Source organism: Kibdelosporangium philippinense (assembly GCF_021390435.2).
Taxonomy (GTDB): Bacteria; Actinomycetota; Actinomycetes; order Mycobacteriales; family Pseudonocardiaceae; genus Kibdelosporangium; species Kibdelosporangium philippinense.
Window position 1 is genome coordinate 3,782,736 of record NZ_JAJVCN010000001.1, and the last position, 56,782, is coordinate 3,839,517.

49 protein-coding genes and 4 pseudogenes (2 of these 53 only partly in view) are annotated in these 56,782 nt (G+C 65.2%); 32 read left to right on the forward strand and 21 right to left on the reverse strand.

Features of this window, described 5'->3' with window-relative positions; genetic code table 11:
• Positions 1-685, reverse strand: partial view of an FAD-dependent oxidoreductase gene (locus LWC34_RS17485; protein ID WP_233726098.1) — the 5' portion only. 632 nt of this gene lie to the left of the window's left edge; only the first 685 of its 1,317 coding nucleotides appear in the window; it begins with the start codon at positions 683-685; the stop codon falls past the left edge of the window.
• A gap of 96 nt (positions 686-781) precedes the next feature.
• Between LWC34_RS17485 and LWC34_RS17490 the strand changes: the two genes are divergently transcribed.
• The 3 genes from LWC34_RS17490 (at position 782) to LWC34_RS17500 (ending at position 4,121) form a co-directional block, all read left to right on the forward strand.
• Positions 782-1,615, forward strand: a complete 834-nt coding sequence (locus LWC34_RS17490; RefSeq protein ID WP_233726099.1) for a helix-turn-helix domain-containing GNAT family N-acetyltransferase — start codon at positions 782-784, stop codon at positions 1,613-1,615.
• 919 nt (positions 1,616-2,534) lie between these two features.
• Complete coding sequence (locus LWC34_RS17495) at positions 2,535-3,515, forward strand: lysophospholipid acyltransferase family protein (protein WP_233726100.1); 981 nt, start codon at positions 2,535-2,537, stop codon at positions 3,513-3,515.
• Between the two features lie 456 nt (positions 3,516-3,971).
• Complete coding sequence (locus tag LWC34_RS17500; RefSeq protein WP_233726101.1) at positions 3,972-4,121, forward strand: hypothetical protein; 150 nt, start codon at positions 3,972-3,974, stop codon at positions 4,119-4,121.
• Between the two features lie 29 nt (positions 4,122-4,150).
• Here LWC34_RS17500 and LWC34_RS17505 read toward each other — a convergent pair whose 3' ends face one another.
• On the reverse strand, positions 4,151-4,849 hold the full coding sequence (locus LWC34_RS17505; protein WP_233726102.1) for a pentapeptide repeat-containing protein: 699 nt from the start codon (positions 4,847-4,849) through the stop codon (positions 4,151-4,153).
• Between the two features lie 11 nt (positions 4,850-4,860).
• Complete coding sequence (locus LWC34_RS17510; RefSeq protein WP_233726465.1) at positions 4,861-13,425, reverse strand: golvesin C-terminal-like domain-containing protein; 8,565 nt, start codon at positions 13,423-13,425, stop codon at positions 4,861-4,863.
• A 309-nt stretch (positions 13,426-13,734) separates the two neighbouring features.
• Here LWC34_RS17510 and LWC34_RS17515 point away from each other — a divergent pair, with 309 nt between their 5' ends.
• Positions 13,735-14,760, forward strand: coding sequence for a YncE family protein (locus LWC34_RS17515; RefSeq protein ID WP_233726103.1), 1,026 nt, complete (start codon positions 13,735-13,737; stop codon positions 14,758-14,760).
• A gap of 576 nt (positions 14,761-15,336) precedes the next feature.
• Complete coding sequence (locus LWC34_RS17520) at positions 15,337-16,182, forward strand: recombinase family protein (protein ID WP_233726104.1); 846 nt, start codon at positions 15,337-15,339, stop codon at positions 16,180-16,182.
• A gap of 267 nt (positions 16,183-16,449) precedes the next feature.
• Here LWC34_RS17520 and LWC34_RS17525 read toward each other — a convergent pair whose 3' ends face one another.
• On the reverse strand, positions 16,450-17,100 hold the full coding sequence (locus LWC34_RS17525) for an ISL3 family transposase (RefSeq protein WP_308200062.1): 651 nt from the start codon (positions 17,098-17,100) through the stop codon (positions 16,450-16,452).
• 320 nt (positions 17,101-17,420) lie between these two features.
• Here LWC34_RS17525 and LWC34_RS17530 point away from each other — a divergent pair, with 320 nt between their 5' ends.
• Positions 17,421-17,921 (forward strand): SSI family serine proteinase inhibitor, encoded by a 501-nt coding sequence (locus LWC34_RS17530; RefSeq protein WP_233726106.1) that lies wholly within the window; start codon positions 17,421-17,423, stop codon positions 17,919-17,921.
• 79 nt (positions 17,922-18,000) lie between these two features.
• Here the strand turns inward: LWC34_RS17530 and LWC34_RS17535 are convergent, their stop codons facing one another.
• Positions 18,001-19,974, reverse strand: a complete 1,974-nt coding sequence (locus tag LWC34_RS17535; protein ID WP_233726107.1) for a multicopper oxidase family protein — start codon at positions 19,972-19,974, stop codon at positions 18,001-18,003.
• 257 nt (positions 19,975-20,231) lie between these two features.
• On the opposite strand from LWC34_RS17535, the gene LWC34_RS17540 reads away from it, so the two are divergent.
• Complete coding sequence (locus tag LWC34_RS17540; protein ID WP_233726108.1) at positions 20,232-20,414, forward strand: hypothetical protein; 183 nt, start codon at positions 20,232-20,234, stop codon at positions 20,412-20,414.
• A gap of 16 nt (positions 20,415-20,430) precedes the next feature.
• Here the strand turns inward: LWC34_RS17540 and LWC34_RS17545 are convergent, their stop codons facing one another.
• The gene (locus LWC34_RS17545; protein WP_233726109.1) at positions 20,431-20,643 is read right to left on the reverse strand and encodes a DUF1918 domain-containing protein; all 213 of its coding nucleotides are present in this window, start codon (positions 20,641-20,643) and stop codon (positions 20,431-20,433) included.
• Between the two features lie 11 nt (positions 20,644-20,654).
• Positions 20,655-21,308, reverse strand: a complete 654-nt coding sequence (locus LWC34_RS17550) for a CBS domain-containing protein (RefSeq protein ID WP_233726110.1) — start codon at positions 21,306-21,308, stop codon at positions 20,655-20,657.
• A 217-nt stretch (positions 21,309-21,525) separates the two neighbouring features.
• On the opposite strand from LWC34_RS17550, the gene LWC34_RS17555 reads away from it, so the two are divergent.
• The 4 genes from LWC34_RS17555 (at position 21,526) to LWC34_RS17570 (ending at position 23,346) form a co-directional block, all read left to right on the forward strand.
• On the forward strand, positions 21,526-21,777 hold the full coding sequence (locus LWC34_RS17555) for an SHOCT domain-containing protein (protein WP_233726111.1): 252 nt from the start codon (positions 21,526-21,528) through the stop codon (positions 21,775-21,777).
• Between the two features lie 101 nt (positions 21,778-21,878).
• Positions 21,879-22,532, forward strand: a complete 654-nt coding sequence (locus tag LWC34_RS17560) for a response regulator (protein ID WP_233726112.1) — start codon at positions 21,879-21,881, stop codon at positions 22,530-22,532.
• A 75-nt stretch (positions 22,533-22,607) separates the two neighbouring features.
• Entirely contained in the window at positions 22,608-23,072 is a 465-nt protein-coding gene (locus LWC34_RS17565) for a universal stress protein (protein ID WP_233726113.1), read from the forward strand.
• On the forward strand, positions 23,065-23,346 hold the full coding sequence (locus LWC34_RS17570) for a PLD nuclease N-terminal domain-containing protein (protein ID WP_233726114.1): 282 nt from the start codon (positions 23,065-23,067) through the stop codon (positions 23,344-23,346). The genes LWC34_RS17565 and LWC34_RS17570 overlap by 8 nt, the downstream gene beginning before the upstream one ends.
• A 70-nt stretch (positions 23,347-23,416) precedes the next feature.
• On the opposite strand, the gene LWC34_RS17575 is transcribed toward LWC34_RS17570, so the two are convergent.
• Positions 23,417-23,833 (reverse strand): efflux permease Rv1217c-related protein, encoded by a 417-nt coding sequence (locus LWC34_RS17575; protein WP_504924724.1) that lies wholly within the window; start codon positions 23,831-23,833, stop codon positions 23,417-23,419.
• A 253-nt stretch (positions 23,834-24,086) separates the two neighbouring features.
• The gene (locus tag LWC34_RS17580) at positions 24,087-26,678 is read right to left on the reverse strand and encodes a heavy metal translocating P-type ATPase (protein WP_233726116.1); all 2,592 of its coding nucleotides are present in this window, start codon (positions 26,676-26,678) and stop codon (positions 24,087-24,089) included.
• Positions 26,679-26,860: 182 nt separating this feature from the next.
• On the opposite strand from LWC34_RS17580, the gene LWC34_RS17585 reads away from it, so the two are divergent.
• The 3 genes from LWC34_RS17585 to LWC34_RS17595 are packed head-to-tail and all read left to right on the forward strand — an operon-like array spanning position 26,861 to position 28,729.
• Positions 26,861-27,088, forward strand: coding sequence for a DUF2933 domain-containing protein (locus LWC34_RS17585; RefSeq protein WP_233726117.1), 228 nt, complete (start codon positions 26,861-26,863; stop codon positions 27,086-27,088).
• Entirely contained in the window at positions 27,075-27,281 is a 207-nt protein-coding gene (locus LWC34_RS17590) for a hypothetical protein (protein ID WP_233726118.1), read from the forward strand. Before LWC34_RS17585 ends, LWC34_RS17590 begins: the two co-directional genes overlap by 14 nt.
• On the forward strand, positions 27,278-28,729 hold the full coding sequence (locus LWC34_RS17595) for a multicopper oxidase family protein (RefSeq protein ID WP_233726119.1): 1,452 nt from the start codon (positions 27,278-27,280) through the stop codon (positions 28,727-28,729). Before LWC34_RS17590 ends, LWC34_RS17595 begins: the two co-directional genes overlap by 4 nt.
• 89 nt (positions 28,730-28,818) lie before the next feature.
• Here the strand turns inward: LWC34_RS17595 and LWC34_RS17600 are convergent.
• A pseudogene (locus tag LWC34_RS17600) lies at positions 28,819-28,963 on the reverse strand (ABC transporter ATP-binding protein); the annotation flags it as partial.
• Between the two features lie 15 nt (positions 28,964-28,978).
• Complete coding sequence (locus LWC34_RS17605) at positions 28,979-29,545, reverse strand: Rv1733c family protein (RefSeq protein WP_233726120.1); 567 nt, start codon at positions 29,543-29,545, stop codon at positions 28,979-28,981.
• Positions 29,546-29,751: 206 nt separating this feature from the next.
• On the opposite strand from LWC34_RS17605, the gene LWC34_RS17610 reads away from it, so the two are divergent.
• The 5 genes from LWC34_RS17610 to LWC34_RS17630 all read left to right on the forward strand — a co-directional run bounded on the left by LWC34_RS17610 (position 29,752) and on the right by LWC34_RS17630 (position 36,035).
• A complete protein-coding gene (locus LWC34_RS17610; RefSeq protein ID WP_233726121.1) occupies positions 29,752-31,146 on the forward strand; it encodes a cytochrome ubiquinol oxidase subunit I in 1,395 nt (464 codons plus the stop codon).
• A gap of 20 nt (positions 31,147-31,166) precedes the next feature.
• Positions 31,167-32,186, forward strand: a complete 1,020-nt coding sequence (gene cydB / locus LWC34_RS17615) for a cytochrome d ubiquinol oxidase subunit II (RefSeq protein ID WP_233726122.1) — start codon at positions 31,167-31,169, stop codon at positions 32,184-32,186.
• Positions 32,183-35,542, forward strand: coding sequence for a thiol reductant ABC exporter subunit CydD (cydD, locus tag LWC34_RS17620; RefSeq protein WP_233726123.1), 3,360 nt, complete (start codon positions 32,183-32,185; stop codon positions 35,540-35,542). The genes cydB and cydD overlap by 4 nt, the downstream gene beginning before the upstream one ends.
• Before the next feature lie 84 nt (positions 35,543-35,626).
• Positions 35,627-35,809 (forward strand): hypothetical protein, encoded by a 183-nt coding sequence (locus tag LWC34_RS17625; RefSeq protein WP_233726124.1) that lies wholly within the window; start codon positions 35,627-35,629, stop codon positions 35,807-35,809.
• The gene (locus LWC34_RS17630) at positions 35,775-36,035 is read left to right on the forward strand and encodes an Hsp20/alpha crystallin family protein (protein ID WP_233726125.1); all 261 of its coding nucleotides are present in this window, start codon (positions 35,775-35,777) and stop codon (positions 36,033-36,035) included. Before LWC34_RS17625 ends, LWC34_RS17630 begins: the two co-directional genes overlap by 35 nt.
• A 22-nt stretch (positions 36,036-36,057) precedes the next feature.
• On the opposite strand, the gene LWC34_RS17635 is transcribed toward LWC34_RS17630, so the two are convergent.
• Positions 36,058-36,267, reverse strand: coding sequence for a hypothetical protein (locus tag LWC34_RS17635; RefSeq protein WP_233726126.1), 210 nt, complete (start codon positions 36,265-36,267; stop codon positions 36,058-36,060).
• A gap of 171 nt (positions 36,268-36,438) precedes the next feature.
• Here LWC34_RS17635 and LWC34_RS58820 point away from each other — a divergent pair.
• The 5 genes and pseudogenes from LWC34_RS58820 to LWC34_RS17655 all read left to right on the forward strand — a co-directional run.
• Positions 36,439-36,768 (forward strand): annotated as a pseudogene (locus LWC34_RS58820) (DUF2267 domain-containing protein); the annotation flags it as partial.
• Positions 36,769-36,874: 106 nt separating this feature from the next.
• Positions 36,875-37,582 (forward strand): CBS domain-containing protein, encoded by a 708-nt coding sequence (locus LWC34_RS17645; RefSeq protein ID WP_233726128.1) that lies wholly within the window; start codon positions 36,875-36,877, stop codon positions 37,580-37,582.
• A gap of 11 nt (positions 37,583-37,593) precedes the next feature.
• Positions 37,594-37,893, forward strand: a pseudogene (locus LWC34_RS58825) (phosphate signaling complex PhoU family protein); the annotation flags it as partial.
• Between the two features lie 148 nt (positions 37,894-38,041).
• Positions 38,042-38,176: pseudogene (locus LWC34_RS17650) on the forward strand (hypothetical protein); the annotation flags it as partial.
• A gap of 343 nt (positions 38,177-38,519) precedes the next feature.
• On the forward strand, positions 38,520-38,990 hold the full coding sequence (locus LWC34_RS17655) for a GyrI-like domain-containing protein (RefSeq protein ID WP_233726130.1): 471 nt from the start codon (positions 38,520-38,522) through the stop codon (positions 38,988-38,990).
• Here the strand turns inward: LWC34_RS17655 and LWC34_RS17660 are convergent.
• Positions 38,954-40,057, reverse strand: coding sequence for a DUF4389 domain-containing protein (locus tag LWC34_RS17660; RefSeq protein WP_233726131.1), 1,104 nt, complete (start codon positions 40,055-40,057; stop codon positions 38,954-38,956). The genes LWC34_RS17655 and LWC34_RS17660 overlap by 37 nt on opposite strands.
• A gap of 186 nt (positions 40,058-40,243) precedes the next feature.
• Between LWC34_RS17660 and LWC34_RS17665 the strand changes: the two genes are divergently transcribed.
• Together LWC34_RS17665 and ppsA are read left to right on the forward strand one after the other, a co-directional pair.
• Positions 40,244-41,242, forward strand: a complete 999-nt coding sequence (locus LWC34_RS17665; protein WP_233726132.1) for an Acg family FMN-binding oxidoreductase — start codon at positions 40,244-40,246, stop codon at positions 41,240-41,242.
• A 1-nt stretch (position 41,243) separates the two neighbouring features.
• The gene (ppsA, locus tag LWC34_RS17670) at positions 41,244-43,490 is read left to right on the forward strand and encodes a phosphoenolpyruvate synthase (RefSeq protein WP_233726133.1); all 2,247 of its coding nucleotides are present in this window, start codon (positions 41,244-41,246) and stop codon (positions 43,488-43,490) included.
• A 61-nt stretch (positions 43,491-43,551) separates the two neighbouring features.
• Here ppsA and pflA read toward each other — a convergent pair whose 3' ends face one another.
• The 4 genes from pflA to LWC34_RS17690 are packed head-to-tail and all read right to left on the reverse strand — an operon-like array spanning position 43,552 to position 47,987.
• On the reverse strand, positions 43,552-44,283 hold the full coding sequence (gene pflA / locus LWC34_RS17675; protein ID WP_233726134.1) for a pyruvate formate-lyase-activating protein: 732 nt from the start codon (positions 44,281-44,283) through the stop codon (positions 43,552-43,554).
• Positions 44,280-46,472, reverse strand: coding sequence for a formate C-acetyltransferase (gene pflB / locus LWC34_RS17680; RefSeq protein WP_308200066.1), 2,193 nt, complete (start codon positions 46,470-46,472; stop codon positions 44,280-44,282). Before pflB ends, pflA begins: the two co-directional genes overlap by 4 nt.
• The gene (locus LWC34_RS17685) at positions 46,459-46,935 is read right to left on the reverse strand and encodes a universal stress protein (protein WP_233726135.1); all 477 of its coding nucleotides are present in this window, start codon (positions 46,933-46,935) and stop codon (positions 46,459-46,461) included. Before LWC34_RS17685 ends, pflB begins: the two co-directional genes overlap by 14 nt.
• Before the next feature lie 14 nt (positions 46,936-46,949).
• Positions 46,950-47,987 (reverse strand): zinc-dependent alcohol dehydrogenase family protein, encoded by a 1,038-nt coding sequence (locus LWC34_RS17690; protein ID WP_233726136.1) that lies wholly within the window; start codon positions 47,985-47,987, stop codon positions 46,950-46,952.
• A gap of 168 nt (positions 47,988-48,155) precedes the next feature.
• Between LWC34_RS17690 and LWC34_RS17695 the strand changes: the two genes are divergently transcribed.
• Together LWC34_RS17695 and LWC34_RS17700 are read left to right on the forward strand one after the other, a co-directional pair.
• Positions 48,156-49,418, forward strand: coding sequence for an NAD(P)/FAD-dependent oxidoreductase (locus LWC34_RS17695; RefSeq protein ID WP_233726137.1), 1,263 nt, complete (start codon positions 48,156-48,158; stop codon positions 49,416-49,418).
• Positions 49,419-49,803: 385 nt separating this feature from the next.
• Entirely contained in the window at positions 49,804-49,953 is a 150-nt protein-coding gene (locus tag LWC34_RS17700) for a hypothetical protein (protein ID WP_233726138.1), read from the forward strand.
• Here LWC34_RS17700 and LWC34_RS17705 read toward each other — a convergent pair.
• The 3 genes from LWC34_RS17705 to LWC34_RS17715 are packed head-to-tail and all read right to left on the reverse strand — an operon-like array spanning position 49,947 to position 54,009.
• Positions 49,947-50,597, reverse strand: a complete 651-nt coding sequence (locus LWC34_RS17705) for a potassium channel family protein (protein WP_233726139.1) — start codon at positions 50,595-50,597, stop codon at positions 49,947-49,949. The two genes, LWC34_RS17700 and LWC34_RS17705, sit on opposite strands and share 7 nt — an antisense overlap.
• On the reverse strand, positions 50,594-51,253 hold the full coding sequence (locus LWC34_RS17710) for a potassium channel family protein (protein ID WP_233726140.1): 660 nt from the start codon (positions 51,251-51,253) through the stop codon (positions 50,594-50,596). The genes LWC34_RS17705 and LWC34_RS17710 overlap by 4 nt, the downstream gene beginning before the upstream one ends.
• Positions 51,250-54,009, reverse strand: coding sequence for a cation-translocating P-type ATPase (locus tag LWC34_RS17715; protein ID WP_233726141.1), 2,760 nt, complete (start codon positions 54,007-54,009; stop codon positions 51,250-51,252). Before LWC34_RS17715 ends, LWC34_RS17710 begins: the two co-directional genes overlap by 4 nt.
• Before the next feature lie 107 nt (positions 54,010-54,116).
• On the opposite strand from LWC34_RS17715, the gene LWC34_RS17720 reads away from it, so the two are divergent.
• The 4 genes from LWC34_RS17720 (at position 54,117) to LWC34_RS17735 (ending at position 56,455) form a co-directional block, all read left to right on the forward strand.
• Positions 54,117-54,941 (forward strand): universal stress protein, encoded by an 825-nt coding sequence (locus LWC34_RS17720; protein WP_233726142.1) that lies wholly within the window; start codon positions 54,117-54,119, stop codon positions 54,939-54,941.
• A gap of 166 nt (positions 54,942-55,107) precedes the next feature.
• Positions 55,108-55,461, forward strand: a complete 354-nt coding sequence (locus LWC34_RS17725; protein ID WP_233726143.1) for an NADPH-dependent FMN reductase family protein — start codon at positions 55,108-55,110, stop codon at positions 55,459-55,461.
• Positions 55,442-55,744, forward strand: coding sequence for a hypothetical protein (locus tag LWC34_RS17730; RefSeq protein ID WP_233726144.1), 303 nt, complete (start codon positions 55,442-55,444; stop codon positions 55,742-55,744). Before LWC34_RS17725 ends, LWC34_RS17730 begins: the two co-directional genes overlap by 20 nt.
• A gap of 12 nt (positions 55,745-55,756) precedes the next feature.
• Positions 55,757-56,455 (forward strand): CBS domain-containing protein, encoded by a 699-nt coding sequence (locus LWC34_RS17735; protein ID WP_233726145.1) that lies wholly within the window; start codon positions 55,757-55,759, stop codon positions 56,453-56,455.
• A 53-nt stretch (positions 56,456-56,508) separates the two neighbouring features.
• On the opposite strand, the gene LWC34_RS17740 is transcribed toward LWC34_RS17735, so the two are convergent.
• Positions 56,509-56,782 carry the 3' portion of a hypothetical protein gene (locus LWC34_RS17740; RefSeq protein ID WP_233726146.1) on the reverse strand. Its footprint extends 50 nt past the window's final position, so the window shows 274 of its 324 coding nt (coding positions 51-324); its start codon lies off the right edge, out of view — the gene reads right to left on this strand; the stop codon is at positions 56,509-56,511.

The window sequence follows — 56,782 nt, forward strand, 5'->3', positions numbered from 1 at the left end:
CACCACGTCGCAACAACCACACAACCTTCGTTTCCGGCTCCTGCTCCGCCAGCTGACCCAATGTCACCAGTGCGGTGAGCGCCGAATGCCCGCTGCCCGCGACAGCGATCCGCTTGCCCGCATACCGCGCGCGGACATCCACATCGGACAGATCCGGCACTCGATACGTGATCCGCTCCGCCGCCGCGGCCTCGCCCACCGCAGGCAGACCATCGCCACCCAACGGATTCGGCGTCGACCACGTCCCCGACGCATCGATCACCGCGCGAGCGGAGATCCGCTCGTCGCCCGCGTGCACGGTCAACGGCTCGGTATCCCGGCCCGCATCCACCACCCGGTCACGACCCCGCCGCGCAACACCGGTGACGAGGGTGTCGAACCGCACCCGGTCGCCCAAGGCCTTGGCCAACGGCTGCAGGTACAACTCCGCCCACTCCCGACCCGTCGGATAGCGCTCCGGATCCGGACGCTGCCAGCCAGTGGACTCCAACAGCCGGGCAGCCGCCGGGTCGACCAACTCTGACCAGGACGAGAACAACCGAACGTGACGCCACTGAGCCACGGCGGCGCCCGCGACCGGCCCTGCTTCCAGTACCAACGATTCCAACCCGCGCTCGGCAAGATGCGCCGCCGCAGCCAAACCAGCAGGCCCAGCCCCCACAACCACCACCGGCAAGTGCTCCACGAGAACCTCCTTTTATCGACGAACATCGATACAACGACGCAATGTATCGACCGGGGTCGATTGACGCAACCATCGATCACCATCGATACTGAGCGCATGACGACGCTGGAAGTCCCGGTGCTGCCTGAGCAGGAAGCCACCACCTACGCCAGTTGGTTCGCCTGCCTGGCCGAGCCGACCCGAGTTCGGCTACTGCACACAGTGGCGACTTCGGCAGGGGCCGTGACCGTCGGCGACCTGACCGAGGCGTTGGGTATCAGCCAGTCGACTTGCTCGCATCACGTGCGCAAGCTCGCCGAAGTCGGCTTCCTGCAGATCCGCAAAGCGGGCACGGCCACCCTGATCTCGGTCAACCCTGCCTGCTGCACCGGGCTGCCCCACGCGGCCGACGCGGTGATGGGCATCCTCGCGCCACGCCCGTGCTGCCCGACCGATGTCCCCGCAGACGTCACCATCCGGGCGCTCCAACCGTCAGACTGGGCCGCGGTACGTCGCATCTACGCCGAAGGCATCGCCACCGGCAACGCGACCTTCGAAACTGATGTCCCCAGCCGAAAATCCCTGGAAGCAAAATGGTTGCCAGACCACCGCTGGGTCGCCGAGGTCAACGGCCACGTCGCAGGCTGGGCCGCCCTCACGCCAGTGTCCACACGCGAGTGTTACTCCGGCGTCGCCGAAAACTCCATCTACGTCGGCGAGAACTACCGCAGCCGAGGCGTCGGCAAAGCCCTGATCCGCCACCAAGTCTGCGCCGCCGACGACGCGGGCCTCTGGACCTTGCAAACCTCAATCTTCCCCGAGAACCGGGCCAGCCTCGCCCTGCACCACTCCGCAGGCTTCCGCACCCTTGGCGTACGCGAACGCATCGCACAGCACCACGGCAAGTGGCGCGACACCGTCTTCATCGAACGCAGAAACACCACCGTCTAACGCAAGACGCTGCGGAAGACGACGATCGATCCAGCGAAGCACTCGGCCCAGCGCGCCACGGTTATGCCATCCTTTGCTGATCACCGCTGCACGGAGTCCTCGAATCCCGCTGCGCAACCGTGCCGCCAGTGATGGGTGGAGCTCGTCATAACGCTGGACCACACGGCGTTGCAGCCATCGCGCGCACTCCAGGCACACCCCAACCTCCGGATGCAGCCCCAGCCGAAGCAATCCCGGCTCCGGATGCTCGGCACCGCAGCACCAGCACGACCCGCTCGATGTCCTGTCCTGCCCAGATTGCACGCTCACCCAGTCTCACCTCCTACCGAGGACCGCTCAATGGACGATCATAGGCTGCTGGTACGAATCGCGACCTGGCGTCGGACGTCACTGGTGGCGAGAAAGGCAGCTTGCTCAACAGAGCATTGAACCTGCGCGCCCTTGACAGGCCCCGGCTCCTTCAGGGATGACCTGCGGAAATATACGTTCCTGACACGTCCTAAAAGGCCAGTGCACCCCCGGACCTGTCTCCCGTCTTGGTACGAGCCAGGCGGCGTGCAGCCGTCAGCGTATGTGTCGCGTGACAGCCCCCTTGGCCGTTATCCGCATCTGGCCGGTATGCGCCTCGGCTCGGTGTTGTAGGCCTGGACCACCGTGGCATTCCTCCGCACGTCACAAACGCCACAAGCGAGGAGGAGCTATGCCCCTTACCTGCGAACTTCCGTTCTCAGATCCAGTTCTTGAACTACGGCCGGGTCGTGGGCACCACCCCGCTGAAGCAAGACTTCGGCCTCACCCCCGAGATAGAGCGCCCGCCGGGCATTCGACGACCACGCCCACGGGCTGCGACCGGTGATCCACCCGGCGCGCCTGACCGACCTGGAGAACAGGATCCGCCGAACTGATGGGTGAACGGCAAATGCAGAAAACACAAGTGATTCCCCTGCGCGGCCCCGACCAAAGACGCCGGCTGGCGAACGGTCGCACGGTCGCGCCGCCAGCCACAGACTCGCGCCCCCCAGTCGAACCGACCCCGCTGCGCCCCCAGCCCGAACCGACCAACCTGCGACAAGGCCTGGCCAGCGCGCTCGGGTTCGTCCGCAAGCGCCTGACCGGCGACTACACGATCGACGAGTTCGGCTTTGACAAGCAGCTGACGGACAGTCTGCTGATGCCGCCGCTGCGCGTGGTCTACGAGAAGTGGTTCCGCGTGGAGGCCCGTGGCACCGAGAACCTGCCAGTCGACGGCGGAGCCCTGGTGGTGTCGAACCACTCGGGGACGTTGCCGTGGGACGCGATGATGACCGCGATCGCGGTGCACGACAACACTCCTGACAACCGGCACCTGCGGATGCTCTGCGCGGACCTGGTGTTCCAGACCCCGCTGCTCGGCGAACTGGCGCGCAAGACCGGCCAGACCCTGGCCTGCACCGCGGACGCCCTGCGGCTGCTGAGCTCCGGCGAGCTCGTCGGCGTCTGGCCGGAGGGCTTCAAGGGCATCGGCAAGCCGTTCAAGGACCGCTACAAGCTGCAACGCTTCGGCCGCGGCGGTTTCGTGGCGGTCGCGCTGCGCACCGGCGTGCCGATCATCCCGGTCTCGGTGGTCGGCGCGGAGGAGATCTACCCGAAGACCGGCGACCTCAAGCCGTTGGCCCGGCTGCTCGGACTGCCGTACTTTCCCGTGACGCCAACATTTCCGTTGCTGGGCCCGATCGGCATGATCCCCCTGCCGTCGAAGTGGTACATCGAGTTCGGCGAGCCGATCCGAACCGACAAGCACGACTCGGCCGACGCGAACAACCTCGCGGTGGTCCGCACCCGGACCGACCAGGTCCGCGACACCATCCAGCAGACGCTCAACCGCCTGCTGTCACAGCGCCGAGGCGTCTTCCGCCCCTGAGATGGCCGTAGAGCGCCGAACCTCCGAGGTCGGCCACAGCAGCACGACGGTCTACCGACACGAGATCTTGGTGTTGCGGCACCAGATCGCACTGCTGCGACGGCAACTCGGAGACACCAAGGTGCGGTTCAGTCCAACCGACAGAGTGTTACTCGCCGCGCTCCTGCATCGACTGCCACATCAGACCTTTCACAGACTCCGCCTGCTAGTGCCTGTTTTAGAAGTTGATCTAGATTTGAAACGATCTCAGCCCCTCCAACGGTTGCAGGCCGTGCGGCGATTGGACCGTATCGCGGAGCAAGTGGTGGATGCCGGAGGTGAACCGGGCCTTGAAGCTGGTCAAACAAAGCGAAACCGTGCTGTTCGGCGACGCGTAAGCGGGATCCCCGCGGTTAGGCGAAGCTACGCGACACCCGGCCGCAGCTCGCTGCGGAGCTCAGCAAAGTGGAGATGGGCTTGACCGAGGCCGACCTGTACTCCGACATGAAGGCTCGGAGATCTGGCTACGGCATCGTCCTGCCGTTGTTCCAGTTGCGCTACAACGGATCAGCCCACGACTGGGGTTTCGCCATCTACCGCGCCACTCAACGACCACCGCATGGCTGAACCCCCGACGAACTCACCGGTCGTGACTACTAGGGTGTCGACAACAGGGCGCCCAGCCGGTCCGCGGCGGCCCCGAGAAACTCCCTGTTGACGAAGAGATCACGCTGACCGCCTGCCACATCCGAGCCGAGGACGCCCAACAGGATCCGAGCGTTCTTCCGGAGTTCTTCTTCCGGCCACGCTTCCACATCCTCGGCCACCCTGGCCAGCACATCGCTGGCATCGCGCACGATCAGGTACTCCGGACCTTCGGGCAGCCGCTGCAGATCCAGGTCGATCCCGCCCCGGAAGGCCGTATCCTCCAGCCGTGCGCCGGAGAAATCATTGCCGTGGTATTCGTTTTTGTCACGGCCGAGGTTCGTGGTGTTCGACGGCTGCGCCGAGAAGATGGCCTTACGGATACGCCCGGTGAATGTACAGTCGACGAACTGCGCCTCATGACAGAAGAAGTTACGCAACCGCACGTCCCGGAACGAGCAGTTCACGAACGTCCCACGCCCGGGCATCAAATCCTTCGCAACGCACCGGTCGAAAAGGCACTCCACGAACGTGCTCGTCTCGTAGCCACCACCGATGCTGCCACCGGTGAACTTCGCCCGGCTGAAATCGCAGCGTGTCAGCCTGCTGCCGTTCGCGATCGACACGTGCTTCAGGTCGCGCCCGGAGAAATCGGCCCCATCCAGCTCGACGCCGTGCAGCACCAGCTGATCTGCGGGAACTCCAGTCATCGAGCCTCCTGTCACCGGGTACCGCCACCCTTGACTCCTGGAATTCCCGGCATTTTACCTGGACTCTTGTAGAGCACGTACGTGGCCTTGCTGTACTGCCCCTTCTTGTCCGTGTGCGCCTTGTAGGCGGCTTTGCTCGTCAGCTCGACCTTCTTGTGGTCCTCGGTCTTCAAGTCCGTGAAGTCCGGCCCATTACTGGCGTTATAGTGGAAGCGTCCAGGATAAGTGGCTTGCAGTTCCGCGTTGACCGCCCGATGAATGGCCGTGCCGAGTTGCCCGCGAGCAAACTTGTAGTAGCCGCTTGCCACATTTTTCTCGTACAGCGCCCGCTCGCCCGGTGAAAGCCGGTCGAGAACCTTCTCGAAGCCCTTGCCGCCGTCCAGCACCCGCTCGGTCGCTTCTCTCACCAGCCTGGTCGACTCGTCTTCATCCTCCTGCCCCTCAGGAAGGCTGACGCTGACCAGTTCGACGACCGTGGACTGCATCATGATGTGCTCGTTGGCCTTCAGGCAGTCCGCGGCACCCACGCGCTCGCAGAACCGTGCCGCCACTTCGTGTTCCGCCCAGGCCCGGACGTGGTGGTCGGCGGGCAGGCTGGTGTCCGCGAGCGTATTGGGGACCCACGGCTGCTTGGCACCGACGTCGGCGACTGCCTTCTCGTACTCTTCGCGCCAGTTCTTCTCGCGGCGCGCTTGCTCGGTGTCCTGTTCGGCTTGTGCCTGCTGCTGCGGTGACTGTTCACGGCACGCGTCGCCGGAGTATCCGCATTCGTACTCGTACGGATCGATGTGGCCGTCCAGTTCGATCCGGTTGACCGGGTTGCCGTGGGCGAACGCGTACCGGTTGCCGGTCCACGGGTCCGTGATCAGGCCGAGGTCTGCCAGAGCGCCGTTGTAGTTGTCGCGGCTGAGGAAGCTGTTACGGCCGGGGCTGTAGTTCCGGAAGCCCATGTCGTAGTCGCCGGTGGAGCTGTCCCAGCGTTTGCCGTTGAAGCGATACGGGTTGTACGCCTCCTTCGTGGGATTCTGGGGTTCCGGCTTGTCGATCCCGGTGAAGCTCTCGGTGTCGTTGTTGCCGTACGCCGTGTAACCGTAAGTCGCCTTCGTCGCTCCTTGGGAGTCGGTCAGGGTTTCGACATCGGTGTGCGAGTTGTAGCCGTAGTAGCCGTTTTCCTTGCTGCCGTCCTGCTTGTGGACGACCTGGGACAGCCGCTCACCGGCCGGGCTGTACTGATAGGACTTGTCGAGCTTGCCTTCCAGCTCCTCGGTGAGGACCTCATCGGACAGACCGAGGTAGGTGAAGGCCGTCTGCTTGTCGCCCTCGGTCCGCGCCACAGTTCGATCCATCGGGTCGTAGACGTACCGGGTGGTGATCCTCTCGTTGGCAGTTCCCGGTTTGAGCTTCTGTTGTTCGGCAACGCGGTCGAAGCCGTCGTAGCGGTACTTCTCCGCGACCTTCCCCGCCGTGGTCACCTTGTCCAGGCGGCCAAACGGGTCGTAGGCGTGGACGCTGGTGGTCTGGTCGGTCCTCGACGTCACCAGGCGGTTGCGGTCGTAGCTGAACGCGGTGGTCGTGCCGTCCAGCGTCTGGTCCACCACGTTGTTGTTCGCGTCGTGCACATAGGACTCGGTTTCGAGTACCTTGCCGCCCGGCTCGGCCTTGGTGACCGTCCGGACGCGCTCGCGCGGGTCGTAGACATAGGTGTGCACGAAGTCGAGGTAGGCCGAGTTGTTGTCGGCGTTCATGGTCTTGGCGGCATCGCGGATACGTTGCCCGTTGGCGTCATAGGACAGCGTGTGTTCGCTGACCAGGACGTCGCCTGCCTTCTTCTCCACGCTGGAGCGGCGAAGTTGGTCAAGGCCGTAGGTGTATGTGACGACGTTGCCGTTGGCCTTGGTCTCGACGTGCTTCTGTCCGCGTGGTGTGTAGGCGTACGAGGTCGACTGTGCCGTGCCGCCAGTATCCGTGTTCGTGACCTTCGAAATCAGGTCGCGGACGTCGTAGTCGTATGTCGAGCTTTGGGCGTCGTGCTTCTGCGTTTTGGGGTTGCCGTTGGGGTCATAGGTGTAGGAGGTGGTCTTCTTGACCACTCCGGCAAGCTTTTCCTCGATCTTCGCAAGCTGGTTCAACCCGGTGTAGCCGATGGCGTAACTGTCCACTGTGGCGCCCGGACTGCCGTCGGCCATCTCGACGAGGTTGTCGTTCGGGTCGTAGACGTAGCCGAACTTCTTCTGCTCGTTGTCTGCCTCGCCGGAGGCGTCCCGGACAAGCTTGACCGCGTCAGCAACGACTGTGCCGTCGGCGTTGTCGGTCAGCGTCACCGGGCGAATCTGGTCCTCGGTGTACGCGTACTTGCCAAGACTCACCCACTGTCCAGGTTGGACGGTCTGGTCCACCGTCTTGGTGGTGCTGCCGCCGTCGTGCTGGATGGTGTACGAGGCATTGGTCGCGGTGGCGGTCCGGTTGTAGCGGACGAAGAGGTCGTACGTCCCGTTACGGGGAACGTCGATGTTCCAGGTCGCGGTGTCGCTACCGGCGCCGGAGTTGTGGTGCCGGTAGTCGTAGCCCTCGTGGTCCTGACCGTTGCCCGCCGTCGCCCAGGTTCCGGTGAACACGGCAGCGGGGTCGGAGTTGTCGACGACGAGAGTGTCCTTGCCGACTGGTATGCCATCGTCCAACCTGGACATCAGCTTGCCGTCCGGGTAGTACTCCCATTTCATGGTCCGGGTGGCCGAACCACCCGCGGCAGCGACAGTTCGCTCCTTCTGACCGCCAAGGTCGTCGTACTTGTAGGACGTGGTGATGTTCCACGGATCGGTACTCGTGCGTACCCAGCCGTTGTCGAAGTAGCCGACGCGGGTTATGTTGCGGATCGTCTGGCCCTGTGACGGCGGAGTGCTGACCTCTGCGAGGTTTCCGACCTCGTCATAGGCGTACGTGGTCTTGTCCGGTGTCTTGACGCGGATGTCGTCCCTGTCGAAGGGCGTGAGTTCCTCGACGACACGGTTGAGCTTGTCGTAGACGGTCACCTGGGCGAAGTCGTCCAGGTCGTCGGCTGTGTCCACACCACGCGGACTGATGATCCTGGTGTTGTTGCCGACCTCGTCGTACTCGTATCGGGTCCTGCTGTAGACGACGTTGCCCTGATTGTCCTTCTCACGGGGAACCGACAGTTCTTCGAGATCACCGCGAGCGTCGAGTTTCGCGAAGCTGGTGTTGTTCTCCTCGTCGGTCGACTCGATCGTGTTGCCGTCACGGTCGTACTTCTGGCTCGCCGTGTGGCCAAGCGCGTCGGTCGACGTCCTGATCTGGTGTGACAGGTCGTAGGTGAACCTGGTGGTGAAGTCGTTCGGATCCGCGGTCGTGTTCTTGATCGGGTCGGCAATCGAGACGAGGTTGCCGACGTTGTCGTAGGCATAGGTGGTCTTGTTCCGGTCCGCGTCCACTGTGGCGCTGATCCGGTTGAGCGCGTCGTATTCGTGGATCGTGGTGTAGTCGTCGGGTTGTGGGGTGAGAGTGCCCTTGGGTTCGGTCTGACGGATGAGATTGCCGACGTTGTCGTACACGAACGAACTGACCTTCACAGGGCCCTGCGGACTGTCCTTCGGCGCGTTGGTCGAAGTGACCTGGTCGACCTCGTTGTAGGTCGCAGTGCCGACCGCGCGATTCGCGGCGGTGTGCTTGATGACGTTGTCGTTGGCGTCATACTCGGCACCTGGCGTAAGGATGTACTGACCAGCGTCGGCGTCAAGCGGCACCTTCGAGGTGAGCGGCCTGCCATAGAGGTCATACGTGTATTCCGTGACCTTCTTGCGCGCGTCGACAGTCCTCAGGACGTTGCCGAGCACGTCGTACTGGATCAGGGAGTCGCGGCCGTACGCGTCGGTGGTCTTGCGCGGGTAGCCGGTGCCGTCGTAGTCGCCGTAGGTCGTGGTGTTCTCGTTCGCGTCGGCCGCTTTGACCAGATGGCCGAAATCGTCATAGGTGTAAGTGCTCGTGTAGTCCCATTCGGTCGGGGTGGACGTGCCCTTGGGATCCGTGACAGCGACAAGGTTTCCGCGGCCGTCATAGGTGAACAGCCATTTGCGGCCTTCTGGGCTGGTCTTCTCGGTCAGTTCCGCGACATGGCCGTTCAGACCGGTGTTGTAGCCGAGTTTCGTGGGAGGTGTGTTGGCAGCGTTGGCTTCCGCGTCGCGGATCTCGGTCGGGTAACCGGTCTTCGGGTCGTAGACCCATGTGGTGACGGCCTTGTTGCCGTCTTCAGCCATCCGCCGGACGCTGTTGTCGGCGTCCCATGTCAGCTCGGTACGTTCGTTCTTGGCGTTCGTCAGCACTGTGGGACGGCCGAATCCGTCGATGCGGGCCTTCGAGGAATGCTGATTGGCGTCCGTGACAACGGATTCGATGTCCGACCCACGGTCGCCGTCGGGGTCAAGGTAGTCGAAGCCGGTGTTCTTCTGCCGTCGATCGGTCAGCGTGCTGACCTTCCACTTGCGCGCGGCGTCGCTGTGGTAGGCCAATCCCGTCGAGTTGCCGCGTGGATCACTGACGGATACCAGCTTGGTGCTCTTGTCCAGCAGGGTGTCGTTGTAGAAGAAGGTGAAGACCTTCTTCTTGTCGGTCCCCGCACCGTCGGTTATCTCCTGCAGCAGCCCTCGGTCGCTGTAGACGAGCTCGAGCCGACGGCCCGAGAGGTCCACAATGGCCTTGAGCTGGTTGGTGATCTTGCCGTTGGTCAGGTTCGACCCAGTGGTCTTCCGGTTGCCGGAGAAGTACTCGTAGGACTGGTCACCGCGCTGGTAGTACTCGAGTTCCAGCGTCCTTCTGCCGGTGGCGTCCGTGATGTACTTCAGGACTCCGGTGTTGCGCCGGGTGATGCCAGATCGTTCGTAGGTGAAGGTGAGTTCGTTACCGTTCTTGTCGATGGTCGCGGTCTGGTAGCCGTCCGAGTCGAAGAGAAACTGCGTGCGGTCCGGACGAGTCATGACCCAGGTCCGGGTCTTGTCATCCCCGCCCGCTCTACGCAGGTACAGATGCACGCCTGCAGGCTTGTCGTAGTCCCAGAGCCGCTGATCGGCGCTGTTGTGCTTGTTCAGCTCGAACGTGTGCGCGGTGCCGTCGCCGTCGACCAACTGGATCTTGCCCGGAGGTCCGGGGCCGGACCGGTCGGTGTTCCGGAACTCCAGTGGCGTGCCCACCCGCATGACCGTCGAGGTGGACAGCGACCAGCCGTAGCCGATGTAGGAGTTGGACGTGTCCTGGCTGTTGTACGTCATCCGCAGGAACGACGAAGGACCGCGGCCGGGGATGGTCAGTGCGTCGTAGCCGTATACCGCGTTGCCGGAGTACTGATTGACCACCACACTCGATCCGGCGCCCGCGCTGTTACCCGCGTACTGATAGAACTTCTCCAGCCCCAACTGGTTCGAGGTGGGATCCTCCACGGTGACGTTCTGTGTGAGTGGCGGCATCTTGGTCGTCTCCGACAACCATTTTCCGGTGGTCTTGTTTCGCAGGTCCCACTTCAACACGAACGACTCACGCTTGTTGCCCTGGTCGGTGCGTATGGGTGTCTTCACCCGGGCCGACAGTGTCGCGACGTCGTCCGGTGGCAGGTCACGCGGCAATGGAGTGTCGACTCGGTTGCCTGAGTCGGTGTAGTCCGTGCCGTCGGCCAATTCCCAGTGGTATGACAGCACCCAGTCCCTCATGGACAAACCAAGACCGGTGGTGTTGGTGACGGTGACCGCAACCGTGTACTCGTCACCCGGGATCATCCGGTTCGGTGTGGTAGGGGCGTAGTAGGTCGACTCGGCTGTCTGCTCGGTGTAGACGACCACCAACCGTGGCCGCAGCTCAGGCTCGGCTGCCTCGCTGGACAGCAACAGTGTCCGCTCTGCCGGGCTGGTCTCGTTGGCCAGCTTGACCAGCGCGCCGCGATTGGACGTTGGGTCGTTCACCCACCGCTGGGCCAGGTCCCGGGCCTTCCAGATCTGCCACTTCGGGTCGTTGGTGACACCGGTGACTGTGCCTGAGACAGCCGGCTCGAAGTCGCCACCCGGTGTCGTCCATGCGGCCGAACCGCTGGCCCGGTTCCACGATCCGGTGGTCTCGTCGAACGTTTTGGTCAACCCGTGCAGTTCGTACACGCCCTTGCCGACCGGACTGTCCGAAATGGATGTGAATCCCCACATACTGATCTCGGCATCAACCACCCGCGCCCCGACTGGGACACCGGCCAGGCTGCCGAAGCGCACGACTGGCCGCGACACACCGAACGTCGCGCTGCTGTTGCCCGCCATCAGCCAGGGTTCGCCAGTCAAGGCGTCGTGACCGGCGTCGGGCTGTTTCGCCGTGAGCGTCGTGTCAGTGGCGTCCCCCTGCACGATCTTCACCACACGGCCGGCTTTGGGCAGGCGTACCAACTGGGTCTGTGAGGGGATCAGCGAACCGTCCCGCGTCTTGACCGCGACGACGTAGTAGAAGGCGTTTCCGAACGGCTGCGGGTCGTCCGCCGCGGTCGGCTCGGCTGTGGTGTCCGTATAGGTGGTCACGCTTGGCTTCGCGGGCGCGACCAATGTGGCGGCCGAGGGGGTGAACCGCTGGTGGATGCTGCGGTGCACCTGGTACTCGACGATGTCGTTACCCGCGTACGGAGTCCATTTCAGGTCCGCGCCGGTGGCCCGGATCGTGGTCGGAGCCGCGAGGCTGGCACCGGGCTTGCCATAAGTCAGCAGCAGTTTCGGGGTGTGCGCTGTCTCGCCGTTGTAGGCGTATTCAGCCGCCTCGTAACGAGGTCCGCCCTTGCCGAGTGTCTCGTCAACAGCCTTGAGCAGGAACCCATTGTTCGGCTGGGTGCCTGCCAGCCAGTCCTGCACGGTGCTGCGGACGCTGAAGCTGTGCCAAACGTTGGCCTTGTTGGCTTTCTTGACCTGCACACCCGGCTTGGTCAACCGCACGGCGTCGGCGACGACGGCCTTGTTGGACACGTCACCCAGTACGATCTTGTGCGCGGTCCCAGCGCTGAACGTCCACGACCCCAACGACTTCCACGCGCCGTTGGTCTGGTCTACGGTCACCGTCTGCTGGCCGCCTGCGTGGTGCACCGTGTACGGCGCGTTGGCCGCACGATCCGCGCCTGCGACGTAGTGCGCTTCAACCTGGTATTCCCCCGGCTCGGTCAGGTGCGGTACCCAGGTGAAACTCTCGCCTGTGGCGGCGTTGCGGTTGACCCGGTAACTTCGGTTGACTGCCCGGTCAGCGTCTCCTGTGTCGGTGACCGGCCACTGCCCGCTGACCGCGGTCTTGCCTGTGTCGGCGTTGTCCACGAGTTCCTGGTTCTGGCCCGTCTCAGCGAATCCGTTGTTCACCGAGTTCCAGGTCGCGGTGCTCTCGTTCCACGGCACTGTGACCCGACGTGCCTCGATCGGGACGTCGTTGGCGCCGGTGGTGTGGTCCTGGTCGTAGTACACCTGCAACTGCGCCGAATCCAGTTGCGTACCGGCCGGAATCCCGGCCAGGTCGAACTTCAGCAGGCTGCGTGCGCTGCCCGCGCCGGTAGTACCCACCGACAGCCGCCATGAGCCGTCGTGGTTACGGTCCGGCTCGTCGGACGTGACCATCACGTCCTGTGCCTGTGTCGCGGTCGGCTGGATCTTGATGGTCGGATCGATCACTACCGGGTATTCCCGTTCCGGTGCCCGCAGCCATGCCATGTCCGCGGCGACCGTGATGGTGAACCGGTTGCCGTCCGGCTTGATCGTCTGGGTGACCTTGCCACTCCATGCCTTGCCGTACGGTGAGTTCGCGTCGTCCCTGGCGTCGATCATGAACGGCTTCGGCATCACGAACACCGGGCCGCCCTCGCCGTCGGGTCGCAGGAACGCGATGGAGCCGTCCTCGCGTTGCCGCGGTTGCACACCGGCAAGATCGAGCGTGAAGGTGTACACCGCGTCCGCAGGCGGCTTGTCCAGGACGACCTTTTCCTTCAACGCGTCCGGCGTCACCTGGTAGGCGACATCCGCCTCGCCGAACACGTCGGGATACGTGACGGAATCCCCTTGTACCCTCGGTTCGGCCACAGTGGACTTCCCTGCCGCGCCAAGCCGGAGTTCCCGTCCACCGAGCCGGAACGTCGCCAGCCGGTCGGTACTGGAGCCGAACATGCTCGTGAACATGTTGCGCTCGTTGACGTACGCGTACCCCGCACCGGTGGCGGCCTTGCTGATCCGGGTGTCGATCTCCTGCCATTGGCCGGCGGCGTCGCGATAGTGCACCGGGCGTGCGGCCACCTCCATCTGCCTGCGCCCGTCGGCCAGCGCGAACTCCTTGACCGTGGCGGTTCGCCGGTCCACCCGCTCACGTTTGACGTCGTCCGGGAGCGCCGCCCCTGTCGGCGCCGCCGACAGCCGGGGAATCGCGTCTTCCGGTCCCGGTGGAGTCGCGGCGACCTCGGGCTGCGGCGCGGTCGCGCCTGCCGGTGCAGGTGCCTGCGCTGTCGCAATTCCCGGTTGAACGATGCCGACGAAAAGCGCAATAACCAGTGCATAGGAAATGAGCGCGCGAGACTTAATCATGATCGTCAAAGCCCCCCCTTTGACTGGCGCACATGACGCCCTACGACCACGACGCTACAACCGGCGTAACGCTGTTCGTATCGTCCGTTCAGCCGATTCTTCGCCGCCAACAGGCGGCCCTAGGTAGAAAGCCAAAATAAGTGGGTTCGCTAAAAATTCGCTAAACGATACGGCCTCGAACAGTACGTCTTCGAAATGCGCTGCGCGACCGTCGCCTGAATGGCGGTGTCTGCTCCTCTCGCCTACCCGATACCTTCCGGCGCTGCCGCATCACATAGGTGCTGACATACCAAAAGGGGGTTGTGGGGGATGAACACGTTTCGAACAACGGCAATAGCCGTCGTCGTCGCCCTCGTCACGGCGACGCCGATCGCCCATGCTCAAGCGGGTAATTCGCTCGGCCTGCCCAGTTATGCCGATTTGATCACTGATGACGTACACAAGCTGGTATTCGTCACCGGCGGGAAGACCGTCAACGGCGTCGTGGTCACCGACTTCAGCACCAGGGTCAAGAAGACGATCAACAACCAGTTCGGCGCGTCCGGCCTGGCACTGTCCGCCGACTCGAAGACCCTCTATGTCGCCCTCGCGTCCGGCGACGGGATCTCGGCCATCGACACCGGCACGCTCACCGAAACCGCCCGCTACCGCACCGGCGCCCAAACCTGCCCCACCCACTTGGCCCGCACCGAGAACACGATCTGGTTCGGCTACGGCTGCGACGACACCTGGAACGGCGGCATCGGCAAAGTCGACCTCACCGCAACCCCACCCACAGTCAGCCTCGACCAGCACGGCAACGCCATGTACCAGAAGGCGCCGTTGCTCACCGCAACAACCGACAGCGACGGACCAGTCGTCGCCGGGCAAACCGAGTTGAGCCCTGGCAACATCCGCGTCTACACCGTCACGGCAGGCACGCTCGAATCCGGGGCTGCCGGCGCCGTTGTCGGCAGCGACCTCGCCGACCTCGCACTGTCCCCCGACGGCACCACCCTCTACACCGCATCCGGCTCCCGCGACGGCATCGAAGCCTTCAACACCACCGACCTGTCCCGCGCTGGCGGCTACCACACCGGCAGCTACCCTAACTCCGTCGCCGCATCCACCAACGGCACACACATCGCCACCGGAGTACGCAGCCCGCGCAACGACGCCTACATCTACAAAAACGGCGCTGCCGCCCCAGCCAGGACACTGGACCTCACCGACAGCGGCGTCCTCGCACCTCGCGGCCTCGCTTGGGGCGAAGCCACCAAACGCCTCTTCGCCGTCACTCGCCCCGCCAACGGATCCACACCGACCCTGCACGTGGTCACATCACCCACAGTGTGAGCGTCTCTCAGATAGACAAACTCGCAAGCAGATACCGGCTTTCGCTCACAAGATTCCTAGATCAACTAGGCCCCTTGAACTTCGACATTTGAATCAAGTTTTTCGGCGGCATAGCGTCGAGTGTGCCCGCTCCATATCTACAGACTCGTTGTCTGACCAGCCACTTTGGAGTGGCACGGCCGGTCATCACGGATGATCGGACTTCGGCGCAGCGGGTGACGGCGGTCTGCCGATCATGACCGCAGGTCCTTGCGTGAGCTTGGCCAAAATCAAGCTGGTCGCGGAAGCCCAGCTCAGCCACCTACCTCGGCGGTCCGAGGCGACGCCTCATTGGTACTCCAGCCGCAGATGGGACTGTACAAATTTTCGGTTCTGTCCCACTTTCGGTGTGGCCATGGATTCAGATCGGCTCAGACGTGGTCGCGTCATGTCGGCGGGCTGGCCGCGTCGCGATGGTGGCGGGTGAATCGTGTTGAGGGGTGACATGGGATGGACTCGGTTGAATCGTTGGGAGAGGTGGTGATTCGGCGTCGACGGAGGCCGCGACGGGAAGCTGCCGTGAGTTGCGCTTTGCCGTTGAGGTTCGCGTTTTACGGCCGGATGTCCACTGTGGAGCATCAGGATCGGTTGACGTCGTTGTCGTGGCAGCGTGAAGTCGCCGAGGAAACGGTTGCCGGTCAAGGGTCGATCGTGGCCGAGTTCTTCGACGAAGGCGTCTCACGGCGACTGTCCTGGCCGGAGCGGCCGGCTGCGGCAGCGTTGTTGGCGGCGGTGCGTGATCCAGACCGCCAGTTCGACGCAGTGGTGGTCGGGGAATACGAACGAGCGTTCTGCGGAGACCAATTCGGCTTCGTCATGTCCGTGCTACAGGCGCACGGCGTGCAGTTGTGGTTGCCAGAAGCCGGTGGCGCGGTCGATGCGGGTAGCGCGGTACATCAGGCGTTAATGGTGTTGCTCGGTGCCGAATCACGTCGAGAGGTCGTACGGGCACGGCACCGGACGTTAGCGGCGATGCGCAAGCAGACGTGTCTGCAGGGCCGTTTTCTAGGTGGCCGCCCACCGTACGGGTACCGGCTGGTGGACGCCGGTTCACACCCGAACCGAGCACACGCGCGATGGGGACGGCGACTGCACCGGCTGGATCCCGACCCGAAAACAGCACCATGGGTGCGATGGATCTTCCAGCAACGCGCGACCGGACGCAGCGTCGCCAGCATCGCACGAGAGTTGAACGAGCGTGGCGTGCAATGCCCATCCGGTGTCGACCGCAAGCGCAACACTCACCGTTCAGGTGAGGCATGGATTGTGCGCACAGTCGTCGGGATTCTGGAGAACCCTCGCTACACGGCGTCCGGTTCCGTTGCGGGTCAACAACTCCTCTACTGTCTCAGCGCGGGCGAAGCGGCGCACGGTGCCGCGTGAGAGGCTCAGGCGACGACAGACCGCATTGATGCCGACGCCTTCGGCGAGCAACGCGTGCACGGCCGCGTAGCGTTCGCGTGCTCGCACCGCCCACCGATCCGTCCGGTCGCTGGGCCCTGTGACTGGTGGGAGTTGCTGGTTAAGGGGTAGGTCACTGAGGTCGGCGCCGCTGGTGCTGGCGTCGCTCTCGGTCTTCACGGCCAGTGCTGCGGTTAAACAGTTCTTGTGGCGGGCTACCGTGCGCTCGACCGCATCGGCCAGGTTGTTCTAGACGTGCCATCGATCAGCCACCTGCACCGCGTTCGGTGCGCCGTCGCGGGCACCCTCGGCATAGGCGCCAGCACGGTCCCGACAGACAATCTCCACGCCCGGATGGGCATGTAGCCACGCCGACAGCGTCTGCGCGGTGCGGTCGGTCAGCACGTCGACCGGTCGGTGCGACTCCATATCGATCAGCAGCGTGCCGTAGTGATGTCCGCGGCGTAGGGCGAAATCGTCTACTCCAAGCACCCGAGGCGTGGCCTGGACGGGATCGGGCACGGCACGCACCATACGCAGCAACGTCATCCGGCTGACTGACGCGGCCAACCGCTGGGTCAACCGGGCCCCGGCGCGGCCGCCCAACGCCAAGGCCACCGCACCCAGCACCCGCTGCAAGATCGTGGTGCGCCGGGCGTGCCGAGCGGCCAGTTCGGGCACCTGCTCAGCGAACGTCGTGCGGGAGCATTCGGGGTTGTCGCAGAACAATCGCCGGACGGTCAACCGGATCAGCACCTCCCGGCCCGCCGTGGCCGTGTCGGATAGGTGCCGGTTGTAACGACTATGCACTCGGCCGAAGACCATTCGACAGTCCGGACACGCTGCCGGTGCTCCGCTGGTCCTGGCCTCGATCCTGACCGCGCAGCCCACCGCTGACACAGCCTCGATCCGGACGCCGGTCAGATGCGGCCACAGAACCCGAACCAGATCAAGATCAACACACCTCGACCATGATCAACTACCGGCCCAGTCACCCGACGCCAGGGTCCATCACGGAAACCGTGCCAGAACCAGAATTCACCCGTCGGCGACAGACGGACTGCGGCCAGCGGCGAGATCAGCCGGTTGCCCGGCCGGGCATCTGGTCCTTCGTGGCACGGCCAAAGGCCACGAACAGCGGGCCGTACGCCCCTATGCGAGCTGTACAACGCGCATAACCCTGAGAACCAGGTTCTGTGCCGAGGTAGACGGGAGTGATGATGAAACACCGGAAACACAAGGAAGTCGTGGCCACTGATGTCACCTCCATCCACGATCACGTCCTGTTCAAAAAGATGCTGACACACCGCACCTACGCACTCTTACTGGTCGCAGTGACAACTGCGCTCGCATTCCCCGGATCCACGCCACCAGGTCACGCTGCGACCGCGAACGGGCAACCGCCACAAGCGTCAAGCGAGTTGGAGCTGACAGTTTCCGAAGGTCTGGTACCGATAGCCGCATCGCAAGTCAGGACACTGACGTGCGACCCGCCAGGTGGAAACCACCCGTACCCCGAGGCGGCGTGCTTTGACATAGCGACCGCTGAAGGTGACCTTGCCCGGCTGCCAGGAGAGCCGGGCAAGGTGTGCAGCGGCGTGTACAAGCCGGTAACCGTGACTGCGCTCGGCGACTGGTGGGGTGTCCCGGTGCGCTTCCAAGAAAGTTATGGCAATGCCTGCAAGTTGCGGGCAGGTACGGGGTTGGTGTTCGGGTTCTAGTGGTTACGGGTAGTGCTGTGCGGCCCCGCCGAAGAACAGGGTGGGCTGCGTCCGATGTGGACACTCTTGACGGCACGGTCTACCGGACGTCGTGGGCGAACATATCCATGATCCTGTACGGTCGCATCATCTCGTTGTCTTCGTGTTCCAACATGTGACAGTGCCACACGAAGAGCCCTACCCGGTCGAATACTGCCCTGACCCGGGTGATCTCGTTCGGTAGGGCGATCACGGTGTCCTTGAGGCCAGTTTCCCCTGGTTCCGGCGGACGGGCTGATCCGTTGAACCGCTGGCGCTCCACCACTTCGAACTGCACCTCGTGGATGTGAATCGGGTGGGCGTCCCTGGTGAAGTTATGCAGCTCCCAAAGCTCAGTCGTGCCAACAGAGGGGGTCTCCGTGATGGGTTCGTGCCAGCCGAGCGCGCGCCCGGTACCGTCCGGTTTCACTATGCCCAACAGGGCAATCCGTGGGCCGACGCCCGGCAGGACCGCCGAATCCTGCTCGTGCAGGGACAACCGACGGGTCACCGTGTGCCGGCCCGGCTTCGGTGGGGCGGGCAGCCTGGTGATCTGACCGGGTGGGGTGCTGGGATCCGGTGCGAGCAGGTCGACGACCGAGAACCTCATCACCTGGCCGGTGGTGGCCGGGTTCGCGGGAGCGAAGTCGGTGCCGGGGACACCGCCACCGTACGGCTCATCCGGGCCCTCGTTGATCACGTAGAGGTGCGTGCCAGGACGCACGCCAGTGAAATCGACGATGACGTCGGCCCGTTCCGCCGGCGCCATGAGCAACTGGTCGAGCTGTACCGGCGCCGGCAGAAACCCTCCGTCGGCGCCGATCTGCCAGATCGGCAGCGCCGGCTGGACCGGACGCGGCGCCAACGGATCGCCGGCCAGCTTCAGGATCAGAAATCGACTGTTGCACCCGTTGAGCAACCGCAACCGGTATCGGCGCGGCTCGACCTCGAGCACAGGCCACGTCCGGCCGTTCACCACCATGGTGTTGCCGAAGAACTCGGGGTTCCAGATGGGCGAGATGTCGCTGTCCGGGATGTACGGACCGGCGAAGCCATCGAAGAACGCCCGACTGTCCGGATAGAACAGCGACCCGCCCGGACCGAACGAGCGGTCCTGGACGAGCATGGGAATCTCGTAATACCTGGTGCCCGGCGGATCACAGCGACCGGGTGCCGGCCAGGGCAGCACGCCGACCAGGTCGTGCGGACCCCCTCGGATGTGGTAGAAGCCAGCCAATCCTGCATACACGTTCAACCGCGTCACCCCCAGGGCGTGGTCGTGAAACCACAGGGTGGTCGCCGGCTGGTCGTTGTCGTACTGGAACGTGGCTGTCCCGGGATCCCACCCGTGCCCGAACTTGCTGGTGAATGTCGCTTCGAACTCCTCATAACGGGAACCGACCATGGCGAATCCGGAGGGAACATTGGCCGCGTCCGGCAGATACCAGGCTTCGGCGTAACCGTCGGACTCCTCATTGTTGTGGCCGCCGTGGAGATGCGTGACGATGGGTACGGGACCGGCGTACGGTCCGGGCGTCGAGGCGAAGTTCGGACGCGAGTCCCGCCCCGCGACACCGCCGGGCGGGTTGGCCCAGTGCAGGGTCGGGTCCACCGGCAGGAGGTGGGGCAGGTAGGCGCCGCGCGGGTCCACCAAGCCGTTCACCCATGTCACCCGTACCGGCCTGCCCGCACGGGCCTCGATGGTGTGGGCTGGGTAGTGGAAGGTCTGCCCCTGTGATTCGAGGCCGTAGCCCCAGACCGTGGTCCTCGGCAGCCCGGGCGGGAGAACCTGCTGGGAGAACTGCCGGACACCGATCACGTAACAGTCGATAGATGTGCTCTGAAGCGTGGCGGTCAGCGGCATCGCGGGCGGGATCACCAGGCAGGTCACGTACTTCGGGATCGTGGCCGGATCAAGCGTGGCACCAGGTACTGATGCCTCCGCTGTCCCGCCACTGTGCCACAGCGGCAGCGTCACCGAAGCCCCTGCGGCAACACCAAGCTGGAGAAGCTCCCGGCGGGTGAGCTCCGTCATCCCTGCCTCCCTATGAAGGTGGTTAATGGCTGAGGTATGACCCACCGCCGAGGTTCACCTGTCCACCATTGATTCAAGGTCACACCCGGCGTCCGTGAGAAGGAGGCCACATACCTGGGCCTCGCCGATGCTGGCGGCCATCCACGCCGAGCAGTCCAGCGGAAGCCGCGCCAGCCGGTCGCCCTGTAGAGCGCTCGCGGGCCCGTGCACAAGGTAGGACTAACTACTGTTCGCACAGGACATTTAGGACTTTGGCGATGGCGGGCATGACATTGTCCCGTGTCGTGGACCTGGTGCGCGGGGCGGCCTCGGCACTATTCCGACGAAGTCGGTTCACGATGATGTTCTGGTATGGCAACGGCATGAGTGGCTGGGGATACGAGCTGACGACCGTGAGCACGATTCTGTCCAAGGGACTGGTGATCTGGGGGACGCCATGAACGCGGTCGGCGAGCGTCAAACCGCAGGTGCGGATGGCTCAGCGCTGTGCCGTTCGACGTGTGCGTCCGGGCCAGGGAACACAAGGGTCACCCGGTCGGTGTCCAGCCAGTGCACGTAGAACGGCGGCGCGCCGTCCTCGTGTACTAATTGGACGATCTCGCCTTTGCGGGTCACGTCGTCCAGTTTTGCGCCCTTGACAACCAACCAGTCGGCAACGTTGGCACGCATGGTTCCTCCACTCAGTTGTGCGCTTGGTCGTTCCAAGCGCAGTCGAGACGGTTACGGACGTCGACCACGCCCGGGATGGTTGTGGTCAACCGACCGGCGATCTCCACTTCGCTACGGCGATCGAGCTGACCGGTGAGTGTCACGACGCCACGGTTGACCGCGACCGTGATGGCGGTCGGATCCGCCCACAGCACACGTTGGAAGACCTCGTGCTCGATGTCCGCGCGGATCTCTTCGTCCGAGCGCAGGAACACCTTCAACAGGTCACGCCTGGACACCACACCCACCAGTCGGCCATGGTCCATCACGAACAGCCGTCGCACTCCCCTGCGGTGGAGCTCGCGCGCCGCGAAGCTCACCGACTCACTGGCCTCGACAGCCCGGACGGGGACTGCCATCAGGTCGACGGCGCGTCCGGCACTGGCTTTGTGCCAGCTCTGCCGGGCGCGCTTGCTCGCGAGCAGCGACGGTGGCTCCGGCCTCTCCTGTTTAGGCGTCAGGTCCGCTTCGGACACCACCCCGATCGGCACGCCGTCGCCGCCGACCACCGGCACGGCGCTGATCGAGTACCGCGTCAGGATTTCCACGATGTCCTTGAACTCGGTGTCGGGCGTCACGGTGATCGTGTCTTTGGTCATGACCATGGCGACGGTCAGTTCTCGCATGGCTGCCTCCGCGTTCGTCGTCTGGGACGTTATGCACCCTCGGCCTGCTAGTTCAGGGTCGACCGCCGCTAGCGGGCATGGTCTTTCGACCTGAGCCGGTACAGAGATCGTGGAAGGACCCGACATTCGGGGCCGGTCGGCCCGGTACAACGGGTCGTCCGGATCTGCTGGCGGCCGCCGGCGCGGTGGACAGTACGGATGAACAGGGAGGTGCACTATGCATTGGAACTACGGCCCGATGGGTCTCAGTTGGTTCGACTGGGTGCTGTTGGTCATCGTCATCCTGGTGTTCTTCGGCGGTCTGACAGCCGTCGTTCTCACCGCGACGCACCGCACACACACCACGGCATCGCCACCGCGGGATGATTCGCGGGCACCGTTGGACATCCTCGCCGTGCGCTTTGCCCGTGGCGAGATCGATGAGGAGGAGTACCGCGCTCGGCGCGACGCGCTCTCAGAAATCAAGTAGGGCCGTTCGGCCCTACTTGCCCAGGCGCCCGGCCCTATCAGGCCGTGAGTCGCCTCAGGCACTGTTGATCCGGCAAGAAAGACGTCCGGAGAGGTGCCGACATGGCCATCAAGGTGTTCCTGCTCGACGACCACGAGGTCGTCCGCCGCGGGTTGCAGCAGTTGCTCGAGGCCGAGCCCGACATCGAGGTCGTCGGTGAAGCAGGCACCGCGGCCCAGGCCATCGCACGCATCCCAGCCCTGCGTCCCGACGTCGCCATCCTCGATGTCCGGCTACCAGATGGGGAAGGTGTGACGGTCTGCCGCGACATCCGCGCGGCAGTCGAACCACCACCTGCCTGCTTGATGCTCACCTCGTACGCCGACGACGAGGCCCTCTTCAGCGCGATCATGGCCGGCGCTGCCGGATACATGCTCAAACAAGTCAGCGGCAACGACCTCGTCAGCGCCATACACACCCTCGCTGCAGGCGGCTCACTCCTCGATGCCGGCGTCACCGCCACCGTCCTCAACAGACTGCGCAAAACCGATGACGATGAGGATCCTCGCTACGCCTCTCTGAGCCCGCAAGAACGACGCATCCTCGACCTGATCGCCGAAGGCATGACGAACCGTCAGATCGCCGCCCAGCTGTACCTCGCCGAGAAGACCGTAAAGAACTACGTCTCCTCGCTGCTGCACAAACTCGGCTTCGTGCGTCGCACCGAAGCCGCCGTCTACGCCACCCGGCGACGGGACGAGCAGAAATCCCTGTGAGTAGCGGGTCCTTCGGCCCTGACCGCACGCGTTCGCACCACTGACGCTGGAACCAGAGCGAACGGAGCACTCACAATGACGGCACAACCGCGGACCATCGTTGTCGGCGTGGACGGGTCACCCGCCAGCCGGACCGCGCTTCAATGGGCGCTGAACCTCGCCGCGACACAGGACTTCCACGTCACTGCGGTAGCCGTGCAGCGGCGTTCGCCCGCCTTCGTACCCGCTACTTCCATGGCACTGCTCCCGCACGGCACATTCCCCGAACCGTCGATGGAAACGCGGGCCGAGCGACTGCACTCCGTTGTCGAAGCGGCAGGAGACCACCACGCCACAGTCACCGAACTGCTCCTGACCGGCGAGCCCGCCCGCGAACTGACCCAACTGGCCGGGCTCGACGACCTGCTCGTCGTCGGCAGCCACGGTGCAATCACCACCGCGACGGCACTACTCGGCAGCATCACCATGGGTTGCCTGCGGCACGCCCGCTGCCCCGTTGTGATCGTCCCGGCCGATCGAGGGAAGGAAAGCCATGGCTGACAAGAAATGGCGCGACCTCACTTCCCAGCAGCGGCGGCTCGCGATCACCACCGCGGCTGTCCAAGGTGGACTCGCGTTGACCGCCTGGTACGACCTGTCTCGCCGCCCCCGGGAATCGGTGAACGGCCCGAAACTGATGTGGGCGTTGGCGATCGCGGTGAACTTCGTCGGTCCGATCGCGTACTTCCGGTTCGGCAGGCGCCGCCCAGTCCCCCACAAGGCGACGCCATGGCACGAGAAAGTGCACCTGGACGCATCGAAGTCCATCCGCTGACAGCCTTGCGCTCAGCCGATGTCCCAGCGCCGGAACGTACCGAGACTTGCCAACACCAGCACGACAGCGATCAGGACCAGAGCTGTGACCGGCCCTGGGGCATAGTCCCGCCGGGCAGCCTCGGCACGTGGGCGTACGGTGAAATGTCGATGACCGCCTCGAGCAGCCGGAGCAGCGGACCTACCTCGCCCACCAGCAGGAATCCGACCAGCAGCGCCCATCCGGCGCCGACCAGCCAAGGAACCGCGCCGAACAACACTGCGACGAGCGCCAACACCACCCACACCGCCGGGACCTGGATCGCGGCGGCGGCCAGGATCCGGCCGACCTGCACCCGTGTCGCCGGTTTGCGCGCCCAAGAACAGGCCTGCGGCCACACTACCGACAACGAGCAGGAGCAGGACTCCGCCGAATGCCACCGCGAAATGACTGCCGGCCCACTCGTCCGGTTAACGGCACCGGCCAGGACGAGCTGGCATCGAGCAATGCTCGTTCGCGCCGAGTGATCTGTCTTTTTTAATGACTCGTCGTGAGGTCCGTCGACTGTGGACTTCGACGTTCCAAGTGATGCAGCTCAGGAGGCGGGGGTTCCTATTGGGGTGTTCAACCAAGCCGGGTCTGGTGAACCGGAAGAGTGTGGTGAAGCCGTCGGTGCTGGGCCCCGTGCCAGCGTGCGTCGCTCGACCACGCCTGTGCGGTTCTATCGGTCGCCGTGGTCCGGTCCAACGCGTGCCCCACGGTTACTGGTTGGCCGACCTCGTGTGGGTCGTGAGCGTAGACTCGCCTTCGGCGTGCCGACGGTGTTGTCCGCCGGTTTCGACCTGCGGTTCGACCTCGATGAGGCGCGCACTGGGGAGTGGCGCGGGGTGGTGGCGGCGGAGCCGGTTGGCGTTGCCCACGACGGACAGCGAGCTCAGGGCCATGGCCGCCGCGGCGAGGATGGGGCTGAGGCGTAGGCCGATGAGTGGGTAGAGGGCGCCTGCGGCGATGGGGACGCCGATGGCGTTGTAGATCAGGGCGAAGAACAGGTTCTGGCGGATGTTGCGCATGGTGGCGCGGGACAGGCGGATGGCGGTGACCACGCCCGTCAGTGAGCCGGAGATGAGGGTGATGTCGGCGGCTTCGATGGCGACGTCGGTGCCGGTGCCGATGGCCAGGCCGATGTCGGCTTGGGCGAGGGCGGGGGCGTCGTTGATGCCATCGCCGACCATGCCGACGCGGCTTCCTTCGGCTTGCAGGCGGCGGATCTCGTCGGCCTTGTGTTCGGGAAGGACCTCGGCGAGCACGCGGCGGATGCCGACCTGGCGGGCGATCGCAGCGGCGGTGCGGGCGTTGTCACCGGTGATCATGACGACGTCCAGGCCAAGCCGATGCAGCGCAGCGATCGCGGCGACCGAGTCGTCCTTGATGGTGTCGGCCACTGCGAGCACGCCCGCGGGTCGACCGTCCACGGCGACCAAGATGGGAGTCTTGCCCTGGGCGGAGAACTTCGCGGCGATCGGGTCGAGCGCGCTGGTGGCGATGACAGCGTCGGCGAGCAACCTCTGGGTGCCGACGAGCACGGCGTGGCCGTTGACCGTGGCTTGCACACCTTTGCCGGTGATCGAGTCGAATCCGGACGCGGTGGCGGTGGCGAGGTCGCGTGAGCGCGCCCCCGCCATGACGGCCGCCGCCAGTGGGTGCTCGCTGTCAGCCTCGGCGGCGGCGACGAGGACGAGCAGGTCGTCCTCGGTGATCGTGCCGATGGTGCGAATGTCGGTGAGGGCGGGTTTGCCCGCGGTGATGGTGCCGGTCTTGTCCAGCACGACGGTGTCGAGGCTGTGCGCGGTTTCCAGGGCTTCGGCAGAGCGGATGAGGATGCCGGCCTGGGCGCCTTTGCCGGTGCCGACCATGATCGAGAGCGGGGTGGCCAGGCCGAGGGCGCAGGGGCAGGCGATGATCAGCACCGCGACGGCGGAGACTAGGGCGAGGGTCAGCGCCGGGGGTGGTCCGGCGATGTACCAGACGGTGAACGCGGCGATGGCGATGGCGATGACGGCGGGGACGAAGTAGGCGGAGGTGGCGTCGGCCAGCCGTTGGATCGGTGCTTTGGAGGCTTGGGCCTGCTGGACCATGCGGATGATCTGGGCGAGCATGGTGTCGGCGCCGACCTTGACGGCGCGGACGCGCAGGGAGCCGGTGGTGTTGATGGTGGCGCCGATGACCGTGTCGTCCGTTTTCTTGGTGACCGGGATGGGTTCCCCGGTGACCATCGATTCGTCCACAGCAGACTGTCCGGACAGAACAGCAGCGTCGACGGGGATCTTCTCGCCGGGACGGATGACGACCTCGTCACCGACGACGACCTCGTCGATCAGGATCTCGGTTTCGGTGCCGTCGCGGACGACGCGGGCGGTGCGGGCCTGCAGGCCGAGCAAGGCGCGGATGGCTTCGCCGGTGCCAGCTTTGGCGCGGGCTTCGAGCAGCCGACCGAGCAGGATCAGGGTGAGAATCACGCCGACGGCCTCGTAGTACACCTCGCGGACGTCTTCAGGCAGGAGTCCGGGAGCGAGGGTGACGACAAGGCTGTAGCCGTAGGCGGCGACTGTGCCAAGAGTGATGAGGCTGTTCATGTCCGCCGAGCGGTAGGTCAGGGTGAGCCAGCCGGTGCGGTGGATGGGCCAGCCGGTGTAGAGCATCACCGGGGTGATCAGGGCAAACTGCACCCAGTGGTTGAGCAGGACGCCGGGAACCCAGTCGGCGCCGAACAGTTCGTGGGCCATCACGGCGAACAGCACCGGCAGCGTCAGGATCGCCCCCACCACCACACGGCGGGTCAGGTCAGTGATCTCCACGCGCCGTTCCTGAGCCTGTGCGGCCTCCTCGTCGGCGGCGGCGCGGGAGGCGGGCGACGCTGTCCGGCTCTCGCCATGAGGCACCGTGGTAAGGGCCTCCGACGAGGTGGCCTGGAGTTTGTCGGAGGGGTCGACCACGAGGGTGCCGTGGATCATGTTCATGCCGCAGGCGAACCCGAATGTCCCCGCCTGGGCAGGGTCGACTCGGACGGTGGTGCGGGCGAAGGCGGGGAGTGCGGCGTTGACGCCGAGATCGGGGAACACCACGTGCGAGGTGCAGTCGCCGCTCTCTTGGCGGTTGAAGACCAGGTCCAGGGGTATGTTCTGGCGGACCCGGATGCTGTCGGGCTGGTAGCCGCCGCGCACGGTGACCTCGACGCGTTGCACGCCATCGGCCAGTTGTGCCGTCCGTGCGCGGCGAGGGCCGAAGAAGTACCAGCCCAATCCGGCGATGACGGCGACCGCAGCCACCAGCACCGCGATGTCGGCCGTGCTCATAGCGGGCTCCCTTCACCAGTCTGCGAAGACTCGTCCGATCGTGCGTTTCGGATACCAGTGGGGGTAGGGGCCTATGCCTTGGAGAGGGTGGGTCTTTCAGCTTCCTATCCGGTGACATGCGCCCCTCACCGGGCGGGTGCGAGCGGCAGACGCTGGGAGGCGACCTGGAAGGAGGCAATGCCATGAAGCGTCAACATCTGCCGCTGTACGCGATCGCGCTGGCGATCCTCATCGTGGGCCTGGCGTTTGCCGGTGTGCCGGTGCAGACGATCCTGTTCGGTCTGCTTGTGCTGGCCTGCCCGCTGATGATGATGTTCATGATGGGAGGGCACGGCGGGAACGGGGGCTCCGGCCAGCACACCGATCACCCCGGTGAGCACCAGCACGGTCCCACCGGTGGCTGGCGATAGCCAGGAGGTCTGGTTGTCATGGCCGATGCCGCTGCTGCGCTATACCGACGCCGGTAGGCACTTGTGGAACGACCTGACCGGTTGGTCCGGTGATCCGCACCTGTCCCCGTTCCACCTGACGCTGCTGGGCATCGGTTGGCTGCTCACGCTCGGCCTGCTCGCCGCCCTGCTGTTCCGCAGGACCGCGTCATGAGCGCCCTCACCCGCCGCACGTTCCTGAGCGCGACCGCGCTGGGCGTGCTGGCCGCCTGCACCCCCGCCGTGACCACGGCGCCGCTGGTCCTGCCCACTGACCCACGGGTGCGGGAAGTCGAGGCCGCCCGCCGCAGCACCGGCCGCACCCGCTCGATCACGCTCGCCGCCACGGCGGGCCAGATCGATCTAGGCGGCACGGTGGTCGACACCTGGACCTACGACGGCGCGGTGCCCGGACGTGAGATCAGGATCAGCGCCGGGGACGTGATCGAGGCCAGACTGGTCAACCGGTTGCCCGCGGACACCTCGATCCACTGGCACGGTGTGGCTCTGCGCAACGACATGGACGGCACGCCGGATCTCACCCAGCCCGGGATCGCGGCGGGTGCGGAGTTCACCTACCGGTTCATCGCCCCCGTGCCGGGCACCTACTGGTTCCACCCACACACCGGCACGCAGCTCGACCGCGGCCTCTACGCGCCGCTGATCGTGGAGGACCCGACCGAGCCCGGCGCCTACGACGCGGAATGGGTCGTCGTACTCGACGACTGGATCGACGGCACCGGCACCACCCCCGACCAGATCTTCGCCGACCCGCGCCAGCGGACAGGCCACATGGGCTCCATGCCCGGCATGGGCGGCACTGTCAGCCCGTTGCTCGGCGACGCCGGAGACGTCACCTACCCTCACTATTTGATCAACGGCCGTACCCCGAGCGCGCTCACCACGTTCACCGCCAAGCCCGGACAGCGGGTGCGGATCAGGTTCATCAACGCCGGCTCCGACACCGCGTTCCGCGTCGCGGTGGGCGGGCATCGCATGACCGTCACCCACACCGACGGCTTCCCGATCACGCCGGTGGATACCGACGCGCTGCTGATCGGCATGGGCGAGCGCTACGACGCCCTGGTCACCCTCAGCGACGGCGTGTACCCAGTGGTGGCACTGGCCGAAGGCAAGAACGCCACCGCCTTCGCCCTCGCCCGCACCGCCACCGGCAGCGCGCCCGGACCCGAGGTCCGGCCGAGCGAGCTGACCGGCTCCATCGTTGGCTACCCGGCCCTCAAGCCCACCATCGCGGCGACACTGCCCGCCAAGCCACCCGACATCGTGCACCGGCTCGCGCTCACCGGCGGCGTGATGAGCTACGACTGGGGCATCAACGGCCGCACCGGCGACCTCACCAACCCGGCGCGTGTTCGGGAGGGACAACGCGTCCGGATCGAGTTCGTCAACACAACCATGATGTGGCACCCCATGCACATCCACGGCCACACCTTCCAACTCGGCAACTCGGGCCCACGAAAAGACACTGCCATCGTCCTACCCGGACAGACCCTCGCCTGCGACTTCGACGCCGACAACCCCGGCCAGTGGATGACCCACTGCCACAACGCCTACCACGCCGAAGCCGGCATGATGACCTTGCTCGGTTATCAGACCTGACCAGATCGATCGTCGTATCACTCTTGGCCGGCGGACTCTTCCTGGTGAGGGCGCTCGTCGCCCCATCGGTCAGCGGCCAATGTGGCGGTCCGCAGTGTGGTGGTCTCCCCAGCACCGTTGGGGCCCAAGGAAACCGTGCACCTCGCCGGTCCGGACCGTCATCTCCAAGCCGTCCAAGGCGACAGTGCGGCCGAATGACTTGCGCAGGCCGGAAATCTCAACGGAGTTCATCATGCTTCCTTTGGCTCGTCACACGGTCCGTCGCCAGTCTTGGTCAGCGCGCGCCCAGGCCCGGTCCCACGCCGCGACCCGCCGCCGCAACAGCAGCCAGGCCACGAGCAGATAACAGACCACAACCCCGACAAGCCACCCGAGGACAGTCACGGCGCCCACGAACAGAACGTGCATGACATGCCCGACGGAGGTTTCGGGACCATCCAGCGGATTGCCCGTCTGATCCGTCCAGATCGGAACCCGCTCCCCTGCCTTAAGGTTCGCGGTCACGTTGATGTCTCCGGACCGGGACCCGCCGTTCGGCGTCGGCCACTTGGCTTTCACCTTGGTGCCGTCGACCGGCCCGTACTCGCTGTAGGACATCTGCACGTGGGCGTCTTCGGTCAGCACCGCGATGGTCTGGTGCGTCGCGGCGACGGACTCTGGTGCGACGCTGCCCGCCGCATCCGCCGCCACCGGGATCGCCAACAGCGCGGCTGCCACCGCCCCGAAGAGCAGCATCCGCTGCGCACGGTCCGACCGGCGGCTCAGGGAGCCACGGGCGAACCCCAGCAGCCGCATCCACTTCACCAGCCGAGTCATGAATTCCCCCCAGATTCGCGGGTCTGCCAGAACCGTAGAAGCGACGCACACCGCGGGATCAGGGTCGATGGCCGCTGTCGGCAGGGTCTTTGGACCCAATCCGGCACCTGAGACTTCCGCCCCGCCAACACAGGTCCAAAGACCTATCCCGCGGCACCCGGCTGATCACGGAAGCTTCCAGGGACGACGACCCCGGGGAGAACTCGATGAACAGTCTCGACGTGGCGCGGTGGCAGTTCGCGATCACGACCGTCTACCATTTCATCTTCGTCCCGCTGACCATTGGGCTGTCCTTTTTGGTCGCCGGCATGCAGACAGCGTGGGTGCGCACCGGCAATGAGAAATACCGCCGGATGACCAAGTTCTGGGGCAAGCTGTTCCTGATCAACTTCGCCATGGGCGTGGTCACCGGGATCGTGCAGGAGTTCCAGTTCGGGATGAACTGGAGCGACTACTCCAGCTTCGTCGGCGACATCTTCGGCGCGCCACTGGCCATCGAGGGCCTGCTGGCGTTCTTCCTCGAGTCCACGTTCCTGGGACTGTGGATCTTCGGCTGGGATCGGCTGCCGAAACGCCTGCACCTGGCCACCATCTGGATCGCGTCGATCGGCACGGTCCTGTCGGCGTACTTCATCCTCGCCGCGAACTCCTGGATGCAGCACCCGGTCGGTTACCGGGTCAACCCTGCCACCGGTCGTGCGGAACTCACCGATTTCGGTGCCGTGCTGACCAACTCGACCGCGATCGGCGCGTTCACACACACGATCACCGCGTGCTTCGTCACCGCGGGCATGTTCGTGGTCGGCATCAGCGCGTGGCACCTGCACAAGAAACGGTCCACTGAGGTCTTCCGGCCGTCGATGAAGCTCGCTCTGATCACCGTGCTGATCGGCAGCGTGGGCGTGATCTTCACCGGCGATGTGCAGGCCCGGTTGATGACTGAGCAGCAGCCCATGAAGATGGCAGCTGCCGAGGCGTTGTACGACACGGTCGCGCCCGCGTCGTTCTCGCTGTTCACTATCGGTTCGCTGGACGGTAAGGAGGAGAAGTTCAGCATCCGCATTCCCCGGATCCTTTCCTTCATGGCCACCGGCAGCTTCGACGGCGAGGTCGAAGGCATCAACGACCTGCAGGCGCAAGCTGTCCAGCAGTACGGACCCGGTGAGTACCGGCCGAACATCCCGGTCACCTACTGGACGTTCCGGTTCATGATCGGCTTCGGCATACTGTGCCTGCTCATCTCGATCGTCGGGCTCTGGCTGTTCCGGCGCGGCCGAACTCCACGCGCCCGCTGGTTCACCATCGCGGCCCTCGCCGGGATCTCGCTTCCGTTCCTGGCCAACAGCGTCGGCTGGATCTTCACCGAGATGGGCCGCCAGCCGTGGTCGGTCTTCGGCGTGCTGACCACTGCCGACTCCGTGTCCCCCACTGTGTCCGTCGGCAGCGTGCTGACCTCGTTGATCGTCTTCACAGTCCTGTATGGAGTGTTGGCGGTGGTCGACGGGATTCTGATGGTCCGCTACGCCAAAGCCGGGCCAACTCCGCCCGAACAGTCCGCCGAGGACGAGTCCGAGCCGCGCCCAGCGGTCTTCGCCTACTGACACCCCGCTGGAGAAATGTCATGGCTCTCACCGATATCTGGTTCCTGCTGATCGCGGTCCTGTGGACCGGTTACTTCGTCCTGGAAGGCTTCGACTTCGGCGTCGGCATGCTGCTGCGCGTGCTCGGCCGCGACGACACCGACCGCCGGGTGCTGATCAACACGATCGGCCCGGTCTGGGACGGCAACGAAGTGTGGCTGCTGGTCGCTGGTGGCGCCACCTTCGCTGCCTTCCCGCTCTGGTACGCCAGCCTGTTCTCCGGCTTCTACCTCGCGCTGCTGGTCATCCTGGTCGCGTTGATCCTGCGCGGGGTCGCGTTCGAGTTCCGCGGCAAGATCGACAGTGACCGATGGCGGCGTAACTGGGACCGAGCGATCGTGTTCGGTTCGCTGGTTCCCGCGCTGTTGTGGGGTGTGGCGTTCGGCAACATCGTCCGCGGCGTACCGCTTGACGCTCAACACCACTTCACCGGAACGTTCTTCACACTGCTCAACCCGTACGCACTGGTCGGCGGTCTGGCCACGTTGAGCCTGTTCGCCTTGCACGGCGCGGTCTTCCTCGGCCTGAAGACCACAGGCGACTTGCGCGAGCGGGCTGTCGCGTTGACCAAACCGCTTGGTGGTGCAGCGATCCTGTTCGGCGGCGGGTTCCTCGCCTGGACCGCGGCCGACCACGGCGGGTGGACCTGGATTCCCGTCTTGGTTGCCGCTGCGGTGCTGATCGCAGGTGTGTGGTACGCCATGGATGGCAAGGAAGGCCTGGCGTTCGTGTGCACCGCCCTGGCCATCGTCGCCACCACAGTGACGTTGTTCTACTCGCTGTATCCGAATGTCCTTCCTTCGACGACGGACGCCGCCTACAGCCTCACCACCACCAACGCGGCCTCGACGCCGTACACGCTCAAGATCATGACCTGGGTCGCGGTCGCGTTCACGCCGGTCGTGCTGGCCTACCAGGCGTGGACGTACTGGGTGTTCCGCAAGCGCGTCACCCGGGAATCCATCCCCGCTGCCGCTGGTCTTCCCCCGGTGCGGCGATGAAGCCACTGGACCCGCGGCTGCTGCGCCACGCCAGCGCCGCACGGCCGTTCATCGTGGCCTGCGCGGCTCTCGGCGGCATCACCGCGATACTGGTGATGCTTCAAGCCGAACTGCTGGCTTCCACGATCTCGCGAGCGTTTCTCGACGGCGCCGGGCTGAGCGTTCTTGCCTGGCCGCTCGCCGGGCTCGTGGCCGTCGTCCTCGGCCGGTCGGGGACCGCTTGGCTGGCCGAGACGACTGCCCATCGTGCGGCAGCCAGGGTGCTGGCGCAGCTTCGTGATTCGGTGGTGAGTGCGGCACTGAGGCTGGGGCCTCGCCATTCAGCGCAGCGCTCCCCCGCCGAGCTGGCTTCACTCGCCACGCGCGGTGTGGACAAACTGGACGGTTACTTCTCGCGCTATCTCCCACAGCTGCTCATCGCCGCGATCGTGCCGATGATTGTCGGAGCCCGGATCCTGCTGATGGACTGGGTCGCCGCAGTGATCATCGGTGTGACCGTACCGCTGATCCCGATCTTTGGAATCCTGATCGGGCTGTACACGCGCCGGGACGCCCAGCGCCAGTGGCGCACGCTTTCCGTTCTGGGCAACCACTTTCTTGACCTGGTCGCCGGGCTCGCTGTGCTCACGGCGTTCGGGCGTGCCAAGGCGCAGACCAAGACACTGCGTGAGATCACCGAGCGGTACCGCACGCAGACCATGCGCACGCTGCGTGTGGCGTTCCTTTCCGCGCTGGCCTTGGAACTGCTGGCCACGCTGTCGGTCGCAGTCATCGCCGTCTCCATCGGACTGCGGCTGCTCGCCGGACAACTCGACCTGCACACGGCTCTCGTCGTGCTCATCCTCGCGCCCGAGGTTTACCTGCCGCTGCGGGCCGTCGGAGCTCGGTTCCACGACAGCGCCGAAGGCCTGGCCGCCGCCGAGGAAATCGCCGCACTCACCGAAACTCAGACTCCTGTCCCTACCCGCGCACCGGCGCCCGACCCTTCCCGGGTGCCCCTGCGTCTGCACGGTGTCACCGTGACCGGCCGCGCCGGGCCGATCCTCGACCACCTGGATTTGAGGATCGAACCCGGCGAGGTCATCGGTATCACCGGCCCCAGCGGAGCCGGGAAGTCGACACTGCTGGACCTCGTACTCGGCTGGCGTCGTCCGGACGCTGGAGAGATCTGGATCGACGGCGTCCATCTCGCCGAGTTGGACCGCACAGAGTGGCAACGCCGCATCGCGTGGGTTCCCCAGCGGCCCAACCTTGTCGCGGGCACGGTCGCCGACAACATCCTTGTCGGTAATCCACTCGCCACCACAGCTGAGCTCTCCGCGGCTGCGGCAACTGCCGCCCTGGACGTGCCGTTGACGACGTCGGTCGGCGAACTCGGCGCCGGACTGTCGACGGGACAACGACGCCGGGTGGCGCTGGCTCGCGCGATTCTGGCCGACCGGTCACTGGTCCTGCTCGACGAACCTACTGAAGGCGTGGATTCCGGCACCGAAGCGGCGATCCTCGATCGGCTGCCTGACGTGCTGGCTGGTCGCACCGCCGTCATCGTGACGCACCACCCAGCAGTGCTGGATCTGTGTGATCGAGTGATCGAGCTGCCTGGACAAGTCACATCCACCACCAAGCCGACCGCGCCGAAGTCGGCTGAGACCGCCACGCCCACCACCGCGGCACCGACGGCGAGCGCATTCGCGTTCGAGGCATCCCCCTCGGCATGGCGGCCGCTGCTGGACGCGATCCGCCCACACTGGACTCGGCTGGTACTCGCCTGCCTCATCGCGACGTTGGCCCTGGGTTGCGGTGTCGCGCTCACGGCCACGTCGTCGTGGCTGATCGCCAGCGCCGCACTGCATCCGCCGGTGCTCAGCCTGATGGTCGCGATCGTCGCGGTCCGCACCTTCGGCATCGCCAAGGGCATCCTGCGATACGTCGAACGGCTCCTGTCGCACGATCTGGCCCTGCGCTCGCTGACTGAACTCCGTGTCCGCGTCTGGCGTCAGCTCGTTCGCATCGGTCCTACCGTCACCGAGCGCCAGCGCCGCGGCGACCTGCTGCACCGCCTGGTGTCCGACGTCGACAGCCAGCAGGATGTCCTTGTCCGTGGCCTCATCCCTGGAGTGGCCACTTTCGTCGTGCTGTCCGGCACCGCGACCACACTCGGTCTCCTACTGCCCAGCGCCGGTATCGCGGCGGCCATCGGACTGTTCGCAGCCGGTCTGCTCGCACCCGCGGTGTCCGCTATCACGACAAGCCGCGCTCAGCGATACTCCAGCCGCCTCCAGGCCGACGTGACCGCACGGACTACCGAGCTCATGCAAGCTTCTGCCGACCTGATCGCGTTCGGCGCCGCCGCCGCACGACACGCACAGTTGCGTGCTGTGGACGACCAACTCACTGCCACAGCGCGCAAAGCCGCCGGTACCCGGGGACTTGGCAGCGGTATCGCCGTCTTTGCCGTAGGGCTGACTTCGGTCAGTTGCTTACTGCTGGGCATCCTGGGGTCCGTACCGGGTCCTGTCTTGGCTGTGCTTGCTTTGACCCCGTTGGCGGTGACCGAAGTCGTCGCCGGATTGCCCGAAGCCGCGCAGCGCCTGCTGGGCGCACGCCACTCGGCCCACCGCTTGGCGGAGCTGGACGCTGCGGCCACACCACAGTCCGAACCCACCGCATCGACCCAAGCGCCACCAGTCGCACACGTCGAAGCGCAGCAGTTGTCCGTGCGCTGGCCGAACGCGGACCGCGACGCGGTCAAGGACTTCAACCTCACGCTGGGACTAGGACAACGGGTCGTCATCAGCGGCCCATCGGGTTGCGGCAAGAGCACGGTCGTCGCCGCGTTGATGCGCAACCTCGACCCGTCCAGCGGCAAAATCCTGCTCGACAAGGCCGACAGCCGGCTGTACACGAGCGATTCCGTACGTTCCCGGCTCGCCTGGTGCGGCCCCGACGCACACATCTTCGACAGCACGCTCGCGGAAAACCTCCGCCTCGCGAAACCGGACGCCACGCCCGCGCAACTGCGGTCCGCACTCGAACGCGCCCAACTCGGCCAGTGGCTCGACGCCCTGCCGGATGGGCTGAACACCAGGCTCGGCACCCACGGAACAACGATCTCCGGCGGTGAACGCCAACGCGTCGCCGTCGCTCGCGCTCTGCTGTCCGACCGTCCCATTCTGCTGCTGGACGAACCCACAGCCCACCTGGACGCCGACACAGCCGACGCACTCGCCCGCGACATCCTCACCGCGACCGAAGGAAAGTCCACGGTCATCGTCAGCCACCGGCCTGCCGAATTCCCCGGCGTACCGGCCCGCTCGCTCACCTATGTCGCTTGTGGACTACCGCGAACGGCCTAGGCAAAACGGGTCTGTGGCCCTGTACCCGCACGGGTGCCAGGAGTTTCGTTTGTCACAACGGAAAGGAGGAGAAGGATGACAAGCATGATTCCACGTGGAACCCTCATCCCGGACGTGGTCCGGTTCTTGGAAGGCGGCTGGCCGTTCACGTCGTTCGGTGCACGGCACGCAGTCCGGATCGAGGACTACCGGGACAACGGCGACTACGTGGTGCGTGCGGAACTGCCCCGGAATGGACCCCGAGAAGGACATCACCATCACCATTGAGAGCAACGAACTGTTGATCAAGGCTGAGCGGGCCGTGGCGAAGCACGACGACACGCACAGCGAGTTCTCGTACGGTTCGTTCGCCCGCAGGGTTCGTCTGCCGAACGCGGCCGTCGCCGAGAAGGTCTCGGCACGGTACGACGCAGGCATCCTCGAGGTGACGGTGCCGCTCACCGAATCTCTGGAAGGAAAGGCGATCAACGTCCAGATCGGCACTAAGGAGTGACGAACCGGCGGCGAGTAGGCACCTAGGTGTCGCTCGCCGCCTTCATCTCAACGACGCCGACCGTCGGCACACTGTCGGCCGGCGCCGACAAGATTTCGGCGACGACGGCAACGACACGCTGACGGATCCCGCCGCGCTCGACGTCGGCAACGGTGGCGCTGGTGCAGCCGACCAGTGCGACGCCCGGTTCGAGTCGCTCGCCAACTGCGAGATCATTTCCTGACTCAGGCATACCACGATCACCGGACCAGATGAGCCGATGCTCGTCCGGTCCGCTGTCGTGCCCAGGTTTCCGACGCGCCCGGATACGGCCCCCAAAGGCATGACCCAGCAGGCCATTCGGCCCTACGCGGGATGGCGCCAAGGCCAGACCCTGAGGGTAACCAGTTCGATGGAGGAAACCATGACCCACCAACGGTTGTTCGCACACGCGGAAAGCACCGCGCTGGAGTGGCTCCGCGTGGGGGCGAATCGCTTGGGCACGGACGATCTGCGCGAGGCATACCAGTTGCTTCGGCCCTGGTTGCACATCCTGCACGACCGCCTACCAGTGGACAGTGCCGCACACTTGGCCGCCCAGCGCCCGGAACTGTTGCGCGGCAAGTACTACGACGGCTGGCAGCCGAGCAAAGTGCCCATCCAGCTGGACGTCGAGGACTACCTCATCCGCTACGAGCAACAGGCCCGGGTCCCTGCACGTCAGGCGAAGCGGGCACTCGCGGCGATCATGTCGGCGATGTCCGGCCTGTTCTCGCCGGGACAACTCGACACGGTGCTCGGCCAACTGCCCGCGCGAACCTGCGCGCGATTCTCAATCCCACTGTGTCAGGGAGGACACCATGATGCGGCATCGCAAGATCAAGAACGTGATGACGACGGATGTCGCGTTCGTCAAGGACTACACCGACTTCAAGGACATCGTCCGGCTGCTCGCCGACCGGCAGGTCAGCGAGGTTCCGGTGGTGGACAACGAGAACCGTGTCGTCGGCGTGGTGTCCGAGTCGGATCTGCCCGTCAAGCAGGGTCGGCCGGAACGGCCAACCCTGTTCGCCAAGTTGACCAAGCGGAACAAGCAGACCGGGACCGTGGCCGCCGATCTGATGACCACGTCCGCGATCGCCATCGACGCCGAGTCCACCGTCGTCGACGGAGCCCGGACGTTGGTGCGCCACAACATCCACCAGCTGCCCGTCATCGACGAGACAGGACGACTCGTCGGCATCGTCGGGCGCAGGGATCTGCTCACTGTCTTCCTCCGGCGGGACAAGGACATCCGCGACGAGATCGTGCACGACGTGTTCGAACACGGTCTCGGCGTCACCGTCAATCTGACCACTGTGGATGTTTCGGTTCGCGACGATGTGGTTCTGTTACGGGGCGAACTCGAGACCAAGAGCCTGGTCTGGATCGCTGAATCGATCACCCGCCGGGTCGACGGCGTCGTCGACGTGGAATCCCGGTTGGGCTTCGCCCTGGACGACACCCACCTGCCACCAGCCGATTTCCCCATCGTCGGCGCCGGCAGGCTGCCAAGGAAACGTTTCTGAAGGGGACAATCATGCGCGAGGCATTCCGACAGGATCTCGATCAGCTCGCCGAACAGCTCACCGACCTGGCCGAGCTCGCCAAGCAAGCCATGACCGACGCGACAACGGCGCTGCTGGATACCGACAAGGACCCGGTCAACCAGGTCGAGGACGCCGTCGACAAGATCCGGATCCGCCACCACGAACTGGACGACCTCGTGGTCAGCGTCATCGCCCGCCAGCAGCCGGTCGCCACCGATCTGCGCGTCCTCGTGGCAGGCCTGCGAATCAGCGCGGACATGGAACGGATGAGCGAACTCGCTTTGCACGTGGCGGAAATCGTGCATAGGCGGGCACCGCACCCAGTCGTCCCACCCGAACTGCGTGAAACTGTCATAGGCATGGTCAACGCGGCCAAGCACATCATCGCCAAGGCCCGTATGGTGATCGCGTCCCGCGACGCCGCACCCCGATGTCGAGACCGCGATGGACATCACCCTGATCGGCCGCTACTACGAACGCTATGCCGACCACGCGGTGTCGATCGTACGGCGTGTGGCGTTGCTTGCAACCGGTCGTCTGCCGGAAAAGACGCCCACCCACGGTCCCTACTGAAGTCGACGTACTCCCGCCGGCCGGACCGCTGCGGCAGACAGACCGGTGGGTCGCACTCGCGCTCGTTCTCTTCGCCTGCAGACGTACGGTGTCGGGGTGGCGATTGTGCTGCGGGCGGCGGGGACCACGCTCGCCACACCGGCGCGGTTGCCGAGCGGGGCACTCCTTGCCGCGAACGACATCTCACGGGGAGTAGCTGTCATACCTCCAAGGGTCATGCCTCTCCCAGCAGGAAAGGGCACAACGACCATCGACGACCGGGCCGTTGGGACCTCCTCGACACGGCGGCCCGGTCGCATGGTCGGCGTCAGAGACACACCCGTCCGCAGTGGAGGAAGAGATCATGAACTACCGGGTCGATCTGATGCGCAGACCCGCAGACGAGGTGCTACGGGTTCCGGTCAGCACACCGCCCAGCAACGTCGGGGCGGCGATCGGCAACACCATTGAGAAGTTGTTCAGCCAGGCCGCGGCAAAAGGCCTGCAACCGTGTGGGCCGCCTGAGGTGATGTACCTGAGCAAGTTCACACCGGAGTCCGAAGAGCCTGCCCAGATCGAGATCGATCTCCCGGTGACTGGTCCGATCGAAGGAGTGCCGGAAGGGACGCGCCGGCCCGAATGCCATGTCGCCCGCGCGGTGCACCGTGGACCGTACGACAGCATCGGTGCGGCCCATCGCGCACTCGCCGAATGGGCAGGCGCTCGTGGATACCACGTCGACGGACCGCCGACCGAGGTCTACCTGGCCGGGCCGGACAACAACCGTGACCCCAGCGACTACCTCACCGAAGTGCTCCTCGCGGTATCCACCTGACCAGGCGGTTGCGGTCCAAAAATCCATTGTGGACCGCAACCCCCTTCGTTCACCTGGCCATCTTGACCGGCCGGTGGGTGAGTGCCTTGATGGGCCACGTCGCCGGAATGCCCGATCCCCACAAAGACCGGCTGGTCGGACCGGCTGCGCACCGGGACGTCACCGAGCATCCAATAAGGGATCCCGCGCAGGTCCACATCGTCGAACCGCAGCACCTGCGTCGCGGTGCTGTAGTGGTGGGTGCTGGTCTGGATGTATCCGGCCGGGTCCTTCTGCGTCTGGTCGGCCCACACCAGCACACCGCCACCGGCGGCCAGTCCCAGGCCGACGAGCGTCGCCAGAGCGCCGAGCACCACGGCAGTCACGCGACCGGCCGACCACATCGAACCCGCGGGCCGGCGGACAGCCTCCTCCACAGTGGACTCACCTGGTTCCACCGGACCCGAGTCGAGCCGGAAGGGCGGGTACTGGTCGGTCATCAGCGTCGCATAGGCACCGACGCGCACCACCCACCGGTTCATGCCGAGCACAAAGTCCCGGATCCCACGCGGGAACTTCCCTGTGAACAACAACAGGATTACCGCGCCGATCAGGACGAACACCGCGATCAGGCCGCTGCCACCGAGCAGGACGCCTCCGCCCCACCGCCAGCCGAGGAAGAACCCGATGACGAAGTAGTGCGGAATCGCCAGCAGCCAAGACTTGACCAGGACAAGCCTACGCGACAACCGCGCCGGGTACTCCACGGCAATGTCGCGGGGGTATTCAGGCTCCTGGCCCAAGCTGAACGGCGGGTAGCGATCGGTGCCCAACGCACCGTACGTGTAGAACGCCACGCGCCACGACCATCGCATCACCCCGACGTTGAAGTCGAAGATACTTCGTGGGTATCGCCCGGCGATCAGGATGGCGAAGAACGTGAACACCGTCAGCACCCAGAACACCGTCCATAGAAACGCCAGCACAATCAGGTGCGGGATCACCAGAAACCATTTCACCAGCCAGAGCCACTGGCTAAGCTCCGCGTCCGGCCTGCCTTCCAGCCCGATGGGGTTCCTCGACGCCATCGTCGACGCCTCCTCGCGTAGACGCCTCCTCGTGTAAGCGACCAGTTACGACCTCACTGTCATCCAGCTGGATCCGCGCAGACAGGGCACACAGACCGTGTCGTAACGGGTCTTCCGGCCCAAGTCCGCGCGGCTGATCGCGTGCGAGTGTCCAGGCAGCAGAAGTTCACTGGAGGTGAGGAGAGCATGAGGCACGGCCTGCCCGACGAGAAGACCGTGTGGTCCGCGATCGCGCTCGCGATTCGTGCGCCGTCGGTGCACAATTCCCAACCTTGGCGCTGGCGTGTGGGCGACAGTTCCCTGCATCTGTACGCCGACTGGTCCCGGCATTTGACGGCGACCGACCCGGACGGCCGTGACCTGATCGTCAGCTGCGGCACGTCATTGCACCACCTGAGAGTCGCGCTGGCCGCGATGGGGTGGGGCACGATCGTGCACCACGTTCCCAACCCCGGCGACTCCAGTCACCTGGCCTCCGTCGAGGTCTTCGAGCGTCAGCCGACCGAAGAGGACATCCCGGTCGCGGCCGCGATTCCGCGGCGGCGGACCGATCGACGGCTCTACAGCTCGTGGCCGGTCCCGGAGGCGTTGCTGGACCAGCTCGGCGAGTTCGCGTTCGAGCAGGGCGCTGTGTTGCGTTCGGCCACAGACCCGGCAATGCGGTTCCGCCTGGTCTCGGCGATCGCGGAAGCCGACCGTCTACAAGGAACGGATCCGGAGTACGGATCGGAGCTCGCTGACTGGAGTGGCCGGTTCAGCGGATCGACTGACGGTGTGCCCGCGTCGGCGGCTCCGTTGAGCTACGAGGGTTACGGCGACCTGTCGATGCGTCGCTTCGCCGCCGCAGGCCTGGCCCAGCCGAGAGAGTCCTACGCGGACCCAGATGCGGGCGAGCTTGTCGTGCTCGGCACCTCTTCCGACGACGTCGTGTCGCGTCTGCACGCGGGTGAGGCAGCCAGTGCGGTGCTGCTGTGGGCCACCTCATTCGGCCTGGCCACGTGCCCGCTGAGCCAGCCGTTGGAAATCCCGAGCATCCGCGAGGAGCTGAAGGTGCAACTGCTGGACGACGCGTTGTTCCCGCAACTGGTGCTGCGGATCGGCTGGGGGCACATCAACGCGGACCCGTTGCTGGCGACACCACGCCGCCCGGTCGCCGAGATTTTCGACCACCTGCCAAGGAGATGAGATGACCGACTACGTGACCGGATTCGACGCGCTCGGCAAGAACGACGCGGCGATCGCCGGAGGAAAGGGCGCCAACCTCGGCGAGATGACCGCCGCCGGGCTTCCCGTGCCACGTGGATTCGTGGTCGCCGCTGACGGCTACCTGGTGTCCATGGGCCAGAACGGGATCCGTGCGGAGATCGACACCGAAGTACGGAACGTCCTGGCGCACACGGACCAGCCAGAGGAGCTGGCTGCGGCGAGCAAACACCTGCAGGCGCTGGTCCGCGAAGCAGGTGTGCATCCCGATGTCCTGGCCGCTGTCCTCCGGGAGTACCAAGCACTGGGCGACGATGTGGCGGTTGCCGTGCGGTCCTCGGCGACTTCGGAGGACACGGCGGGCGCGTCCTTCGCCGGGATGAACGAGACCTTCACCAACGTCATAGGAGCTGAGCAACTGATTGAGCGGCTGGTCGACTGTTGGGCTTCGCTGTTCGGCCAGCGGTCGCTCGCCTACCGTGCCGAGCGTGGACTGACCGAGGAACCCGCGATCGCTGTCGTGGTCCAGCGGATGGTGCACTCTGAACGCTCCGGCGTCATGTTCACCGCCGACCCGGCGACCGGCGACCGCGACCGGATCGTCGTGGAGGCCGCGTTCGGTCTCGGCGAGGTCGTCGTGAGCGGCTCGGTCGAGCCGGACACGTACGTCATGTCCAAGAAGGACTTCTCGGTGCTCACCGCACGGGTCGGCACGCAGCTGTACAAGATCGTCCGAGGTCCGGACGGCGCTGACCTGCGCGTCGAGCTCACCGGCAAGGAACAGACCCGACGGGTGCTCACCGACGACGAAGCAAGCGAGCTCGCCCAACTAGCGGCACGGGTCGAGCAACACTACAGCGTGCCGCAGGACATTGAATGGTCCATCGTGGACGGCAAGATCTGGCTGGTCCAGTCCCGGCCGATCACCACACTCGGTGCCGAGGACGGCGAAGTGCTGATCAAGGGGCTCGCCGCGTCACCGGGAATCGCGACGGGACGTGTCCGAGTCCTGTCCTCGCCCGCCGAAGGGGCGCAGCTGCTGGACGGTGACGTGCTCGTCGCCCAAATGACCAACCCTGACTGGGTGCCCACCATGCGCCGGGCCGGCGCCGTCGTGACCGACGAAGGCGGTATGACGTGCCACGCGGCGATCGTCGCCCGCGAACTCGGCGTCCCAGCCATCGTCGGCACCCGCAATGCCACCACCGTGTTGAAGACCAACCAACAGGTCACTGTGGATGGTCGCGAAGGGCGCGTGTTGGCTGGAGCCGCGAAGCAGGCTGCTGCGGTTCAGCAGGCAGCGGCACCCGCGATGCCGATGTTCGAGCCGCTGGCCACGAAGCTGTACGTCAACCTGGCAATGGCCGACCACGCCGAAGCGGCGGCCGCACTGCCGGTCGACGGCGTCGGCTTGCTCCGCGCGGAGTTCATGCTCACCGAGGCACTCGACGGCATGCACCCGCGCAGTTTCCTGGCCGATCGTGGCGCCGAGCAGTTCGTCTCCACGATGGCCAAGTCGCTGTTGAAGATCACGCGGCCATTCATGCCACGACCGGTCATCTACCGGGCGATGGACTTCCGTACCAACGAATTCCACGACCTGATCGGTGGCGCGGAATTCGAACCGCCTGAGAACAACCCGATGATCGGCTACCGCGGCTGCTACCGATACGTGCGCGAGCCGGAGCTCTTCGCATTGGAGCTCGCGGCATTGACCCGAGTGCGGGAGGAGACGCCGAACCTGCACATCATGATCCCGTTCGTGCGCACCAAGTGGGAGCTGGCCCGGTGCCTTGAGATGATCGACGCCAGCCCGCTCGGCCGCCAGCGCGGTCTGCTGCGGTGGGTCATGGCCGAGGTTCCATCCGTGGTCTACCGAATCCCGGAGTACGCCGCCATGGGCATCGACGGCGTATCCATCGGCAGCAACGACCTGACGCAGCTCGTGCTCGGCGTCGACCGTGACTCCACACCGTGCGCCGAGCTGTTCGACGAGTCCGACCCGGCCGTGCTCGACACGATCGCCAGGATCATCAAGGCCTGCGAGCAAGCCGGGATCACGTCCTCATTGTGCGGCCAGGCTCCGTCCAACCGGCCCGAGTTCGCCGAGCACCTGGTCCGCGCCGGAATCACGTCCGTCTCCGTCAACCCGGACGTCGTCCCGCACGCTCGGGCGATCATCGGCTCCGCCGAACGCCGCCTGATGCTGCAAGCCGCTCTGCACCACTGAAAAACCCTCGTGAGTGGTTAGCCGTGTTCTAACACGGCTAACCACTCACGAGGGTTTTGGCTTAGTAGACGGTGCAACCGTGGGTGCGGAAACTGTCCCGGACTTGCTCGACCAACTCGATGTTCGGTGTTGGGGCGTGCGCGAGCGGGAACTTGAGACCGAGTTTGGCGTACTTGGGGGCGCCGAGCTTGTGGAACGGCAGGATCTCGACGCGTTCGACGATTTTGAGGGTGCTGACGAACGAGGCGATTCCCTCGACGTTGGCGGGATCATCGGTCAGGCCGGGAACAAGGACGAAGCGGATCCACATTGGATTGCCGCGCTCGGAAAGCCGCCGGGCGAACTGGAGTGTCGGGGCCAGTTCGACACCGGTCACCCGGCGATACAGCACCGGATCCCACGACTTGATGTCGAGCAGCACAAGATCGGTGTCGTCGAGCATCGCATCCGAAGCTCGGGCACCGAGAAAGCCGGATGTGTCGATCGCTGTGTGCAGGCCGAGCGCCTTGACCTCGTGCAGGAGCGAACCGACGAAACCAGGCTGTAGGAGCGGTTCGCCGCCGCTGACGGTGAACCCGCCACCGGCGACGTCGATGAACCGTTTGTACTTCAACACTTCCAGCATGACTTCGGACACGGTCATCCGGTGGCCGTCGCGCATGCGCCAGGTTTCCGGGTTCTCGCAATACAGGCACCGCAACGGGCACCCGTTCATGAACAACACGAAACGGGTGCCCGGGCCATCGACCGCCGTGGCGATGTCCCACGAGTGGACCGAGCCGACGGTGTTCATAGCGATGCGTGGAACGTACGGTTGACAACGTCCAGTTGTTGCTCGGGGGTGAGGCGGACGAAGTTCACCGCATAGCCGGACACCCGGACGGTCAGCTGCGGATACTTCTCGGGGTGTGACATGGCGTCAAGCAGCACGGAACGGTTCAGAACATTGGCATTCAGGTGAAACCCGCCCGCGTCCATGTAACCGTCCAGGACACCGACCAAGTTGGTGACCTGTTCCTCCTTGGTGCGCCCCAGGCCGTCAGGTGTCACTGAGGCGGTGAGCGAAATGCCGTCCTGGGCCTCGTTGTACGGCAGCTTCGCGACCGACAAGGCAGCTGCGACAAGGCCACGGGCGTCGCGGCCGTTCATCGGGTTGGCTCCGGGCGCGAACGGGTCGCCTGCCTGGCGGCCGTCAGGGGTATTGCCGGTATGTTTGCCGTACACCACATTCGACGTGATGGTGAGTACCGACTGGGTGTGGATCGCGTCGCGGTAGGGCGGGTGCTGCTGGACCTTGGTCATGAAGTTCTCGACCAGGCTGACGGCGATTTGGTCGGCGCGGTCGTCGTTGTTGCCGTAGCACGGGTAGTCACCTTCGACGACGTAGTCGATAGCCAGCCCGGAGGCATCACGGATCACGCGCACGCGAGCGTGTTTGATGGCCGACAAGCTGTCGGCGACCACGGACAGGCCTGCGATGCCGCAGCCGAGCAGGCGCTGCACGGGATAGTCGTGCAAGGCCATCTCGATGCGTTCGTAGGCGTATTTGTCGTGCATGTAGTGGATGATGTTCAGGGCTTCCACATAGGTCTTGGCAAGCCAGTCCATCATCCGGTCGAGTGCCATGCACGCCTCTCCGTAGTCGAGGTATTCGTCGGTCAGCGGCGGGAACGCTGGGCCGATCTGATCGCCGGTCATCTCGTCGCGGCCGCCGTTGATCGCGTACAGCAGTGTTTTGGCGAGGTTGACGCGGGCACCGAAGAACTGCATCTGTTTGCCGACCTGCATGGCCGAGACGCAGCAGGCGATCGCGGTGTCGTCGCTGAACGATGGCCGGATCAACTCGTCGTTCTCATACTGGATCGAGCTGGTGTCCATCGACACTCGGGCGCAGAAACGCTTGAAACCCTGTGGCAGGAAAGGCGACCAGAGCACTGTCAGGTTCGGTTCCGGTGCTGGGCCGAGGTTATAGAGCGTCTGGAGGAACCGGAAGCTGGTCCGTGTCACCAGCGGCCTGCCATCTGAGCCCATGCCTCCGATGGATTCGGTCACCCAGGTCGGGTCACCGGAGAACAGCTCGTCGTATGCGGGCGTACGCAGGAACCTGACGATCCGTAGTTTGATCACGAAGTCGTCGATGAGCTCCTGAGCTTCTTCCTCAGTCAGGTTTCCCGCTGCCATGTCACGATCGATGTAGATGTCCAGGAAGGTCGACACCCGGCCGAGCGACATAGCGGCGCCGTTCTGTTCCTTCACCGCGGCCAGGTACGCGAAGTACAGCCACTGGACGGCCTCGCGCGCGTTCGTCGCCGGACCGGAGATGTCATAGCCGTAAGACGCTGCCATCTCTCGCAGTTCCTCCAGCGCGCGGATTTGTTCGGCGAGTTCCTCCCGGTCTCTGATGATGTCGCTTGTGGACCATTCGAAATCCAACGCCGCGTGCTCAATTCGCTTCGCCTCGATGAGACGGTCGACGCCGTACAGCGGAACCCGGCGGTAGTCGCCGATGATCCGGCCGCGGCCATAGGCATCCGGCAGGCCGGTGATGATGCCTGCCTTGCGGGCACGCAGGATCTCCGCGGTGTACGCGTCGAACACCCCGTCGTTGTGAGTCTTGCGGTACTTGGTGAAAATCTCCTTCACGCGCGGATCCAATTGGTACCCATAGGAATCAAGGCCCGATTCGACCAGCCGCAGCCCTCCTGCGGGCATGATTGCCCGCTTGAGCGGGGCGTCGGTTTGCAGGCCGACGATCAACTCCAGGTCGCGGTCGATGTATCCGGGTCCGTGAGCTGTGATCCCGGCCGGTGTATGCGTGTCCACGTCATAGACACCGCCACGGCGGCGTTCCTCGGCGAACATTGTCGTCAGCTTGTCCCACAGCGCTTTGGTTCGTGCTGTGGGTCCGCTGAGGAAACCGGCATCACCCCTGTAGGGGACGTAGTTGGCTTGGATGAAGGCACGCACGTCAATGCCGTGCACGGCTTGCTCCTTCCCGATCCCACGCCCGGCGCGGAATCACGACGACCGGGCACGCGGAGTGGCGCACGCAGTACGAACTCACCGAGCCGAGAACAACCTCGGCGAAGCGGTTGTGGCCATGACTGCCCACTACCAAAAGGTCTGCCTCGTGCGACAGCTTGGCCAGTTCCTCGCCAGGCACGCCGGTCACGACCATCTGGTTGATCGCGACGCCGCCTGTGTCCGCGTCAGCCACCGTGTCGGCGAGCTTGCGCACGCAATCGGCGTGCTCGGCCTCGACACTGTGGGGTGGCAGCGCGTCGTAGGGAACAGCCCCGATCATGATCTGCCCAGCCACCAAGTGCACCATCGCCGCCAGCACGGGCAGATCACGCCGGAGCCCTTCGGCGGCCGCCCATTCCAGAGCGGCAACACTCGCAGGCGTTCCGTCGACTCCGACCAGAATCGGACGGTCTCCGCTCATCTCTCGCTCTCCTTTCAGCTGAACAGGACGACCTTGAGCGCACCGCTGTCGGCCGGGTGCGCGAAGACGTCATAGGCTTCGTCCATTTCGGGCAGTCCGAACCGGTGCGTGATGAACCGGTCGGTGTCCAGTCGCCCGACGGCGAGCATCCTCAGCAGCCGTGGCGTGGTCACCGTGTCGACCAGGCCGGTGGTGATGGTGACGTTCTTGATCCACAGGTCTTCCAGGTGCAGCGTTGCCGGTTTGCCGTGCACGCCGACGTTCGCCACGCGTCCACCGGGACGGACCAGCTTGGTGCACAGCTCGAAGCTCTCCGGAACACCGACCGCCTCGATCGCGGTGTCCGCACCGGCACCACCGGTCAGCTCGGCAACCACTGCCGCGACATCCTCGGCCGCGTTCACCGTGATGTCCGCGCCGAACTGCTTGGCCGCATCCAGCCGGGACGCCGCGAAGTCGACCGCGACAATGTGGCTCGGACTGTAGAACTGCGCGGTCTGGATCGCCGCCAGCCCGATCGGCCCCGCGCCGACGATCACGACCGTGTCACCGGGACGGACTTGTCCATTGAGGACGCCCACTTCGTAGGACGTCGGCAGGACGTCGGCCAGCATCACAGCGGCGTCGCTGGCCACGTTGTCCGGCAACAGATGGGTCGAAGTGCCCGCGAACGGGATCCGCGCGTACTCGGCCTGCACACCGTCGACGAGATGCCCGAGAATCCAGCCACCGCCACCCTGGCACTGGCCGTAGACGCCTATGCGGCAGTACGAACAACGCCCGCATGCGCTGATGCACGAAGCAAGCACACGATCACCCGGCTTCAGCCCCGACACCGCGGCGCCGACTTGCTCGACTGTGCCGACGGCCTCGTGGCCCAAGATCCGGCCCGGCTCGACCTCGGGCACGTCGCCCTTGAGGATGTGCAGGTCCGTGCCGCAGATCGTGACGGCGTCCACCTTGATGATCGCGTCCGTGGGAGCCTGCAGCTCCGGCTTGGGGACATCCTCCCAAGACCTACGACCAGGACCGTGGTAGACCAGCGCCTTCATGCTTCCTCCTCGCTCGGTTGCACCCCTGAGACTGCCGCTGGTCGGCGGCCACGGTTAGGGCCGCGTGCCCTGGCGGATAAGGGCGAAAGTCCTGAGATCGGCAGAGCGCCCGGCCCTGATGCGAACACCTCGGCGCACTCCACCGTGAGCGTGACGAAAGGAGAGCCGATGCTCGCGCCACGAGTGGTCATCCTCGGCAGTGGATTCGCCGGGCTGGAGACCGCGTTCCTGCTCAGGACCAAGCTCGACAAACTCGACGCCGACATCACCGTCGTGTCCGACCGGGACGACTTCCTGTTCAAGCCCAATACGATCTACCTACCGTTCGGCGCGGCCGAAAAGCCACTGCACGTCCCGCTGCGCAAGGCGTTCAACCACCACGACATTCACCACCGCATCGGGCATGTCGAAGGCGTCGATCCCGACCGCGGCGACGTGCACACCAGCCGAGGACTTCCCATCCACTACGACAAACTAGTCATCGCCACCGGCGCGGGTATGGCCGAGGACGAGATCCCCGGCCTGCGCCAGCACGGCCGCCAGATCTGGACACCCGGCCAGATGCACCAACTCGGGGAGGACCTGCAGTGGGTCGTGCAGGACGCCTGGCACGGTCGCGTGCAGAAGGTCCTGTTCCTGGTGCCGCTGGGCAACAAGTGCGCTGGCCCGTTGTACGAGATCGCGTTCATGCTCGACACCTGGCTGCGCCGCAAGGATGTCCGTCACCAGGTCGAGATCACGTTCACGACCTACGAGCAGTCCTTCATCCAGGCGTTCGGGCCCAAGCTGCACGAGGTGGTGACCGAGGAGTTCGCGATCCGCTCGATCACCGGCCACACCGGCGTCACACCGGACAAGGTCACCGAGACAGAGGTGGTCTACAGCGACAGCGTGACGCGCGAGTTCGACGTGCTGATCACATTTCCGCCGTATGTCGCCGGTGTCCGGTACGACGGCCTGCCCTCCGACGACCGTGGCTTTCTCACATGCGAACCGGAAACCCGGGCCGTGCCGGACTACCCGGACATCTTCGCACCCGGTGACGCGGGCGATTTCCCGGTGAAACAGGCATTCCTGGCGCTGCTGCAGGCGGACGCGGTCGCTAACAAGATCGTCGCGGACTTCTCCGGACGGGCACCGCACCGGCTGTTCGAGCCGACCAGCATGTGCGTGATGGAGATGTTCGACAAGGCGACCTTCGCCCAGGTCCCGTTGCGGCTGACCGACGATGAAGCCAGTCCCGTCGCCGTCGACCTGGAAGCGGCGGACGAGTACCGCGTGGGCACGAGCGCCACCTGGCGGCTGGGCAAGAAAGTGCTTGGCTTCTACCTGCCCGCCCGGTTCCGGCACGGCAAGCCGTTCCACGCGGGTGCCGGCTGGCGCGTGATGGAGACCGGTCTGCGTGCGGGTTCACGGTTACTCGCACAGTGACAAGGCCTAACGGCCCTGTTTCGGGCCGCCGAAAGGGAACCGTTCGGCACCCGGGTTGCGGGAAAGGTCCCTGACGGCGGCCCGCCCATCAGGCACACGACCGTCTCCACGAGGTCGAAAGAGATGATCGAGATGTGGACATATTCGGTTACACCGCAAGGCATCGGGCTCTCCTGCAAGCTGTCAGCGACGGCCGGGGCAAGCTGGTCGGCAGCAGCCTGACCGTGGACGGGCGGTAGTGTGACAACTTCGCCACCATCGAGCTGAGCCAGGCCGACCTCGTCCGCCCTGCGGACTCCGCTCCCTACGGCGTCCCGATACCCGCGGCGCTCACCAACTCAGGCACGGCGCTGCTGCGCAGCCTCACGCTCTGAAGGACACGACAATGCACGACTCGCGTAGCTTGCTGGACCCGGCCACCGCCGCCCTGCTCGAACAGCACCAGCAAGCGGATGGCTCCGTCAGCCTGGCCGACGTCTTGACGCGCTACCTCGGCTACAAGGTCATCAACGCCGACGGAACCACCTCTCACTGAAACACCTTGTGGATGTCGCTGTCGGTCGCGGTGCTCGTCACGACCAGAACCGTGTCACCCGGATGGAATCGGTAGTCACCGCCCGGCACCATCGGTTGTCCGTTGTGGACGACCGCCGCCACGACCGTTCCCGCGGGCACAAGCAACTCAGCCAGCTGCTTGCCCGCCGCGGCCGACGAGTCGCCGATCCGGGTCTCGATCAACTCGACACCCGCCGCTGCCAGCCGGACCAGGCCGACGGTGTCCGTGACACCCGCTGCCTCTTCGATCAGCGACACAAGCGGTGCCGCTGTGGGCAAAGCCACGTCGACGCCCCAGCGCGCGGTGAACAGCCAGGCGTTGTCCTCATCGTTGACGCGAGCCAGGATCCGGCGCACGCCGAACTGCCGCTTGGCCAGCAGCGAGATCACCAAATTGTCCTCATCCTCCCCGGTCGCTGCCAGCAACAAGTGAGTGCGCAGCCCACCTGCGGCTTCGAGCACCGGCGGTTCGCAGGCGTCGCCGCGCACCAGCCGGTAGGCCGCGCCGAGCCGGTCGAGCCTGCGTTGGTCGCGGTCGACGACCGTGACGTCGTGTCCAGTGGCGGCCAGCAGATGCGCGGCCTGCTCACCGAGCCTGCCCGCACCGACAATCAAGATCTTCATGTGCCGAGCTCCTTGTCCAGAAAGGACCGAAGCCGGTCCAGCGCGGTGGCGGCGACGGCGAAGCTGACCGCGTCGTCGGCTTCAGCCACGGTGGATGGCATCGGCAGGAAAGACGCGCCGCCACGGGTGATCGCGATGACGCGGATCTCGCCGTCGACCTCCAGTTCGTGCAGCGGACGACCCGCGAACCAGGCCGGAAGCGTCTCGCGCACCAACAGGGTTTCCCCGTTGCCGAACGAGACTTCGGGGTTGACGTACCGGTGCGAGAGCATTTGCCGGATCCGGTTGGTGGTCCAGCGCACGCTCGCGACGGTCGGTATCCCCAGTTCGCGGTAAATGTCCGCGCGGCGCGGGTCGTAGATGCGCGCGACCACCTGCGGCACACGGTAATCCTCCTTGGCGATGCGAGCGCCGACGATGTTGGTGTTGTCGCCGGACGTCACCGCCACGAACACACCGGCTTCGGCGATGCCCGCCCATTCGAGGATCGACCGGTTGTAGCCGTTGCCCACGATGAACCCGCCCGAGTAGTTGCCCGGCAACAACTCCCGTGTCGTTGGGTCTCGGTCGACCACGCACACGTCGTGCCCCTCAACCGAAAGCTGGTGCGCCAGTGTCGATCCGACCCGGCCACAGCCCATGATGATCACTTTCACCGCGTGGCCTCCTTGCGGTTCAGCACGGCCTTGCGGATCTCGTCGGCCACCAGCACCAGCGAGCTGAGCGCCAGCACCAGCAACCAGTCGGTGAACGACAGGGCCTTGGTGTTGAAAACGTCCTGCAGCGGCGGCAGATAACAGATCCCGGCCATCAGGATCAGCCCGATAGCCTGTGCCACCAGGTAATGTGGGTTGGAGAGCAGGCCGAGGCGGAAGATGCTGATCCGATCACTGCGCACGGCCAAGCCCACAAAAACCTGGCTCATGATGATCGCGAGATGTGCCATGGTCAGCGCTTCCCGGTAGATCGGGTTGTCTTCGGTGAACTCGGCGAAGGGAATAACCGCACTTGTCACGTGCCAGAAGAAAATCCCAGTGGCGACAACGGCCTCGATGCCGCCGAGGAACAGGATCCGCCGCACCAACGCGCCGGAGAACAGGCTCTGTTTCGGGTTTCGCGGTGGTTGCCGCATCACTCCGGGCTCCGGTTTCTCCGCGCCCAGCGCCAACGCGGGTAACACATCCGTGCCCAGGTCGATCGCCAGCACCTGCACGGCACTGATCGGCACGTGCGGGAAACCGAGGAAGGTGGCCGCCAGAATCGGCACCAGTTCACCGACGTTACTGGAGAACACGTAGATCAGGAACTTGCGGATGTTCTGGTACACCGACCGGCCCAGCTCGACCGCGGCGGCGATCGAGGCGAACGAGTCGTCCAGCAGCACCATCACCGATGCCTCACGAGCGACGTCCGTGCCCGACTCCCCCATCGCCACACCGATATCGGCCCGCTTCAGCGCAGGTGCGTCGTTGGCACCATCGCCGGTGACCGCGACGATCTCACCCAAGTCCTTGAACGCGGACACCACACGCATCTTGTGTTCCGGTTTGACCCGTGCGAACAACACATGCTCGTATTCGCCCAGTAACGTCCGCAGCTCCTCTTTGGACATCTGGTCAAGCTCGATACCTGTGACCGTACGCGGCACCATGCCGGGCCGCAGGATGCCGACCCGGCGGGCGATCGCCTCGGCGGTCAACGCGTAGTCCCCCGTCGCCATCACGATCCGGATCCCGGCCTCCCGGCACGCTTTCACCGCCGCGACCACCTCCGGTCGCGGCGGGTCGAGCATGCCCACCAAACCCAGCAAAATCAGACCGTGCTCGGCTTCCTCATGATCCGCCGCGGCCTTGCTGACCTCACGAACGGCCACCGCGAGCACCCGCAAGGCCGAACCAGCCATATCGTCGTTGGCCTTCAGCACCGCGCTTCGCTGCTCATCGTCCAGTATGGACAGGGTGTCGCCGAACCTGATGTGCGTGCAGCGAGCGAGGAGTTCCTGCGGCGCGCCCTTGACGTACGCCCATGTCCGGCCATCCTTGGCGTGCACGGTGGTCATGAGCTTGCGGACCGAGTCGAACGGCAACTCCCCCACGCGAGGCGCCGCTTGCCGTTCCGCGTCGAGGTCGATTCCAGCTTTCCCCGCCGCGACAAGCAAAGCGCCCTCAGTCGTGTCGCCGAGAACCCGCCAGCCCTGGTGATCAGCCGGTGGCAGCAACCGGGCGTCACAGCATAACGCCGCAACACGCAACATGTCCCGCACCGGTTCGGGATCCTCGGCATCGCCCTTGGGTTCGTAGCCCGCACCGGTCACGCGATGCACGTTGCCGGACGCCCACAGAGCTTGCACAGTCATCTCGGCCTTGGTCAGGGTCCCGGTCTTGTCCGTGCAGATGACCGTGGTGGATCCCAACGTCTCGACGGCCAGCAACTTCTTGATCAAGGCGTGCCGTTTCGCCATCCGCCGGACGCCAATGGCCAGCGCGACCGACATCGTGGCTGGTAGCCCTTCAGGGACAAGCGCGACCATCACACCGAGAGCGAAGATGAAGGTCTCGACGAGCGGGCCTTCTGCGGCGAGCCGTACCGTGAACAGCAGAACTCCCAGTGAGAACGCGGCGGCCGCGACCCGGTGCGCCATCATGGCGATCTGCCGCCGCAGGGGGCTGCTGTCCGTGCTCGTGCCCGCGGTGAGTTGGTAGATGCGCCCGAACTCGGTGTCCTGCCCAGTCGCGACCACGACAGCCTTACCCGTGCCGGACGCGGCGGCGGTGCCCATCCACACCAAGTTCTGCGCTTCCAGCCTGGCCACGTTCACCGGTACCGGTTCGGTGTGTCGGCGCGCGGGTGCACTCTCACCGGTCAACGCCATGTTGTTCACGGTGAGTTCGTGCGCCTCGATCAACCGGCAATCGGCCGAAATCGCGTCACCGGCGTCGATCACCACCAGATCCCCTGGCACGAGCTCGGCGACGGAAACCTCCACCCGCTCGTCCTCCCGGATGACCCGGGCCCGATGCGGCACCATGGCCTGCAAGGCTTCTGCCGTGCGTTCGGCCATGTGCTCCTGCATGAACCCGATGACGGCGTTGATCAGGACCACTGCCAGGATCGCGATGGTCAGCTGCAGGTTCCCGATGTCCGGTGGGTCACTGAGCAGATATGCCGCGAACGTGATCACCGCGGCCGACAGCAACAGCACCGCGAACAGATCGGTGAACTGGCCTGCGAACTTGCGCAGCACCGATGTCCGATGGGGACGGCGCAGCTCATTGGGACCGTGTTCAGCCAGCCGACCTTGCGCCTCTGACGTCGTCAGCCCGTGCCTTGACGATCCCAGCGCGTCGAGGACCTCCGACGCCGTGCGCTCCTGGTAGCCGGGCGATGCACGTCTTCCAGTCGCTTGGGACATGACCGCAACGTAGGCGCGCTCGCGGGCGCCAGGCAGGGGCTATTGCCCGGGTCAGGCAGTGTCGTTCGGCCCTGTCTGAGTCTGTGGTCCTGAGCAAGCCTGGGGCCATGAGCAAACCGATCGTGGTCGGTGTCGACGGCCAGCCAGGCAGCGACATCGCCCTGGGTTGGGCGATCGCCGAAGCAGCACGGCGAGCGCGCCGCTTGATGCTGTTGCACGTCGGCGAGGTGTGGTCACCGCCCTTCGTCGGTGACGGTTCGTTGATGGCCGCCATCCGGACACGTGGGCAGCAGGTGATCGAGAAAGCGCTCACGGTGGTCCACGCGACGAACCGGAATGTCCAAGTCTCGTCACTGGTCTTGCCCGGCGATCCACCGGATGTCTTGATCAGTTGGTCGTCCGAGGCGAGCATGCTCGTGCTGGGGGACAGTGTCCGGGCTTCCCTTGCCACAGTGCCCAGAACTGTCGCGGCGCGCTCCCGGTGTCCCTTGATCGTCGTCCGGACGCAGTGGAGCGACCAGTTGCCGGTGGTGGTCGGTGTGGACGGCTCGCCCGTCACCAGGGCCGCGATCGAGTTCGCCTTCGACCATGCCGCACAGCACCGCACCTGGGTGCGTGCCGTCCACGCATGGCACCGCAGCGTGCTTCCTGGCGATCGGGGCATCGTTGAAGAACGCGCTGCCCATTTCGCAGTCGTGGCCGACGCTTTGGAGCAGTCACGGCAGCGCTACCCGTTGGTGCCGGTTCACATCTCACGGCCCATCGGCCACGCCGCGGAGGTGCTCTCCGAGCAGTCGACGGCAGCGCAACTGCTCGTCGTGGGTACCCGGGGACACAGCGGAGTAGCCGGTCTGCTGCTGGGTTCGGTGAGCCAGGCATTACTGCGTACCGCGGGCTGCCCGCTCGCGGTCATCCCCGCTGAGAAATGGTGATCATGTCACGAGTTCTGGTGGCGTACGCCACGAAGATGGGCTCCACTCGCGAAATCGCCGAAGCGATCGGCGAACGGATCGAGTCGGTCGGTGACGAGGTCACCGTCATGCCCGCCCAAGACATTCTCGACGTCGGTTATACAACGCCGTCATCCTGGGCAGCGCGTTGTACGCGTTCCGCTGGCGAGGCGAAGCTCTTGCCTTCCTCCGGAGATTCCGGAACGAGCTCGCCGCCCGGCCGGTCTGGCTGTTCCACAGTGGACCACTCGGTGAAACCGCGGACCAACCACAGAGAACACCGAAGGCGGTCGGCAGGCTCGCCGCGGCCGTCGGCGCAAAAGAACCGGTCACCTTCGCCGGACGGATCACGCCTGACACAGCAAAAGGACTCATGGCCAAGCGGATGGCCAAGGGCCCGATGGCCGGGGACTACCGGAACTGGGACCGAATCCACGAGTGGGCCGACGAGGTCGCTCGTTCACTGCACGAGGAAGAGACCCATGCGCCACGACAGGACTGACCAGCCGAACGTCCAGATCGAACTGGCCGGAAGCATCCCGGCCGACGCCGCGGACTACGCCAAGGACAAGGTGCTCCACCTGGTGAAGTACGCCCGCAGGCCGATCCTGTTCGTCAAAGTCAGACTGATGGCGGCTGGTCACGGCAACAACAAGAACGTCGTGGCCCACGCGAACCTCGACGTCAGCGGCACACCCGTGATCTCTCATTCGGTCGGCGAGACCACCACCGAGGCGGTGGACCTGTTGCAGGACAAGCTACGCGGCCGGCTCGGCCGAATGTGATGGAGGATGACGATGAGAACACTCAAAGTCCTGGACGTGATGACGCGGGACGTCACCACCGTCCGGGAGGACACACCGTACAAGGAGATCGTGACCAAACTCGTCAACAGCGAGGTCAGCGGCCTGCCGGTGCTCAGCCCGACCGGCGTGGTCGTCGGCGTGGTCTCCGAGGGTGACCTGCTGTTCAACGAAGGCAGCGCCGGGAAACACGAACGCTGGCACGACGTGCTGCACCCCTCGCAGGCGCACAAAGCCGACGGGCGAGTCGCACGGGATCTGATGTCCCAGCCCGCCGTGACCACCCAACCGAACACTCCGGTACGCAAGGCAGCCGCACTGCTGGCCCGGAATGGTTACAAACGCCTTCCCGTGGTCGATGCCGTCGGCAGGCTCCTCGGCATCGTCAGCCGCCGCGACGTGCTGGGAGCTTTCCTCCGCGCGGATCACGACATCGCCAACGAGGTCAAGCACGAGGTGCTGTTGCGCACCATGTCGATCGACCCGGCCACAGTCGACGTCGACGTCAAAGACGGTGTGGTCACGCTGTCCGGGCGACTCGAACGCAAGAGCCACGTGACTGTCGTCGAATCGCTCACGCACGCGATCGACGGCGTTGTCGACGTGGTGAACGAGCTGACCTTCGAGACCGACGACGAAAGTGTTCGGCTGGTGGACCCGGTGGACGGAACGCAGCTGCGCGACCTGTGGTGACACATGATGATCGGGTGTGGCGCGTACACCGCGCCACACCCGATCGTGTCATGTCACCGGCCCGCCAGGTGACGGATCCGGTCCAGCTTGTCCGCCAAGGCATTTCCTTCATCGCGCCACTGAGCACGCGCGCGCCTGTGCCACGCGCGTGGTTTGCGGTCCACCCAGCGCAACGCTTCGATGGACCACAACAGGTCTTCCACCACCGCGACCCGCATGTCCGGCGACAGCAAGTCAAGATCCCCTGGGACGAGCATCCGGACGGAGGCCAAGTACATCACTGACCTCGCGGCGTCGCCTTGCCTCTGATGTCGGCGCGAAGCCCTC

Bases quoted from the DNA above. Each gene is read 5' to 3' on its own strand.
- LWC34_RS17730 (WP_233726144.1), top strand. From the start codon at position 55,442: ATGCGCCACGACAGGACTGACCAGCCGAACGTCCAGATCGAACTGGCC.
- LWC34_RS17595 (WP_233726119.1), top strand. From the start codon at position 27,278: ATGAGCGCCCTCACCCGCCGCACGTTCCTGAGCGCGACCGCGCTGGGC.
- LWC34_RS17510 (WP_233726465.1), bottom strand. From the start codon at position 13,425: ATGATTAAGTCTCGCGCGCTCATTTCCTATGCACTGGTTATTGCGCTT.
- LWC34_RS17580 (WP_233726116.1), bottom strand. From the start codon at position 26,678: ATGAGCACGGCCGACATCGCGGTGCTGGTGGCTGCGGTCGCCGTCATC.
- LWC34_RS17625 (WP_233726124.1), top strand. From the start codon at position 35,627: ATGATTCCACGTGGAACCCTCATCCCGGACGTGGTCCGGTTCTTGGAA.
- LWC34_RS17655 (WP_233726130.1), top strand. From the start codon at position 38,520: ATGAACTACCGGGTCGATCTGATGCGCAGACCCGCAGACGAGGTGCTA.
- LWC34_RS17700 (WP_233726138.1), top strand. From the start codon at position 49,804: ATGCACGACTCGCGTAGCTTGCTGGACCCGGCCACCGCCGCCCTGCTC.
- LWC34_RS17535 (WP_233726107.1), bottom strand. From the start codon at position 19,974: ATGACGGAGCTCACCCGCCGGGAGCTTCTCCAGCTTGGTGTTGCCGCA.
- LWC34_RS17550 (WP_233726110.1), bottom strand. From the start codon at position 21,308: ATGCGAGAACTGACCGTCGCCATGGTCATGACCAAAGACACGATCACC.
- LWC34_RS17605 (WP_233726120.1), bottom strand. From the start codon at position 29,545: ATGACTCGGCTGGTGAAGTGGATGCGGCTGCTGGGGTTCGCCCGTGGC.
- cydB (WP_233726122.1), top strand. From the start codon at position 31,167: ATGGCTCTCACCGATATCTGGTTCCTGCTGATCGCGGTCCTGTGGACC.
- LWC34_RS17645 (WP_233726128.1), top strand. From the start codon at position 36,875: ATGATGCGGCATCGCAAGATCAAGAACGTGATGACGACGGATGTCGCG.
- LWC34_RS17505 (WP_233726102.1), bottom strand. From the start codon at position 4,849: ATGACTGGAGTTCCCGCAGATCAGCTGGTGCTGCACGGCGTCGAGCTG.
- LWC34_RS17565 (WP_233726113.1), top strand. From the start codon at position 22,608: ATGACGGCACAACCGCGGACCATCGTTGTCGGCGTGGACGGGTCACCC.
- LWC34_RS17720 (WP_233726142.1), top strand. From the start codon at position 54,117: ATGAGCAAACCGATCGTGGTCGGTGTCGACGGCCAGCCAGGCAGCGAC.
- LWC34_RS17610 (WP_233726121.1), top strand. From the start codon at position 29,752: ATGAACAGTCTCGACGTGGCGCGGTGGCAGTTCGCGATCACGACCGTC.
- LWC34_RS17690 (WP_233726136.1), bottom strand. From the start codon at position 47,987: ATGAAGGCGCTGGTCTACCACGGTCCTGGTCGTAGGTCTTGGGAGGAT.
- LWC34_RS17695 (WP_233726137.1), top strand. From the start codon at position 48,156: ATGCTCGCGCCACGAGTGGTCATCCTCGGCAGTGGATTCGCCGGGCTG.
- LWC34_RS17540 (WP_233726108.1), top strand. From the start codon at position 20,232: ATGGCGGGCATGACATTGTCCCGTGTCGTGGACCTGGTGCGCGGGGCG.
- LWC34_RS17555 (WP_233726111.1), top strand. From the start codon at position 21,526: ATGCATTGGAACTACGGCCCGATGGGTCTCAGTTGGTTCGACTGGGTG.
- LWC34_RS17705 (WP_233726139.1), bottom strand. From the start codon at position 50,597: ATGAAGATCTTGATTGTCGGTGCGGGCAGGCTCGGTGAGCAGGCCGCG.
- LWC34_RS17530 (WP_233726106.1), top strand. From the start codon at position 17,421: ATGAAACACCGGAAACACAAGGAAGTCGTGGCCACTGATGTCACCTCC.
- pflA (WP_233726134.1), bottom strand. From the start codon at position 44,283: ATGAACACCGTCGGCTCGGTCCACTCGTGGGACATCGCCACGGCGGTC.
- cydD (WP_233726123.1), top strand. From the start codon at position 32,183: ATGAAGCCACTGGACCCGCGGCTGCTGCGCCACGCCAGCGCCGCACGG.
- LWC34_RS17560 (WP_233726112.1), top strand. From the start codon at position 21,879: ATGGCCATCAAGGTGTTCCTGCTCGACGACCACGAGGTCGTCCGCCGC.
- LWC34_RS17665 (WP_233726132.1), top strand. From the start codon at position 40,244: ATGAGGCACGGCCTGCCCGACGAGAAGACCGTGTGGTCCGCGATCGCG.
- LWC34_RS17660 (WP_233726131.1), bottom strand. From the start codon at position 40,057: ATGGCGTCGAGGAACCCCATCGGGCTGGAAGGCAGGCCGGACGCGGAG.
- LWC34_RS17585 (WP_233726117.1), top strand. From the start codon at position 26,861: ATGAAGCGTCAACATCTGCCGCTGTACGCGATCGCGCTGGCGATCCTC.
- LWC34_RS17570 (WP_233726114.1), top strand. From the start codon at position 23,065: ATGGCTGACAAGAAATGGCGCGACCTCACTTCCCAGCAGCGGCGGCTC.
- LWC34_RS17545 (WP_233726109.1), bottom strand. From the start codon at position 20,643: ATGCGTGCCAACGTTGCCGACTGGTTGGTTGTCAAGGGCGCAAAACTG.
- LWC34_RS17685 (WP_233726135.1), bottom strand. From the start codon at position 46,935: ATGAGCGGAGACCGTCCGATTCTGGTCGGAGTCGACGGAACGCCTGCG.
- LWC34_RS17735 (WP_233726145.1), top strand. From the start codon at position 55,757: ATGAGAACACTCAAAGTCCTGGACGTGATGACGCGGGACGTCACCACC.
- LWC34_RS17630 (WP_233726125.1), top strand. From the start codon at position 35,775: ATGGACCCCGAGAAGGACATCACCATCACCATTGAGAGCAACGAACTG.
- LWC34_RS17635 (WP_233726126.1), bottom strand. From the start codon at position 36,267: ATGCCTGAGTCAGGAAATGATCTCGCAGTTGGCGAGCGACTCGAACCG.
- LWC34_RS17490 (WP_233726099.1), top strand. From the start codon at position 782: ATGACGACGCTGGAAGTCCCGGTGCTGCCTGAGCAGGAAGCCACCACC.
- LWC34_RS17495 (WP_233726100.1), top strand. From the start codon at position 2,535: ATGCAGAAAACACAAGTGATTCCCCTGCGCGGCCCCGACCAAAGACGC.
- ppsA (WP_233726133.1), top strand. From the start codon at position 41,244: ATGACCGACTACGTGACCGGATTCGACGCGCTCGGCAAGAACGACGCG.
- LWC34_RS17515 (WP_233726103.1), top strand. From the start codon at position 13,735: ATGAACACGTTTCGAACAACGGCAATAGCCGTCGTCGTCGCCCTCGTC.
- LWC34_RS17715 (WP_233726141.1), bottom strand. From the start codon at position 54,009: ATGTCCCAAGCGACTGGAAGACGTGCATCGCCCGGCTACCAGGAGCGC.